The following is a 57,671-nucleotide window of genomic DNA, read 5'->3' as shown; positions in this document are numbered from 1 at the left end:
GCGGATCAATGGGGTCTTCGGGTCGCCCGCAATGACACTGCAGGCATGAAGGCCGCTATACGTATTCATTCCGGGTAGTTAATGAATGAAAAATAACGATGAGCACGATTTTTATTGCTGGGTTTATCGATATTTGCGCAGGTGGCGGCGTGTTTTTCTCGCAACAGATACTAGGGGGCGCCGACTTACAGATCACATACGGATTGCCGAAAACCCGATAAAAATCGCGGATTTATTTAAATCGGGTGGGATATTAATTTCATTACGAAATTAATATTTCGCAATGGATATGATTTATGCGCAAAGCATTAATTGGAGGAAAAACTCACACATTCTCTCGATAACACTTTATTTATAGAAAAGCGAGCGTGATTCGATAGCGGGCCAGTCGCGGCCGCGCTCTATATATGTGTGATGGGAAATTGCCGCAGTATTATTGGGTGCGAAAACCCAGCTGGTTTGCGAGTTGTTCCGTTTCGGCCGATGGCTGGCGGCCCATGACGATCGACAGCATTTCCTTGCACTTGCGGTAGGTGCTCAGGGCCGATCCGGCATCGTTTTGCGCGATCGCGCAGCGCATCGCGCCCCGGTACAGGTTTTCGGCCAGCGGTTCGGCGTCGAGCGCGCGCTGATACAGGGCCAGCGCATGATGCCAGCGCTGGCCATGTTCGAGCAGGCGTCCCAGGGTCGTGCTTGCCGTCAGGAACCGGTTGCGCCAGCGGATCGCCGCCGCCGCCATCGCCCCACCCTCCCCGTCGTCGCAAAAGCTGCCCAGGTAAATGCCGAGCAAGGCGACGCTGGCCTGCTCGACGCAGGCCAGCGAGGTCGTTTCGCTGAAGCCGTCGACCTCGGCGCACAGGTCGGCCAGCAGCGCCACGTCGGACCACACCCTGTCGGGTGCCAATTGCACCGCGCCCGCGGTCATCAGGACCAGGTCGTCGCCCTGCAGCAGCTTGCGCAGGCGGTGCACCGTGATGTGCAGGGCGGCGCGCGGATCGTCGCCGTCGGGCCAGAGCTGGTCGCACAGCATTTTTTGAGGGCGGCTGGCGTTGCCGCCCGCGACCAGGGCCTTGAGCAGCAGCAGCGGGCGCTGTTGCGCCTTGCCGTTCGCAACGAGCGGCTGCCCGAACAGGGTCAGCTCGAATTGTCCAAGGGTGCGCACGGCGACCGGCCACGGCCAGTTCGGCGAGCGGCGCTGCGGCGCCGGCAACTGCTGGCGGATCACCAGGGCGCGCACGTGCTCGGTTTCGATGCCGTATTTCAGCGCCAGCGCCGCCAGATGGCTGGCCAGCACCGGGATCGCGGCGAACAGCCGGCTGGACTGGCGCAAGCGGTGCGCCGTCAGCACCGGCCGCAACATGCGCGCGGCCAGCGCTTCGTCGCCGCCGGCCGAGCACAGGTAGGCCAGCACGAACTGGCGCGCTTCCTCCACCAGCAGCGCATCATGTCCGTAGGCGTGCGATGCGGCCTTGCCGAACCAGGCCTGCGACTGCTCCACGTCGCCGGCCAGCGCGTACAGGGCGGCCAGCAAGGCTTCCGAGCGGGCCAGCCCGGCGCTGGCGATGCCCACCTCGGCGCTCATCCCCATCAGGGCCAGCGCCGCCTGCACGGCCGCGGGAATGTCGCCCGAGAGCGCATGCCATTGCATGTCGAGGGAATGAAACTCGATCCAGTCGGTCTTGCTGGTGGGAACCAGGGCCGGGCGCACCCGGTCCAGCAAGGCGCGCGCGGCGGGCAGGTCGCGCACGCCGAGCAGATGGTCCAGTTCGAGAAACTGGAACAGCAAGGGATTCAGGCCAAAGCTGGCGACGATGCTGCGCGCGTCGCCGGCGCTTTTTTCGGCCTCGCTGTATTTGCCGTCCTTGCTGTACCAGCGCGCCACCCGGCCGTACCACCAGACCCGGTGAAAGGCGCTCACGCCCGCATCCTCGGCGATCCGGCTCAGGTCCGCCACCAGCCACTGGGCGGCATCGCGCGCCGCGTTCCAGTCGAAGTAACGCAGCAGGATCGCGCCCGCCATGAGTTTTTCGAACGGGCTGTCGACATTCCTGAGCGCGCGCAGCGCATGCTCGGCCGCCGGGGGCAGCAAGGGCGAGTCGGGCTTGACCAGCAGCAGCGCGAGAATCAGGCGCGAGTGCGCGCGCAAGTCGAGCAGCGGGTCCATGCGCGCCAGGTCGCAGCGCGCCAGCACCTCGCCGAGCCGGTCGATCCAGGCGGGCAAGGCTTCCAGCCCGGTCCATTCATGGTCGTAGCTGTCGATGATCGCCGCCACCGTGGCCAGCAGGGCCGTATCGTTGCCGGCGTCGGCGAAACTGTGCGCGGTACGCTGCAACATGCGGCGCGCGCGCAGCGGCGCCACCTGGATCAGCGACACGCCATGCCAGTACCACAGCCACGGCGCCATGTCGGTGTGGCTGGGCGGCAATGTACTCATCCATTCGCGCCAGGTGTGGGCCCGTCCCGCCGCCAGCATCTCGGCGGCGCGGCGCAACAGGAAGCCGGCCAGTTCCTCGTGGGCTTGCGCATCCTGATACAGTTTGGCGGCCTCGTCAATCCGTCCACGCCCCTCGAACATGGCGCCGGCGCGCACCAGCAAGGCGTGGCGCTCCACGCTCGCCAGCCCCTGGCGCGCCTGCAATTGCAGAAATTCGCTGAACAAGCCGTGGAAATGGTAGGTGTACGGCTGGTCGCCGCGGCGCTCGACGAACAGGCGGTTGCGGTACAGGGTTTCGAGCAGTTGCGAAGCCGCGTCCGATCCGGTCAATTGCTCGGCGTCGGCGCAGGTCACGCCCGGCAGGCACGATAGCAACAGCAGCAGGCGCCGGGCGTCGGCCGGCATGCGGTCGAAGATTTCCCCTGCAAAATAACGAAATACCGCGTCCTTGCTGTCGAGGATGGGCGTGGCCGAGGGCTGGGCATGATGCAGGTGGTTGCGCAACATGATGATGCCCGCGGCCCAGCCGTCGAGCTGCTCGACCAGGCAATGAAATTCCTGCGCGTGCGCGGGAGTGGGCTGGGCCAGCTCGAGCGCTTCGGCGGCGGTAAAGCGCAGATCGCGCGCGCCGAGGGTGGCGATGCGGCCGTCGAGTTCCATGCGGCTCAGGCGCGGCGGCGGCGGCTCGCGGCTGAGCACGATCACATTCACATTCGCGGGAACGGCGTTGAGGGCCGTTTCGAGCAGGCCGCCGGCATTGTGCCAGTCGAACTCGTGCGCGTTATCGAGCACCAGCACGCTGCGCCTGGGCATTTTGCCGTAAAAATCCCGAAAAAATACCTGCTCGAGCGGCGTGGGCAGATGCTCGCGCAGCGCGGGTGCCGCTGCGGCCTGGGCGCACTCCATCTCGCGCACCGCTTCGCCGAGGAAGAAGAACAGGGTCGCCGGATCGGAGTCGCCTTCGTCGAGCTGGCACCAGGCTGTGGGCGGCGCGCTGTGCGCCAGGAAGGTGGCTGTCAACGTGGTCTTGCCTGCCCCCGGCGGCGCGCTGATCCAGATGATGGGGTGCGCCGCGCACAGGGCGGCAAGTTGCTCGAACAAACGCGGTCGCAGGTAGGCGTTGTGCAGTCGCGGCCGTTCTAATTTAGCGTAAGTCACTGAGCGCCATCTGCCCCGAAAAGGTTGTGATAGAAACAATAATGTAAGCATAGTGAGTTGCGTGAACTCGCGCAAGTGCCATTTCAGCCGCTCAAAAAAACGACGTAACAGATTGACGTATAAGGAAAGATGTGGGTTTCCCCAGTTCATCGCCCGCGCGCTGTTGCGGCCGCGGCGTCACCCGTGCCGCGTTGACCGCTTATATGAATTTGTGTATAAGGATCGCTACCCTGCATGCAACGCTATCGTTCATGCGGCCCCACTCTCTTCAAGCAACCTATGGCCATTTTCAAGCAGGAACGTCTTGCCAGGATCGAAAGCGACCTGGCGCAGCGCGTCTTTCGGCACACGGTGATGATCGTCGACGACAAGGATTCCAATGTCTCGGTGATGGCCGCCATCTTGCGGCCGTATTTTCACCTGATCGAAGCCAATGACGGCCAGGAAGCGCTCGCGCTGATCGACGACATGGCCGACACCGGCATGCTCGCCTGCGTGATCAGCGATCACCGCATGCCGAAGATGACCGGGGTCGACCTGTTCGAGCAGGTCCTCCCGCGCCTGCCGCAGGCACGGCGCATCCTGGTGACCGGCTACCTGGACCTGGACGCGATCGTCGACGCCATCAACAAGGGCGAGATTTATCGCTTCATCGCCAAGCCCTTCGATGCCGCCGAGTTCCTGCTGACCGTGCGCATTGCGGTGGCGTCGTTCGAGAGCCAGCGCCAGCTCGCGCAATTTCACCAGGAGCTCGAAGCGCAGTGGTCCGACCGCTCGGGCAAGGCGGCAGAATTGCTGGCGGGAGTCAGGCAAGCCAATGAAGAGATGGCGACGCTCGACGCCGAACTGCGCGCCCTGCGCGGCACGGGCCAGGACCGGCCGGGCTGAGCGTCAGGCGGCGCAGCCCTGGCCTTGCGCGATCAGCGGCAGCTGCACGGTGAAGCAGCTGCCCTCGCCTTCGCTTGAACGCACCAGGATGGCGCCGCCATGCTCCTCCACGATGCCGAAAGAGATCGACAAACCCAGCCCGGTGCCGTCCCCTACTCCCTTGGTGGTGAAAAACGGATCGAAGATGCGCCCGACCAGGTCGCTGCGGATGCCGCAGCCGTTGTCCTCGAAATCGATGCACAGCAGCTCGCGCTCGATGCGGCTGCGGATGCGCAGCACGCCCGCAACCGCGCCGGGGTGCTGGGCACGCTTGCTGCGGATGGCGTGGCAGGCATTGACGATCAGGTTCATGAACACCTGGTTGAGCCGCGCCGGCCGGCATTCGATCACCGGATCGATCTCCAGCTCGCAGCCGATATCGGTCTCGTCCGAAAAATAGGTGCGCACCAGGTTGACCGTGCATAACAGCGTCGCGCCGATGGCTACCGGAACCTTGTGGCTGTCCTGCTGGCGCGAAAACGTGCGCAGGTCGGCCACCAGCGTGCGGATGCGGGAGGTGCCGTCGACGATGGTGGCGAGCTGGCCGACCAGTTCGTCGATACGCTGGTTGAGGCTGGCCAGCACCGCCTCCCCGCTCTCCTCGCCAGCCAGCTCGAGCAGGAAGCGGCGGAACCGCTCCAGGGTCACTTCGAGCACTTGCGCGCCGGCGTGGGCGAAGTTGACGGGATTGTTGATCTCGTGCGCGATGCCGGCGGTCAGGGTGCCGATCGATGCCATCTTTTCCTGCAACACCAGCTGTTGCTGCGTGCGGGTCAGCGCGTCCAGCGCCTGCGACAGCTGCTGGTAGGCATTGGCGTTATCCATCGCCACCACCACGTGCGAGGCAAGCGCCTTGAGCAGGTTGACGTGCACGCTCTGGTAGGCGTGCTTGCTGAAACTTTGCACCGTCAGCACGCCGAACACGCGTGCGTTGATCAGCATGGGAACGAATAGGAGCGAGCGCGGCCGTTCGCCATGCGCGTGGCCCTGCCTGCACGGCGCGCCAGGCGCCAGGTAAGGGGCAAGCTCGCGGTCGATATCATTGATCACCACCTCGGTCTGGCGTTCCACGCACCATGCCGCCAGCCGGTCGGGATCGCTCATGGCGTCTTGCGGCGGCACGCGCCGCTGCCGCTCGATCCAGAATGCCAGTGCGATCGGCCCCGGCTGCGGCCGGCAAATGCCGATCCCGAAGACGCTGGCATCCATCAGCGAGCGCACCTGCTCGTAGACGGTGAGCATCACCGCTTCCGGATCGAGGGTGGCGGACAGTTGCCGCCCCACTTCGCTCAGAAACAGGATATTGCGGTGCGCCTGCTCGACCCGCGTTTTCTGGCGCTCGACTTCGGCTTTTTCGATTTCAATGATTTCCTTTTGCAGCAGCACCTCCGCCGTGCGTTCGATCACCAGCTTTTCGAGCTCGTTGCGGCGGCGCGTGAGCAAGGTCACGCGCAGGCGCAGCGCGGCCAGCAGCAGGCCGCCCAGCAGCGCCGCCGCCAGCACCCGGAACCACCAGGTTTTCCAGAATGGCGGTGCGATCGTGACCACCATGGCGGCCGCCTGGGCGCTCCAGACTCCCTGGTCGTTGGCGGCCAGCACCTCGAAGCGGTAGCGGCCCGGGTCCAGGTTGGTGTAGGTGGCGCGGCGGTGGGTGGCATCGGTGCGCACCCAGTCGCGCTCGAAGCCGGCCAGGCGGTAGGCGTAGCGATTCTTGCCGGGGTCGTTGTAATGCAATGCGGCGAACTCGACGGCAAAGCCGCGCTCGCCCGCCGCCACGTCCAGGCGCATGGGCGCGCTGCCGGCGGCGTCCAGCACCACCCCGGCATCGAACTGGCCCGGTTGCGCCGCCCCGCTCAGGACATGGATGCCGACAATGGCCACCTGGGGCGGCGTTGACGCCGCGCGCACCGCCCCGGGCCGCAGCGCGGTGATGCCCTTGGCGCCGCCGAAATACAGTTCGCCGTCGCCGCCGCGCAGCGCCACGCCGCCGCGGAAATTGCCCGTGAGGCCGTCGCCCACATGAAAATGGCTCAACGCGCCGCTGCGCGGATCGAGCACGGATAGCCCGCTTGCGGTGCTGACCCAGATGCGGCCGGCGGCGTCGTCGAGGATGGCCGCGATGGCGGGCGTCCAGCGCCCCGTCGCGCCGGTCATGGAGCGCAGGCGCGGGGTGCCGTCGGCCGCGCTCTCGACCACGTTCAGGCCGCCGGCGCTGCCGGCCAGGATGCGCCCGTCGCGGTCTTCGTACAGGGTGCGCACCCGGTCGTCGAGCAAGCTGTCGGCGCGTGCGGGATCGTGGCGGAAATGGAGGAATTTGCCGCTGCGCGGGTCGAGCATGTCGAGGCCGCCGCCATGGTATTCGGACCCGACCCAGAGGCGGCCCCGGCTGTCTTCGAGCAGGCAACTGCTGCCGTCGACCGCCCGGCTGGCCGGGTCGCCCGGGTCGTGCCGGTAAATCCGCTGCGCACCGCTGGCGCTGTCGTAGCGAATCAGGCTGTCGCCCGTGCCCAGCCACAGTACCCCGCCCCGGCCCGGCGCGATGGCATTGATGGCATTCGTGCCGGGTTGCGTGACCTGCGCGACAGGCAGCGGCGCCTTGCCCGGGTCCATGCGCCACAGGCCCGACGAGGTGCCCAGCCATAGCGGTCCGCCCGGGCTCTGGTACAGGGCATGGATGGCGCTGTCGCCCAGGGCGCCGCGCGCGATGGCGGAAACGGCGCCGCTGCCCGGGGCGAACAGCGACAAGCCCCTGCGCCCGCCCAGCCAGAGACGCCCGCCGGGCGCCTGCGCCATGCTGAGCATGGCGTTGCTGACCGGCTCGCCAGCGCCCTGCGCATCGTGCGGCAGGTAGCGCACGAAGCCTTCGCTGTTCAGATTGGCCAGACGGATGCCGTCCGTCTGCACCGCCACCCACAGCATGCCGCCGCGGTCGCGCATCACCGTCCGGATATGGTCGCTCGGCAGGCTGTGCGCGTCGGCGGCGCGGTGGGTGAAGATCGTCATGCCGGCGTCGCTGCCCTTCCAGCGCACCAGGCCGGTCAGGGTCGCGATCCACATCACGCCGCCCTTATCGGGGTAGAACGCGTTGACCCGGGTCGGTGCCAGAGCGAGCGGCCGGCGTGACTGCCACGCGCGTGCCGGATCCCAGGTGACGACGCCGCGGTCGGTGCCGATCCACAGCGTACCGGCGGGGCCGGTGCGCAGGGCGCGCACCCGGTTCATGCCGGGGTCGGGCGCGCGCGGCGCGTCGAGCCGGTGATGGACGAACGCGGACGCGCCCGGCGCCAGGTAGTCGAGCCCGCCCGCCCAGGTGGCGGCCCACACGCCGCCGTGGGCGTCGAGCGTGATCGCGTTCACATCATTGCTCGACAGGCTGGCCGGATTGGCGGGGTCGTGCACCAACTGGCGGAAGCGGCCGCGCACCGGATCGACGTGCTGCAAGCCGCCCCAGGTGGCCAGCCACATGCCGTCGGCGCCGTCCGGCACGATGGCCTTGACCACCCGATGGTTGTTGGGACCGGCAGGCGGCGCGAACAGGGTGAAGTCGTCCGAGCGCGGCTCGAAGCGCGCCAGTCCGCCATCGGTACCGGCCCAGATGCGGCCGGCCCGATCCTCATGCAAAGCCAGGACGGCGTCGCCGGGCAGGCTGCGGCGTTTGTCGGGGGCATTGACGTAATGGACCATGCGGTAGCCGTCGAAGCGGTACAGGCCGGCGTTGGCGGTACCGATCCAGACAAAGCCCTGGCGATCCTGGAGCATGGCGACGACAGTCTGTTCGTCCAGCCCGAGCGCCTCGAGCCGGTTGAAGCGCAGCGGCGAGGTCGTGGCGCCGGTGGCTGCCGCGCTGGCGATCAGGAGCATGCAGCCAAGGACGACGGCGCGCAGCCAGCGCACCACGCTTGCCGGGCCTGACAGCGCGGCCACTACCCTTCTTGCATTGACGTTCGGTACGACAAGTTGCCTGCTGAAAGAGCCGAAGGTTGTCCTGGCGCCCACCGGGGCGCGCAGCAAGGCAGGCGAGCGCCGCGGTGGCGTCGCCCGGACCCGGGAGAAGGATGCAACTTGCATGCGGGAAGCTGAGTTGGTTCTGATTCGAGGCGATACCCCATAGTGTGCCCGAAAAATCGCGTGCTCAGGTGAAAGATGGAGGGTTGGACATCGCCAGGCCGGGAGCGGATCGGCGCGAGGCCATGTCGATATTCTTTACAGGAAGCTCGGGAAATAGCCCCATGGAGGATGCTAACTCCTTGAATTTACGCCGAATAAAATTTATGGCACGAAATATGCGGAGACCGGCGTGCGTGTATTGACAACGACAACGGGAGACGTTCATGAATCGTTTCGCTACAGAATTTCGCGCAATGCCGGTCTGTTCGGGTCCATTCCCGGCCAGCGCGCACGGCCTGCGGGCCGCGCTCGCCAAAACGCTGGTGCTGTGTGTGCTGGCACTGCTGCCGAGCTTGACATCGGCCTTCGGACTCAAGACGCATATCTGGATCGGCCAGCAACTGCTGGAGAATATCCAGGCGTCCTGCCGCGCCACGATCAAAGGCGTATCGGTGTCTGTCAACGCCGACGTGTGCGCCAGCGTACGCGCCCATCCGAATGCCTTCCTCAGCGGCGTGCTGGGGCCGGATGCATTCCCGGACGTGATCACCGGCCAGGTAACCACCCATCCGGGCATCGAGCAGGACTGGCAGACCAACGATTGGCTTATCCACATGTACGCCAAGTCGCCACGGGGGCCGGAACTGGCGTTCGCGGCCGGCTACGTCGTGCACGCCGCATCGGATGTGTTCGCCCATTCGTATGTCAACGCCTATTCGGGCGATATCTTCGACCTGGGCGATGAACGCGCGGTCGAACGCCGCCATTTCCTGCTTGAAAAATATATCGATTCCAGGCTCCCTGGCTTTCAGTTCAACGCCAATCTGCCGCCGCCGCCGGCGGAGTTTTTGCGCGACAAGCTGCTGCATCATGCCGATGCCGCACGCCAGGCCCGCAAGTCGGGCGTGGCGTTGCACGTGCCCGCGATGTACACGCTGCACCATAGCGTGGGCGACCTTGCGAACAATCTCGACCGCCTCGAACGCGATGCGGCCCGCCTGCTTGCCGAGCTGCTCGTGACCATCACTGAAGTCAACCTCAAGCTGGCCACCGGCGAGGTCCAGCTGAAGGTGGCACGCGAGGCGCTGGGCGTCAATGAAGCCCGGCTCAACGTTCAGCAGGCTGTGGCGGACAAGGCCAACGCGGCGTTCCAGAAAGCGGTGAACGACTTGCAGGCCAATAAGGAGCTGATTAACCTGACGGGCCTCGATGCCCTGGCGGCGCGGGAAGCAGCCAAAGCGGCGCGCCAGGTCGGGACCGATGCGATCGGCGCGGCGGCGTCGCTCCAGAACAGCATCACCAACTTGCAGACCCAGGTGCTCAATACCCCCGCCACGATCGCCAGGCAAGCCTGCCGCACCGTGGCCGGGGCGGTGATCTGCTCATTGATCTGTCCAGGCGGCAGGTGGAACCCGCTATGCCGCGATGTTTGCAGACCAACAGAGAGGACGGTGTGCGAGGCGGTCGACGCCGTCAACGATGCCTATACCCATGTGACAGGACAACTGAACAAAGCGCAGAACGACCTGACCAATGCGCAAGCCCGCGTTGCGCAGGCAGGCCTGGACGCGGCGGCGCACGCGGCGACCGAGGCCAGCAAGCTCAAGGAGCAGGCGACGGCGGCGGCCCAGACCGCCGCGCTGGACGCGGCCAGGCTGGCGGCGCAAACCATCCACGATGTGGAAACCGCGCGCCTCAAGCTCGAACTTGCGGCAACGCGGGAATCGCGCGACAAGGCCGATGCGCTGGCCGCCGAGATCGCCAAACTGCGCGAGTCGGTCGTCAACGCGCAAGCCATCAAGCAAAGCCTGGCCGACCTGATCGACCGTTCCGACATCCTGTCTTTTTATGCAAAGAACTGGGTCAAGGGGATGGACATCGCAGGCAAGGAATATATTCTCGCGTCGCACCGCATCAGCATGGGTATGCTCGACGGAAAATCCCATTTCGTGTCCAGTTACCTTGAGTGGTGGAAGTGCTACGGCACTGCCTACACCTCGGTTCCGGTTCAGCTTGGGCAGGCCACATGCGCCACGGAAGCCTTCCTGACAAAAATCGAGAGCGAAGCCAACAAGCTGGTCGTCAAGATCCTGCCGCCGCCCTTCAATGAGCTCTTCACCCGCTACCTCAAGCTGAAATCGGACATCAGCGAGCGCATCAGGCAGGAAGCCTCCAATGCAACCGTTCAGTTCGCGAAACTGGTCGCGCCCGATGCGACGTCCGGCGAATTCATCGAACTGCTGGCCACGCCCGCCCTGGCCAGCAAGGACAAGATGAACGCCGCATTTGCCAGTACCAGCGACGCCGCCGGAAAACAGCTGCTGGTCTTTACCAAGCTGTCCGACAATATCGACATCGACATGCACTTGCGCGATAACCGGCTCGATCCCGACCAGTTCAATGCGCTGGGCAACGCGCTCACCTTGTCGAAACTGGCCTTGCTCGACACGCGCGCGGTCAAGGGACTGGTGTGGGTGCTGGGAGGCGACCCTGACCGGGTGCTGACGCCGGTCTCGCCAGGGCGCGACTCGGTCCTGTTCGACATGGTTCGCTCGATCGACGGCAACCAGCAATGGCAACCGTTCGGCCTGCCGTACGCGCGCGCCGACGGCAAGGCGCAACCGGCCGACGGCAAGCGCCGGTTCGGCTACGGGCCCGCCCAGGCGCGTCCCGGGTTCGGCCTGTTTGTCGATCCGGAACTGCGCAAGTCGGTCTTTTTACGGCTGTTCGACGGACCGATGAATGGCGAGCTGGCCCGTCACCCGCTCGTTGCAGGCAAGTATCCTTTTGCCGAATGCAAAAACAATCCCTTCCCGGTCGCCTTCAGGCAGGACGGGACGGCCGCGCCTGATGACAATCGCTGCGCGACAACAGCGTCGGCGAATCCGGACAGTTCGTCGCTGTTCTCCTGGCGCAGTATCATCAACCGGGTCCGATTGAATCCCTACGATCCGTTCTGACACATCCGGTCCAGAATCCGGGCGTCGAACCTGCGGCGGTACCGTCCCTTGGCAGACAAGGCGCGGCGCCGCCGCAAGGGACGACATTGGAGAATTCGTGAACCTTTCGATATCTTCAAGAGTATCTTGAGAAGGAGAGACTTCCATGTCTACACGTGCCATTTCCAATCAGATATCGTTTCGCTACCGCACTACCGACAGCGCGACAGGTATAACGCGCGAAACAGCCCGGCGGATTGCCGAACAGCTGGGCGTCGCTGAGACTCAGGCGATCCACATAGCGCTGCATGAGCTCGCAGTCAAATTACTCCCTCAGTACGAAGCCGATGGTGGGCCGGGCCCACCGCCGGAGAGATTGTCTGGTGTCATTTTCCGGACAACATCAACCCACGACCCAAGCCACGACCAGCACTCATTCTCGCCGTGTTCGACGATGACGCGCCGCAACTCCACGTGAAGGTCGCTTATGGCACGAACAAGCGCAGCACGCCCCTCCACCGTGGCGAATTTTCAATCCTGCAGGCACGCAATCCAGCCGCCTATCAAGCAGCCGGCCTGAGCTATGACACCAAGTTCGGCCTCAAGCAAGCGATCGATTTGCCCTACACCACCGAGTGGTTCTCTGTACCACCCGCCGCGCCACATGGACAGGCACCCAGGCTCGGTACTCTGCATCCCTCCCTCGTACCGGCTGTTCAAGCCGCTTACCGCGCGACGACTGCATACGCCTCAAGAAACTCGGACGGCATGCGCCGCACCCGGCCGCTGCTTATTTCAATGCACACCAGATCCCATCGCCCACGCAGGACAGTCACACCATCGCTGTCCCTGATCAGTTGAAAACGGCGCTCCATCGCGATCTTGCCATCGCCACCGGTCAGCCAGGTGGCCAGCGTCAGGGGCTCACCGAGAACGGTGGGAAGCAGGTAGTCATACTCGCCGCGCCGGATCGCCATCGCCCGGTCCAGGCGGCGGTAATCGTCCAGGGTCAAACCAAGCTTGTGCGAATGCGCCCAGCCGACCTGTTCGCACCATTGAACATACACGGCATTGTTGGTGTGATTGAGCCCGTCGATATCCCCTGGCTGGGGCGTGATCGTCTGCACAAACGGATTTACATGGTCCCAGTCCAAAACAGTCCCTTTTCACTAGATTTGTGCGATTGCAGGTGTCATCCGGCAGCATTTTGTTTACCAGGCGCCTGTTAGTCGCTCGGCACCACGCCCAGTTGCGCGGCACAGGCGCGGCGCAGATTGTACTCCTTGCCGAAGCCGCTCTGGCTGGCGGCGCGCTTGACTGGCATGCCTGGGCGTGCGAGCAAGCCGCGCGCGGCCTCCATGCGCAGCAACAGCTGCGCCGGCGCTCCAGGCTTTTCCAGCAGGTGAATTCCTGCTTACCCTCGTCGGGTTTCGACGGCGCTGTGCCGGTATCCAGTCGCCACCGCTCCAAATCGGCACAGCGCTTGTCGGTCCACGTAGTACCAGCGAACGACTGGCGCCGCCTACCTATACAACTTGATAGCTACATCCACAAAGAGGTATATGTAAAGTCGAGCTGCCTTTGCAAATAGGCAAGAATTCCGGATGGGCAACAGCATGTTGTCGTGTGGATCCGGCATGACGGCAATGAGAAACACGCAGGTGAATTCGCAATCGAAACTCGTTCTTCAGCATCACCCGCTTGCCATAGAAGCGGCGGGCCGTTGGCCCGGCAACAGAAAACACGCTAAGCAAAATCGACCATTCGTCAACCACGCCGGTTGTCGACGGACGCACTTCATCCCACAGCCGGTCACGCTCGGCATGCGGGTTGCACGCTGCGCCTCTCGACATGCCGCAACACGGCGGACGCACCTTGGTTACCGGTTCTTGATTAACTAAAAGGATTCTGGATGACAAATTATTCTGACATTTGCATAGTTGGCGCCGGCATAGGGGGCCTCAGTTGTGCGACCCAATTGATCCACGCCGCCGCCGGCAAGAATTTACGGATCAGGGTGTTCGACATGGATACGATGGTGGGCGGGCGCATCCAGTCGCGCAAGATAGACGAGGAGGAAATCGCCGAACTCGGCGCCGCCCGCTACTCGCCGCAGCTCCATCCGCATTTCGAGCAACTCATGCGGGAATGCGGACTGGCCCATGCGACCTACCCGTTCACCCAGGTGGTGTCGCTCGATCAGGCGCAGGAGAAACTGAAGGCAACCCTGCTGAGCCTGAGTGCGATGCTGAAAGAACATCCGAATGATTCCTTCCTTGAATTCGTCAGCCAATACCTGGGGGCCGCCGAAGCGACCCGCATGATCAAGGCGACCGGCTATGACGCCTTGCTGTTGCCGGTCGTCTCGGCAGCCATGGCCTACGACATCATCAAAAAGCACCCGGAAACGCAAAGCTTTACCGAAAACGCCGCCAACGAGTGGCGCTATGCCACCGACGGCTACAGCGAGCTGCTGAGCCAGTTGCAGCGCCAGGCACAGGACGCCGGCGTGGAATTCCGGCTGGGACATCGCTTGCTGTCGGTTGAAAAGAGCGGCGCCGACCATGTCCTCGCCTTCCGTCATATGGGCGATACCCAGCTGCACCGGGCGCGCCATGTGATCACGACCCTCCCGCCGACCGCCATGAAGCGCCTGAACGTGGATTTTCCGGCCGCCTTCAGTCCCTTCCAGTACGATTCCCTGCCTTTGTTCAAGGGCTTCCTGACCTTCGAAACGGCCTGGTGGGACGCGCTCGGGCTGACCGACAAAGTGCTGATGGCCGATAATCCTCTTCGGAAAATCTACTTCAAGGGCGACAAATATCTGGTGTTCTACACCGACAGCGCCAGTGCCACCTATTGGCGGGAGTACCTGGAGCAAGGGGAAGACGTTTACCTGGACCGCGTCCGCCACCATCTGAAAGAAGTACTGCCGCTGAACGGCCAGCCGCTGCCGCAGATCAAGGCGCATTTTTACAAGCACTGGCCGCATGGCGTCGAGTTCAGCCTGGAGCCGGAAGCCGAGCATCCGGCCACCCTGCTCCACCGGAACGGCATCATTTCCTGTTCGGACGCCTACACCGCGCATTGCGGCTGGATGGAAGGAAGCCTGATCAGCGCCGGGCACGCCACCCGCCTGTTGCTGGAACGGCTCAGCCATCCGGCGGAACAATCCGCGGACGACTTTACCCTCTCCACCTCCCTGACTGAGCGCGCATGAGCATTCTTGACTTTCCCCGCTTTCATTTTCGGGGATTTGCCCGCGCCAATGTGCCGACTGCCAACCGCAATACGCACGGTCACATCGATATCGCCACGAATGCGGTATCGATCGCGGGTGAACCATTCGATCTGCGCCGCCCGCCGTCCGAATTCCATGAGCACCTGAAACAGCTTGCCCCCAGGTTCAATGCGGCGGGCAAGCCGGATCCGGAGGGCATCTTCAGCGAGGCGGCCGGCTACAATTTTTGCGGCAACAATCACTTTTCGTGGGAAAACGCCAGGATCACCGGCGTCCAGCTGCGCGATGGCGAGGTCGATACCGAGGATGCGCTGGTGGGTGCCAAGCTGGCCCTGTGGGGACATTACAACGACTATCTGCGCACCACGGTCAACCGCGCCAGATGGGTCGACAACAACCCCGCCGAGCCGGACACCACCCTCATTTACGCGGGCCAGTTCACGCTGAGCGGCAAGCAAGCCACGCCCAACACACCGAGCCTGTTCAGTGCCGACATCGGGCAGGCGCACTCGGTACGCTGGGTCGGCAATGGCCATATCAGCGAGCGCCACGGGCATTTTCTCGACGATGATGTCGGCCGCTCCAGGCTGTTCCAGTTTTCCGTGGCGAAGCAGGATCCGCATTTCCTCTTCAATCCGGACATACCGCTGCCGGCCAGCATGCGCGCCTTGCAAGAGGCACTGGCCGACGAGGATGTGCTGGGGCTGACGGTCCAGTATGCATTATTCAATATGTCGACGCCGCATAAACCCGACTCGCCGGTGTTCTACGACCTCGCCGGCAGCATCGGCCTGTGGCGCCGCGACGAGCTGGCCACCTATCCAGCCGGCCGTTTGCTGCTGCCGCGCCAGGGCAGCCTGGGGCCGGTACTGGTGAAGGTGCATGCTGACCGGGTCTCGGTGAATATGCCCACGGCCGTCCCGTTCACCACGCGCGAGGCCGGCGCCGTGTCCGAACAGCACCCTACGCATGCCCTGGGCGGCAAGCGGGCGCTGGGCGACCTGCTGCTGCACGGTGCCACCGGCAAGCTGATCGCCCGCATCCCGGAACAGCTGTACCTCGATTACTGGCGCCATCATGGGGTCTTCGATGTGCCGCTGCTGCACCCGGCCACGGCCTCCGGCTCGCTCAGCCTGGCCAGCGCGCAGGCGCAGTGGGACGAAGCCGACTGGGTGCTGCAGTCCGACAGCAACCACCTGTATCTTGAAGCGCCCAACCGCCAGCGGCAGCAGGACTTTCCGCAGACGATCACGGTACAAAGCCGCTTGCGCGGCGAACTGGCGGCGCATCCGGCGCTGACGGCGCAGGCGCAGGATGGCGAGATCGTCGGCGTGCGCGTGGCGCCATCGCCGCTGGGGGTTGGCTACGCGGACCTGACCCTCACGGGCCGCCGTTCGGGCGCGACCCGCATCATGCTGGGCGAGGCCAAGGGGCAGCAGTTCATCGGCGCCCGGGTGCTGCCCGACGACTGGCACCTGGACGACATACCGGCCGAACAGGTCGATTACGCCTTCCTCTACCAGCACGTGATGAGCTACTACGAGCTGGTCTATCCCTTCATGTCGGACAAGGTGTTCAGCCTGGCGGACCACTGCAAGTGTGAAACCTATTCGCGCCTGATGTGGCAGATGTGCGATCCGCAGAACCGCGACAAAAGCTATTACATGCCGAGCACGCGCGAACTGTCGCTGCCGAAATCGCGCCTGTTCCTGAAATACCTGACCCAGGTCGAAGCGGCCGCCAGGTCCACGCTTCCCCAAGCGGTCGCAGCGCACGTCATCGGCTGCAAGGACGAATTGATCGCCGAGCTGAAAAAGGCGATCGACCTGGAACTGTCGCTCATGCTGCAGTACCTGTACGCCGCGTATGCCATTCCCAACTATGCACAGGGAGCCAAACTGGTCGAAGCCGGCCTCTGGGTGCCGGACGAGCTGGAACTGGCCTGCGGCACCGAAGACCGGCGCCGCAACAGCGGAGCGCGTGGCGCCCTGCTCGAGATCGCCCACGAAGAAATGATTCACTACCTGATGGTCAACAATGTGCTGATGGCGCTGGGCGAGCCGTTTTACGCCGGCGCCCCGGCGCTCGGAGAGCAGGCGCGCCAGCGCTTCGGCCTGGACACGGAATTTGCATTCGACCCTTTTTCCGAGCATGTGCTGGCCAGGTTCGTGCGTTTCGAGTGGCCCGACTATCTTCCCACGCCCGGGAAATCGATCGCCACCTTCTATGCGGCGATCCGCCAGGCCGTGGCCGATCTGCCCGATCTGTTCGGCGCCGACGGCGGCAAACGCGGCGGCGAACACCACCTGTTCCTCAAAGAGCTCACCAACCGCGCCTATCCCGCTTATCAGCTGGAAGTTGGCGACCGCGACAGCGCGCTGTTCGCGATCGACTTCGTCACTGAACAGGGCGAAGGGGTGGCGGTCGAATCGCCCCATTTCGCCGTGTCGCATTTCCAGCGGCTGCGCGCCCTGGCCGGGCGCTTTTCGGCACGCGAAAAACCGTTCGAGCCGGCCGTGCCGGCGCTGAAAAACCCGGTACTCGAAGCACGCGCCGACTGCACCGTGGTGACCGATCCCAAGGCCCGTTCGCTGATGCAGCTCTACCAGGGCTGCTATGAACTGACCTTCGCGCTGATGGCGCACCACTTCACGCAAAAGCCGCTCGGCAGCCTGCGCCGTTCGCGCCTGATGAATGCGTCCATCGACATCATGACCGGTTTGCTGCGGCCCTTGTCGGCCGCGCTGATGAACATGCCGTCCGGTGTGCCCGGCCGCAACGCCGGACCGCCCGTACCCGGGCCGGTCGACACCGCCATCAGCAGCGACTACAGCCTGGGATGCGGGTTGCTGGCGCAGAAATGCCTGGCGCTGGAGCAGTACGCGCGCAGCCTGGAGGCCGGGGTGGTCGGCACGGCGCAGATAGACATGTTGGAGTTCTTTAATCAGCAACTGACCGATTTATCTCGGGGAAAGATGTCAAGAGAGGCCTGAATGCACAAAATCATCATCGTGGGCGGCGGCCTGGCGGGCAGCCTGACCGCCACTTATCTGGCACAACGCGGACACGAGGTCCACGTTATCGACAAGCGCGGCGATCCGCTGCGGGCCGAGTCAGCCAACGCCGATCCGGTCAACTCGCGCGCCATTGGCGTGAGCATGACCGTGCGCGGCATCAAGGCAGTGCTGGCGGCCGGCATCAGCAAGGAGGAGCTCGATCAGTGCGGCGAACCGGTCGTCGGCATGGCGTTTTCGGTCGGCGGCAGCCACAAGGTGCGCGAACTGACCCCGCTCGAAGGCTTGTTTCCATTGTCGCTGGACCGCACGGCGTTTCAGCGCCTGCTGAATAAATACGCCGTCATGCACAAAGTGAACTATTACTTCGAGCATAAATGCCTGGATCTGGACCTGGAAAAGAAAACCGTGCTGATCCAGGGCCCGGACGGCGCCCTGCAGCATCTGCAAGGCGACCTGATCATCGGCGCCGACGGCGCCCACTCCGCCGTGCGGCGCGCCATGCAAGCGGGCATGCGGCGCTTCCAGTTCGAGCAATCCTTCTTCCGCCACGGCTACAAGACCCTGGTACTGCCGAACGCCGCGGAGCTGGGCTTCCGCAAGGATCTGCTGTATTTCTTCGGCATGGATTCCAAGGGCCAGTTTGCCGGCCGCGCAGCCACCATTCCGGACGGCAGCATCAGCTTCGCCCTCTGCCTGCCCTACACCGGCACGCCCAGCCTGGCCACGCGCGACCGCGCCGTCATGGGGGAATTCTTCAGCCGCTACTTCGGCATCCTGCCGCCGGCCAGCCGCGAAGAGCTGGTGAATCAGTTCATCGCCCTGCCCAGCAACGACCTCATCAATGTCCGCTCCAGCACCTTTCATTACAAGGGCAATGTCTTGCTGATCGGCGATGCGGCGCATGCGACCGCCCCTTTCCTCGGGCAGGGCATGAACATGGCGCTCGAAGACGTCTACGTCTTCGTCACCTTGCTGGAAAAGCATGGCGATGACCTGGGCCAGGTCTTGTCCGAATTTACGCGGCAGCGCAAGGTGCAGGCCGACGCCATGCAGGATATGGCGATCGCCAACTACGAAATCCTGAGCAACCCAAATTTTATTTTTTTCCTGCAAACCCGCTACACCCGCTACATGCACAAGAAATTCCCCCGTGTCTATCCACCCGACATGGCGGAGAAACTGTACTTCACATCGGTTCCCTACGATGTGCTGCAACAAATCCAGAAGAAGCAAAACGTTTGGTACAAACTTGGAAGGGTAAATTAATGAACATTCTCGTTATCGGCGCCGGCCCAGCTGGACTGATCTTTGCAAGTCAAATGAAGCAAGCCCAACCTGGTTGGGATATCAGCGTTGTGGAAAAAAATACCCAGGAAGAGGTGCTGGGCTGGGGTGTGGTGCTTCCAGGGCGTCCGCCGCGCCATCCCGCCAATCCGCTGTCCTACCTGGAGCAGCCGGAACTGCTCAATCCGCAATTCCTGGAAGAATTCAAACTGGTGCATCACGACCAGCCGAACCTGATGAGCACCGGCGTCACGCTGTGCGGCGTCGGACGGCAAGTGCTGGTGCAGGCGCTGCGCGCCAAATGCGTGGCGGCCGGCATCCCGGTCAGTTACGAGACGCCGCTGGCGAGCGTGGCGCAACTGGAAGCCGAATACGACCTGGTGGTGGTGTCGAATGGCATCAATCACAAATCGCTGGAATTGCCGCCCGCACTGGCGGCGCGGGTCGAATTCGGCAAGAACAAATACATCTGGTACGGCACCACCCAGCTGTTCAACCAGATGAACCTGGTGTTCCGCGAAAACAGCAACGGCGTGTTCGCCGGCCATGCCTACAAATACTCGGACACGATGAGCACCTTCATCGTCGAGTGCAGCGAAGAGACGTATGCCAAAGCCGAGCTGGAATTCCGTTCCGAGCGCGACGCCGCCGCCTATATCGCCAAGACGTTCGCGCCGGAACTGGGCGAACACGGCCTGGTCAGCCAGCCGGGCCAGGGCTGGCGCAACTTCATGACCCTCAGCCGCGAGGTGGCCAGCGACGGCAAGTTCGTGCTGATCGGCGATGCGCTGCAATCGGGCCACTTCTCGATCGGCCATGGCACCACCATGGCGGTGGTGGTGGCCCAGCTGCTGGTGAAAACGCTCAGCGCGGAAGCCGGCACGGCCGCGGCCCTGGCCAGTTTCAACGCCCGCGCGCTGCCACTGGTGCAACTGTTCAAGGAGCATGCCGACGCCAGCCGCCTGTGGTTCGAAACCGTGGGCGAGCGTGTCGGGCTGAGCAACGCGGAGCTGACCGCCAGCTTCGATGCCCGCCGCAACCACTTGCCGCCGCTGCAGGATGCGCTGATGGCCAGCCTCGGCTACGCCCTCGGCCGCTAAGGAGACGCCATGCCACCGCACGCCACCCCGCCGCTGCTGCCGATGCAATGGAGCAGCGCCTACATCTCATACTGGTCGCCGATGCGGGAAGACGACCAGGTCACTTCCGGCTATTGCTGGTTCGACTACGCCCGCAATATTTGCCGCATCGACGGCTTGTTCAATCCCTGGTCGGAAAAGGAGACGGGACACCGGCTCTGGATGTCGGAAATCGGCGACGCCAGGCGTGGACAAAGCCGCAAACAGAAAGTCGCATATGCCAGGGAAGCGGAGCCGGCCGGCGTGAAGCTGTACGAGAGGGCGCTGGCCGATGAGCTCACGCCCTTCCACGACCTGTTCCTGCCGCAGGCGATCCTGATCGACGGCGAAGCGCGTCACGACGGCCGCCACACGGTGCTGGGCCAGGCGGCCGACGCCTGGGTGGTGGAGCGGCCGGGCAAAGCCGCATCGGTGTTTTATCTGCAGGCCGGCGGCAATCACTTGCTGCGCATGGTCACCGGCAACGACCCGCAGCATCAGTCGGTACGCGACTTTCCGAACTTCCTTGCCGGCGACATCGCGGCCAGCGTTTTCGTGTCGGAATAAAACCACATTCCGTCCCGTCAAACGGCCAATCAGCCCGGCGCACGATCTGCGCCGCCGGCTTTCCAGGGATGGCCACCGGCCATCCCTACCGATCATTCCAGTTTCAGCAATTACTCACGAAGGAATCCTGTATGCCGTTGGTTGTCTACATTCTCGGGTTGACGATTTTCTCGATCACCACGTCGGAATTCATGGTGGCGGGCATGATGCCGTCACTGGCCCAGGCGATGGGCGTGTCGTTGCCGCAGATCGGCTATCTGATCTCGTTGTACGCCATGGGCATGGTCATCGGTGGCCCCCTGACCACCGTCGTTCTGCTCAAGCTGCGCATCCCGAATAAACAAGCATTGCTGTGGATGCTGGGTTTGTATGCGATTGCCCAATCCGTCGCGGCCTCGGCCGCCAGCTACGACATCATGGCCATCGCACGGGTTGCCACCGGCGTAGCCGGCTCGGCCTGCTTTGGGATGTCGCTGACGATCTGTGCCGATCAGGTCCGCCCTGAAGCGCGCGGCCGCGCCGCGGCGGTCGTGATCGGGGGGCTGATGCTGGCCTCGGTCCTGGGCGTGCCGATGGCCACCCTCATCGACCAGCACATGGGCTGGCGCGCCAGCTTCTGGCTGGTGGTGGTGCTGGCGGGCTCGTGCATGGTGCTGATCGCCTTCCTGGTGCCGCGCTCCAAGCCGTCCGACGCGGTCAGCCTCGGCGACGAACTGGGGGAGTTCAAGAATCCCCAGCTCTGGGCGGCATATGCCAGCAGCGGACTGATCATCGGCGCGACCTTTGCGGCCTTCAGCTACTACACGCCGATCCTGACCGGGATTACCGGCTTTCCATCGTCCTCGATTCCGTGGCTGCTGGGTGTCTACGGCATCGCGAACGTGGTGGGCAATGGCGTGGTGGGCCGTTTTGCGGACCAGCACACCTTCCCCATCATGGTCGGGGGCATGATCGTGTTGGGCATCAGCCTGGCGTTGTTCGCCCTCTTCGCCGACCATAAAACGATCAGCGTTGCGATGCTGGTCGTCACTGGCCTGGTTGGCATGTCCATGAATCCCGCCATCATCGCGCGCGTGATGAAGACCGTGCATTCCGGGCCGCTGGTGAACACGGTTCACACATCGGTCATCAACATCGGTCTGGGCGTCGGGTCGTGGATAGGCGGCCTGGGGATTGCCGCGGGCTGGGGCTTGCGCTCGCCGCTGTGGGTCGGTGTCGCGCTGGCACTGCTTGCACTTCTCAGCTTGCTGCCTTATCTCGGGCAAAAGTCGCGTGACGCGGGTGCGGTGGCATACGGAAGAAGCTAGCCTGAATTTTTCATGAGCGTGGCGTGGATCGCCAGATTGGCTTGACCGAGCGATTGACGAACGCCTTGCTCGATACTCGGCACGCCAGCTACATCACGCATACGCTCGCCGAACGATTGTTCATTTCCACACCTGCGCAAGCCGCCAACTCGTCCTCACTTGCGTTCGTCCGGTCAGCCGAGAATAGACCGCCCGCCCTTGCCCCTTCACCGCCCAAGCTTGTTCGATGCACCCGTTGAGTGTGGGTAGGGCGGGCTTTTCCCAAACGATGCCAGCGCAGCGGAAAATTGAAGGGTTGGCCGACGTTCATGCCGAAAGACGGATTCATGAAACATTCAGGTTAGTGATGCCGTTCGATAACACTTTGTCATCACCAGTTAGCCCAGAGAACAACCCTTATCTCGGCGTCCGGAAACTCAAATTCGTGCTGCAGCTCAGATATCATTGCAAATAACGCCTGCCAGGCAGAGCTGGGAGATACGTTCACTTGCTTCAACTCTTCCAAGGTGGCGTAAGTGTGACCCAGGTCACCACTGCCCGCGCCTTCCTCCATCTCAAATCTTGCGGTTGATGCCAGCCACTCTTGAACCTCTGGACTTACGTCCTCGGGAAGCCCCCGGTTGGCAAACGGTGCACCCGCGTGACTGAATTTAGACAGACCAAAAATATCTCCAGAAAAATCATCAGGGCTGCCAATGGTCTCACTGACGCTGAAGGCCGCCAGCCAGCAGGATCCATCTACCCGCGGGCGCGTTTCTACAAAACCAAAGATGTCATATGGCATAGTCCTCCCGTCGTTCCCGGCTATTGGTTTTGTGGCGTATGTGAAGTCCATGAGAGAATGAACAGCAGCGCATCCCGTACCGCAGGCGTTGGGTCAGCATGTCGGCATCGTCCCATGGGTCGTGCGCGGTCTTCATGCGCCAATACCGCTTTCCGCAAACTGGTTTCGTAGCTTGTCCGCAGAGCGGATCTGCAGTGGTGCCGCAGCGCGTATCGAAAGCCGGGCGTGCGGAGCGCCTGCCTCACCGGGAGGGAGCGCGAGCAGGTATTGGGCCGCGATATCGCGCTCGGCTTGTACGGCGTGCTTCAGTAGGGACAGGGCGCGCACAGGGTTGAGCACTTGCCCCTGCAGATATTGCTGACCTTCTGCCAGCCGAACGCTGGAATGGCCAGCAATGGCGTCGGCGTCGGGCACAGGCAGGCCCAGATCGGCATCCTGGCGGGCATCGCCAAGCTCCGGGGTGTCGGAACCGGCATGCGGTTCTGGTAGCACCAGCGCGCTGGCGCGCAGGCCGACCCCGGTGATGGTTTGCCATACCCAGCCAGCGTAGCGCGCAGTGGCCGGGTCGCGCATCTGGGCGATCACGTAAGGCAAGTGCGCACTGTCGCCATGGTAAGCAATGAAGCGCAGGGCCACCCGCGCCGGCATGAAATTGATCAGTGCCGCCAGGTTAGGATTGCCGATGGGTATTAGTCTGGCCAACAACTGCACCCAGCGCTGCAGGCGGCGCAGGGCTTGTTTGCGGTACCAGCCGGTTGCCGCGTTGTGCAGTCTGACCTGGACAATCACGCATTGCCACAGGGCTTCGGCAGCCACCATTGCGTCTTCGGCATCATGGTTTGTACGAAGGGGCGGACGGCCGCCAAGCGCAATCGCCGCTTCAGCCCGCACGGCCAGGCATGGACCCACCAGGCCGGCGCGCAGGGCTGCATCGTGCAGGCTGTCGCCCGCACTCGCGGCAGCGGCAACACGACAGGCAGCCGCGCGCACGTGCTCGTCGGGGCTGTCCAGGAACAACGCCAGTGGCTGCGCCAGGGATGGCGTGGCGGCAGCGCCCAACAAGGCGGTGGCACGCAAGGCCACAGTTTGACGAATGGGATCGCTGGTGGGCGCGCTCCACGCATAAATGATGGCAGCCGCTTGCGCGTGCGGCACCCAGCCGAACGCACTGATCACGCCGCGCAGCAATTCATCGGGACGGGCGCGCACATGTGCCATCAATTCATCGAGCTGCGCCGCGTTGCCCGCTTGCAGCGCCAGGCAGGCGCAGACAAATGCTTCGCCGGGCTTCTTCCAGCGCTCCAGCGCGGCCAGGGCCGGGGCCCAACCGTCAGAGCCTGCCACTGCCAGCCCTTCGAGGTGTGCAGCAAGCATTGCGCTGAACCGCCCCAGCTCGGCCAGGGTCAGGTGCGGTGAATTCGCCGAGCCGTCATGCTGCGACCAATAGAAGGCGGCATCTTCCGCATGGCGGCGCACCAGCGGCGCAATAATCGGGAAAGGGACTGGATCAGTCTTCATTGAATCGTCAAACTCAAGGTGGGTTTAGCGGGAATACGGTATTGGTCCAGCCGGCACGGCGCCTGCACCGTGCCGGCAGCGCTGGTCGCGCCGCTCACGGCGCGCCCGACTTGCGCATGGCCATTTCCATTTCGCCGCGCAGGAACAGATTGTGCCACCGGCCATTTTCCATAAATGCAGCGCCACCCAGGCCAGCCAGTAGCATCACGCCGTCGTTGACCGACAGGCTGCCTGAGCATACGTAGATTTCCGAGGGTAGGCCGCTGGCCCGCGCTAGCTTGCCGTTCTCGATGGTCCACACCCCGTTATCATTGGTGCACCAGACTTTGCCTTCGTGCCAGACCATGTCCTTAAACCCGAGGCTGATGCCGCCGTCATAGATTTTCTTCCAGCGGTTTTCGCGCCCCATGAAAGTCAATCCTTCGTAGCACGAGACATAGACATTGCCATCGCCGCCGCAGCAGACTGTCCTGGTCCAGATATTGGTGGGGAACGACACCTGCTGCCATGTCTTGCCGTTGAAGTGACAGACGTCGCCCTTGCCGCCAACTGCATACAGATCGTTTTCGTTGAATCCGGCGATGTCATCGAAGCCGCCGTCACTCCAATCCGCCAGCTTCGGAATGGCCTCCGAGTGTGAAAACCATTCACCCTTGCCAAGCCGCTTGCCGACCGACCTGTTGCCACCGCACACATACGCGTAGCCTTCGATCATCTTGGTGCGAGTAATCGCCCCGCGGCGCATGGGACTGCCCTTGCATTCTTTGACCGGGGTATCCATGTAGCTGACACCGCTGCCGATCACATAGGCCGAGGAGTCTTCCATTTCCAGGGCAATGAACTGGCTCTGCGGCTTGGTCGCCGCGCCGATGTACACGGTTGCCCAGTCTTCCAGCAGGGTCCACCCCCACTGCTTGCCTGGGTCACCATTACGGAAAAACGTAACCAAGTGCTTGTCGCGACGGTCCCGGCTACTGCGGCTTTTCTCCTCTTCCTCGACTTCTTCATCGGTATACCAGCGATCGGCAATAAAGCCAAAACGCGTCCGGTCGCGCACCACACATCCATAGACATAAAATGTGCTGAGGTTGGCGGCATATTCTTTCAGTGTCATCTGCATATTCGTCCTATCCGTTGTCTTGGTCATTCACGGGTCGTGGATTCTTCTTCGTGCCACCGCCGGAGCCTGAATCGGCCTTTAATTCCTTGCCGGCGCACTTGTAGTGCGCATCGAGCTGGGCTTCCAGGCATTCCCGCTTGCACTGGATTGCGCCGGCCATTTGTACCGCATCGATCGCGTGCTTCTTGGCGTCGGCATAGGGCAACGTGTCCTTGCCAGTCGCAGCCTTATATTTTGCCATGGCCACCTTCAGGTTGTTGTGCGCCATACCGTGGCTGCCATGAAGCGCCGCGTTATTGGCACCTTCCAGACACATAGTCGGCGCATTGTCGTAGTCGTAGCCGGGGCAGCCTGCACCTTCGACCATAGCATTCGGGAGAATATGATGGCCGGTCTGGCCAGGGCAGCAACCAAGCCCGTGTTTTGCCTGCGACTTGGCCTTACTGTTTGTTACCGTGGTTTTCTTGCCGCCGGCCGCCGTGCGCTTGGCGCTTTCTTCTTTATCCGTACTGCGATCGCTATCCGCATTCTTATAGGGCACCAGCAGGCATTTGCGGGCTCGCAGGCACGTGTCGAGCTGCGCCATCAGGCTCATGGCATCCGCATGGGCGCGATGCGGTTCTTTCTGGTAGCTGCCGAGGATATCCTTGGCCTTGTCGCCGATATTCTTGGTTTTTTCCAGGGCGCCTAAAGCAGCCTTGCCCTTGTCGCCAGCCAATTCCGCCAGCTCTTTAGCTGTAGAAATCAAGTCAGTTGCGGTCCACGCGCCCATCAGGTACGGTCCCAGCACGGTCTCTGCGGTGAGCACGCCGACGCCTGCCTTCAAACCGGCCCTGATCAGGAAATTGGTGGCCATGTCCTGCGCTACAGGGCCGACCTTTGCAACCGCGACTTCCACCAGCTCGTCGAAGCCGTCCAACAGCAGGCGCAACCTTTTGTCCTCGATGTTTTCGAGCATCTCGGTGAGTTTCTTTTCGAACTCCGGGTCAGCGGTGTGGATCGGGGAAATCCACTGGCCTGTGCAATGGTCATCCATCCAGCCGTTGCCATCGAAGGCGGTCTTGCTGCCCGGGTCGCGCTTGTAGCCGGCGGCCAGCTTGCCGGCGTCGTCGAGCGCTTTCGCGGCCGTGGCCAGTTTTCCGCCAAGCCCCTTTCTCTCTGGCTTTGGCTTGCCCTTTTTTTTGTCTTCTTCAGATTGTTCCGGTTCAGGCTTGCACTTGTTCTTGACTACTTTCTCGTCGTCCGCGCACGAAGGATGTTTGTTGAACGTATCGAGATAGATACTGGTTGGGGAATTGGCCGACGTCTGCATTCCTGTTACCCGTGGTTGTGCGTCATTGGATCGTTGTGGCGGCAGACATTCATACCTTCCACTTTGACATTTGGTGACCAGTCAATGAAGTAGGCATCGCCCTTGATATCGTGGCTCGATACCCCCATGCCCAGGTTGCGCGTGGCCGGTTCATTGCCAACGCTGTTGGCAAGATAGGATTTATCGCGCAATGCGACCGGCGTGCCGCACACGAAGACGGTGCTGGAACCGTTGGTCAGTTCCTTGGCACACGCTGTGTTGGAATACGGGACGACGACCGGGCCGGCAGTCGGTGCGGGAGGACTCCAGCAAGGATCGGGTCCGGCAGTGGCTTTACCATCGGCTGCCTTGGAGCACACTTCATTCTCGTTTGCGTAGACATGTGTTTCCATCTAGTTCTCTCCGGTGTGGCGAATGACGACGGCGCAACGGTCGCCGCCGTCATTGGCCAGGTGTAGTACGCCCAGGTTGCCGGGGCTGTGGTCGCTCTGCGGCATCTCATGCGACAGCCAGGCCAGCATGGCTACACCGGTGGCCGCCCCCACTTCGCCGATCTTGTCGGCCAGGGTCAGGTGCACCAGCTGCTGCGCGCCAAACATGATGCGCGTTACGGCATTGGCCGATTCGCGTGCGAAAAACTGTTCGCCATTCTGGTCGCTGAGCCGGAAATCCAGATCCGCCGGCCTAACCCGGGCCTGCCCAAAAGCGGCGCGTAGGGCCTCGGTCAGTCCGACCGCGCGGCTCGGCACGCTGCCATCGGGCCGCCCCGCTTCATCTGCATGGCCGATTCCTTCGATGAAAACGCCGCGCGCCTCAGGCGTCGCCAGGGTCAGCAGCAGCGCTGCGGCCGCCTCGCCAGGAAGGAAGCCATTGCTGTTGCCTTTGACCAGCAGGCGCTCGGCGCGCAGCATGGCGTTCATGTCGGCCGCATTCAGATAGCTGTCCACGCCAATCAGCAGCACTTGCTCGACCGCCTGATCGCCCAGCAGACGCATGGCCTGCTGCAAGCCGTCCCCGAGGCCGGCCCGGCCCGAGGCAATCACCGTGACGATGCGTGCGTCCTCGTCCGGGCTTGGTACCGCTTCTGCGTCTTCGGCTGCGCGCAGCTGATGCAGCGCGTTGGCAACCAGCGCGGCATGAAAGCCATCGCCCGTGTGTGTACGTGTGGGATCCGGCGCCAGAACCACGACCGCAGTGCGCGCCGGGTCCAGCAAGGATAGCGGCTCCCGCATGCCCTGGGCGCAATCACGCACCGCATGGCTAACCCAGCGCTGCAGCCGCTCGTGGCCATAGATATCGTCGGGCAGCCGGGCCACGATGATCGGGTCGAAGTTGCTGCTGCGAAATTCGCTCTCCTGGAAGTGGTCCATGTGCGCTCGCAGCGCGCAGCTGGCAGCGCGCAGGTGATAGCCAACGGCGCAGCACAGGCCGGCAGCGCGGATCGCCAGACGCACCGGCTCCGGGCGATCCGCAGCCGCGCGCGTATTAAAGAACGTCATCATGCAGCTTCCTTTCTGCTGTCGCAACCGATACAGCCATTGCCATCCACACCGAGGATCTTGTTGCTCCACCACTGAAGGTCGATGGGCCCGATCGCCACGGTATCGAACTCCTGAATGCGGCGCAACACAGGTACGCTGGCACGCCACACGGCCGTGAAGCGTTCGCTATCCGGCTCAAAATACAGCGTATCAACCACCGGTACCGGCGTTGCAACGCTGTAATCCTTCCTCAGCACGCGGATCTGCAGCTTGTCCAGGGCCGGTAGCTTGAAGCGCACGATTTCGTGCCCAGCCATCAGGTTGAGCAGGACCACTTCTTCACCGCCCTTCGGGTAGGGTATTTGCTGGTCCGCCGGTGCGCACTGGTGAAACTGTTCATCGAAGTCCTCCGGTAGAAACGGAAAGGTGTGCTGCTGCCAATGCGCGTCATAGGTGCCTGCGTACTGTCTTCTGACCGGCCACTGGCGCGCCACGGCGGAAAACGCCGCCGGCCGGTGTTTGCCGGTGGGAGACCTGACCGGGTCGCTTAGCGCTTCCAGACTGGGGGCAGGCAGGTCATGCAGCTCCGCTCCGGTCTTCGGACCCACCCAGCCCTGGCCGACAGGATTGCCGGCCAGGGTTTCGGTCAATGTCTGCACCTTATCGCCACTGCCCTTTTGATAGGTGCGCGTTCCGCCGAAGGCAAAACCATAATGCAACGGCATGCTGACAAACGGGTCCGGCCTGGTCAGGCTGGCCATGCCGAGCCGGACGCGCCATTTGCGTGGCCCGATTACCTTAACCCCTTTTTGCAGGGTGCCCACCTTGAAACCGGCCACCAGCTCGGTCACTGGCGCTCCTGCCGGCGCGTGAGCCTGCGCGTCGAACAGTATGTCGCAACGCGGTTTGTAGCGCACCAAGTCACTGCCGTACTTCATCGGGCTGGTGCCGGGATCGCCAAAGAACACGTCGCCCTGTTCCAGCGGCTGTGGCGCGATCGGTCGCGGCCGCGCACCGCTGCGGGGAATCTGCCAGCTCGCTTTAACAACGATGACCAAGTGTTCGCGCCCTGCCACATCGAGCGACGTGGTCAAGTCGGCCAGCAGGTGCCGTGAGGTCATCATCATGTCCATGACTACCCCTTAATTGATATTCACCGGACCGCCGAGGCTGCGCCGGGTGCCGTACCGTCGAATCGGCTCGACCCACATCATCGGCCCCTGCAGCTCCTTCAGTGCAATATTGGGGTCATCAAGGAGTGCCACCGTGAACTCGAACGGACGCGAAAGCGCGTCGGATACCTCGACGCGGTTGACGAGAAGTTGGGAGGATGGACCATCCTCATTTCGAAAAGATAAACGCAACAAGCGGTCATGCTGACGGTCGCCGACCAGATCCTGCAAACTCATGCGTTCTCCATACAATGAATTAAACAAGTATCGCCGCACTCCTACGCAGAAGGAAGAAGGCCCAGAGTCGACCGTTCGCATTGCCGAATAGTAGCATAAATACCAACAGTTCCGAAAATTGCTTATATGAATTTAATGTTGCACAAATCGGTGCCGCATCGGCAATTTTCTGATGCGGGACCTATAACGCGGAGCGATAAGATATAAGCAAGAGGTTTCTTAGAGACATGAGGCTGACCATGGCGCATGCCGCCATGGCGTCAATGTTCAACCGAAGCGCGCCTGGTAGTCGCTCGGCACCACGCCCAGCTGGGCGGCGAAGGCGCGGCGCAGATTGTACTCGTTGCCGAAGCCGCTCTGGCTGGCGGCGCGCTTGACCGTCATGCCGGGGCGTTCGAGCAGGCCGCAGGCCGCCTCCATGCGCAGCCGCAGCAGCAGCTGCGCCGGCGACAGGTCGGCCGCCTGTCGCAGCCGGCGGTGCAGGGTCCGCACCGACAGCGCACACGCGGCCGCCATCTGGTCGACGTCGATCTGCTGCCGCAGGCGCGGCCTGAGCCAGGCAATCAGCCGGGCATGCACGTCCTGCGGATCGGCCTGCGCCAACAGCTGGGAACTGAACTGGCGCTGGCCGCCCGGCCGTTTGAAGAACACCACCATCCGCTTCGCCACCGCCAGGCCGGCGGCGTGCCCCCGGTCTTCCGCCACCAGGCTGAGCGCCAGGTCAATGCCGGCGGCGATGCCGGCCGAGGTGTACACCGGACCATCCTTGATATAGATCGCGTCATCATGCACATCGATGGCGGGAAATTGCGCCTGCAGCGAGGCCGCGTCGCGCCAGTGCGTCACGGCGCGGCGGCCGTCGAGCAGGCCGGCGTGCGCCAGCACGAAGGCGCCGGTACACACCGCGCAGCAGCGCCCCACCCGGCCGGCCGCGCGTGCCACCCAGCGCACCATGGCCGGGTCGTGCGCGCCGTCCGCTTCCTCCATGCCGCGTCCACCGGAGACGATCAAGGTCGAGCCGGCCAGCTTGCGCCCCGCCGCCGGCAGCGGCGCGGTCAGCACTGTCACGCCGCACGCCGAGGCCAGCGGACCGCCGCCGGGCGCGATCATGCGGATCCGGTAAGGCTGCGGCAGGCCCGCATCGCGCGCCTCGTCGTTGGCGCTGCCAAAGACCTGGGCGGGGCCGGTCGCGTCCAGGAGTACGAAGCCGGGGAACACCAGCAGCCAGATATCGGTCATCTTCATATGGCAGATATTCCACCATCAATGTCATTTATGTCAATCGTCGTCGTGACATGATGGACCTGTTACTAACGGAGGCAATATGACACGCACCATCGGCATCTATGTGTATGACGACGTTGAAGTACTCGATTTCGCCGGTCCCTACGAAGTGTTCACCTGCGCCACGCGCGTGGCCGCCAGGACGATGCCGCACGCCGCGCCGCCGTTCCGGGTGCGCACGGTCGGCGCCACCACGGCGATGCTGCGCGCCCGGGCCGGCCTGGGCGTGCTGCCGGAAGCCGATTTTGCCGGCGCAGGCGACATCGATGTGCTGATCGTGCCCGGCGGCGTGGTCACGGCCGAAATGTCGAATCCGGACGTGATTGCCTGGATCGCCGCCACCGCCAGGGCGTCGGAACTGACCGCATCGGTCTGCACCGGCGCCTTCCTGCTGGCGCAGGCCGGCCTGCTCGACGACCGGGAGGCGACCACCCACTGGGAAGACGTGGCCGATCTGCGCGCCGCGTTCCCGCAGGTGCGGGTCCTGGCGGAGCGGCGCTGGATCGACAACGGCGCCATCGTCACCTCCGGCGGCATTTCGGCCGGCATCGACATGTCGCTGCACCTGGTCGAACGGCTCGCGGGGCGCGAACTGGCCGAGCGCACCGCGCGCCAGATGGATTACGACTGGAACCAGGGATGAGGAGCACGCGATGAAGATCGTACGCGGCAAGGATTACACCGGCGCGCGCGCCTGGGAGGCGCAGCTGATCGCCGTCATGCAGGACGCCACCGTGCGCCTGCACTGGACCGACCAGCCCTACCCCTGGCATGTCAACGACGGCGACGAAGTGTTCGCGGTACTCGATGGCGAAGTGGCGATGCACTACCGTGAAGATGGCCGCGAGCTGGTGGCGCACCTGCGCGCCGGCGATATCTTTTACGCCGCCGAAGGCGACGCGCACAGCGCGCACCCATGCGGACAGGCGCGCATCCTCGTCATCGAGCGCACCGGCAGCGTTTGAGCCAGGCGCCATGGCCGGTCAGTAGCGCCACTGGACGGTCAGTTCGGCATGGCGCCGCTCTCCCAGCAGGTACTGGCTGGCGCCGTACGAGGTACTGGCGTACAGTTTGTCGGTGAGGTTGCGCAAGTTCAGCTGTACCAGCACATGGCGGCTGAGCTGCCAGCCCAGGGTGGCATCCAGCGTTGTATAGGCCGCCAGCGACTGCGTGTTGCCATTGTCGATGAAGCGCTGCCCGACGTAGCGCGCACCGGTGCCGGCGCGCCAGCCGCCGGCGCGGTAACCGAGCCAGAGATTGGCCGAGGACTTCGGCGCCCCGGCGGGACGCTTGCCGGCGCGCGACGCGTTGCCGCTGTCGATCAGCCGATCGAAGGCGGCGTCGGTGTAGACGCCATTCGCCTCCAGGCGCCATGCCGGCGCGAGGGCCACGCTGACGCTCAACTCCGCCCCCTGCGACGATTGCGCACCGCCCTGGACCGACAAGGCCGGGTTGGACGGGTCGCGCGTGATGATGTCATCCTTGCGAATGCGGTACAGCGCCGCGGTCCACTGCGCCTTGCCGCCGGCCAGCGACTGTTTCAGGCCGGTTTCCGCCTGGCGCGAGCGGGTCAGCTTGTAGCCGCTGTTGGCCAGGTTCAGCGACAGCAGGCTGGTGACCGGATCGCTGCCGCTGCTGAGCTGGCCGTACAGGGAGGTGTCGTCCCCGAGTTTCCAGGTCAGGCCCAGCCGCACGGCGGTCGACTGTAGCGTCGAGGTAAAGCCGGCCGCCCCCAGCAGGCTGACGCGCCCGACCTTGTAACGGTCATGGCGCAGGCCCGCCAGCAGCAGCAGCCGCGCACTGAGCGCATGGGAATCTTCGGCATACAGCGCATTGCTGCGGGTATGGGTTGTGAAATTCGGGCGCAAGGCGTCCGGGCTGTCGAACCGGCCCGGATTGAACCCCGTGGGCGCCACGCTGGAGGCACCGCCGTACGGCGCGTTGTTGGTGTGGGTGAAATTGATCGTGGCAGCTTCCCATCCGGCAACGATCCGGTTGGCCCCGGCATTCCAGCGCGCTTCGAGGCGGTTGCCGGTTTGTTCCTGATCATGGCCGATGGCGATGTAATTGCTGCGCTCGACCATCTCCGCTTGCGGGTTGTAATAATAGGTCTCGGCATTGCGCCAGTGGCGGCGCGCTTTCATATGCACGAGCTCGTCGGTGACGGTGAGAGCCGGCGAGACGCGCCAGCTCAGGCGGACCAGCGCCTTGTCGTCGTCAAAGCCGATGTCGGCGTCGCCCACGTTGTAGTTCTGCTTGCGCAGTGCGCGCGCGAGCCCGCCATTGATCAGCGGTGTGCCGAAGTAGCGCTGCGGTTTCTGTTCCAGATGGTCGAGCTGCATGGCAAGGTCGATGGCGGGCGTCAAGGCATAGGCCAGGCTGGTGAGTACCTTGCCGTGGCGCGCCTTGCCCCGCTCGATCAGCCCGTCGCTGCGGTCGGCATAGGCGTCGACACGGAATGCGCCGCTCTCCCCCAGCGCACCGGTGACGCCGACGCCGGCGCGCAACGCGCGCCCGCCGCCGATGCCGGCCATCGCTTCGAGCGAGGCGGCGCCTGCCGGCGCCTTGCGCACGGCATTGATGGTGGCGCCGGTGGTACCGCTGCCGTGGATCACCGAACCAGGGCCGCGCAGCACCTCGATGTACTCATACCCCCACGGATCGGACGGATAGGTGGCCGTGCCCGAGCCCACCTGCGGGCGCTGGCCGTTTTCCAGGATGGCGATGGCGCTGTTGCCGCTGAAACCGCGCGCCGCGTAGCCGATGCCGTTGCCGGGCGAGCTGATGTCGGTCAGGCCCGTGGTGCGGGTGACGGCATCCTTGAGCTGCACATCGCCGCGCGCCTCGATGCTCGCCGCGCCGAGCGACTCGACGCTGGCAGGCATGTCCTGCGTCGTCAGATCGAGCCGGCTGGCCGTGGCGTTCCGGCGCTTCAGCCCCAGGCCCTCCTCCTCGGCCGCGGCCTGAATGGTCACAGTCGGCATCACCGTGGTTGGCTCGGCCCAGGCAGCGGACCCGCACAACAGTGCGACGGCGGCGACGATGGGGCGGATGGGGGTAGAACAAGTTTGGCTGGAATGCATCATGGAAGCGTCTGACATAGTAAATGACCGGATCCCCGGCGATGAAGTTCGCGAAGGCGCACGCAGCCGCCACGGCACGCGCCATGCGCCAATGGCGAACGGATACGCGTACGCCATTGGCGTGCGATTGCATTAGCAAAAAGAAAAAACGGCGAACAAATAACAGGCAACACCTCACCCCGGGTGTTGCGCATGCATCGTGACTGGCCGGTCTTCTGGCTCGCCTTCATCCTTCCCTGGTCTTGCCTTCCCATGCGATGCACAGTGGCGTTCGATCAAAGTCGTCAGGCTTACAGCAGCGGGGGCTGCGCCGGACTGGCGCGAAATGAAAATCTCGCGCGTCACCGGCTTCCCGTTTCACCCTCCGGCCGACAAGCGGGAGGGCACCATTCACGTATTGGGGCGCATTTTACATTCGACAAAGCACATTTGTCACCCTATTGCCGCGCTGACGCCGGCACACAGGCCGCAGCGGCGCAGGCCAGCGCTGTGCGGGTCATGGGCGACGTCGGGTGACGGCACTACACATTTACAACAAATTCACACATTTTTGATATTTTATGTACAACACGAATGCTTAATTAGCACTGTTGTTCGTATTTGAAATACAGTACGAACACCGAGCTCAGGCTTGCTGACATGGTTAGCCTGTCTGCTGGGACCCACAATAAAGGAGACACTACATGAGCATTCGCTTTCGTCGTTCCTTGCGCACTTTACTACCCGCACTCGCACTATTCGTCTCGTATTCAGAGGCAGCCGCCAGCACAATCAACCAGAACGCCTCGTGGACCATCGACCGGGCCGGCACGACCACCAAGTACCGCTCCGTCGCCTACGGGGACTCGATCTATGCGGGTTTCAACGGCTCCGTCACCAGCGCGGCCAAATACGCGGCGCCAACGGTGAACGCGGAATATCTCTCGGCGCAGTGGGGCACGGACATCGAAAGCGTGCGCCGCACCAAGTCCGGTGCGATCGCCGAAGACGTGTACAACAATAAAATCGTGGCTGAGCGCTCGTACATGCAAGCCAGCAATACTCGCGTCGTCACCTTCGAGATGTGCGGCAACGATGGCTTGCAGGCGCGCGCCAGCTTCAAGAGCCAGACCGGCACCTGCAATTACAGCGGACTGACAGCGGCGGAAGCCAGCTGCAAGAAGTATGTCACGGCCGCGATGGACTACATCAATGCCAACGCCTATGCCGGCGTCAAGCTGAAGGTGATCTCCAACCTGCACTACCCGGGCTATGCGGTGGACGATGTGCAAAGCACCTGCAAGGATGCGGCTACCGGTGCCACCGTGAAAATGCAAGACAAGTTCCTGCCCGCCCTGGCGAGGATGAACTTCATGATGTGCGACGTCGCGCGGCAAAAGGGCTTCCAGTGCGCGGACAACTTTGCCCAGTACATGGGTGCCGACTACGATAGCAACGGCGACGGCCGGATCGACGCCGAGGGGCTGCGCTATGTGAGCGGCGAGAGCGAAGCGAGCTATGTCACCCGCCTCACGACGGCACTGCGCTCGACAATCCGCGACGCCAACACCCACTTCGTGTCGTCAAGCAGCAGCTACGATTACATCCAGTCGGACGACACCCACCCGACCTACAACGGCAGCACCTTCAGTTCCGGCCTGTTCGGCAGCACCACGGGCAGCGGCGCGCCACGCTACACGACGTTTAGCGGCGGCAAGAGCCCGATCTGGAATCAGTACGGCCACGAGCGCATCGGCTGGGCGGTATCGACCTACAATCCGGCCACTCCGTAACGGCCAGGCGCCGATCCTTGGATACGCCTCCGCGTTCCACGCCGGCAGCGGCCAGCAGCGAGAAGAGCGCTGCTGGCCATGCCTGGGGCCCATCCCGGGGCCGCATTGTCATCGCGGTGCTGCTCTGTATCGCCGCCGGCGTCATGCTGACGCTGCTGTGGATGCCATCGCGCCCCGCGACCGACGTCGCCGCCACGCCGGCGCCGCTGCCTGCGCAGGCAAAGGCACCGGCCCAGGCCCCGGTCGCGGCCACCGTGCCCGGCGCGCCGGACACTATCGCGCGCAAGGAGCAAGCGCGCGCACCCGAGGGCGACGCCGACCCCACGCCCGACCTCAAAAGCTACGTTGCGCGGGGCGAGAATCCCAGCATGGCCGAGGTCATCGAACGTCTGCACGAGCGCGGCATCCACTCCGGCCTGGGCGCCTTTTCGCCGCCGGGAACCAGCCCGCCGCTGGTCGGGCTGGCGGTGCCCGAGGACTTTGTTTTACCGAAGGGCTATGTGCGCCATCACCAGGCCACCGATGACGGCCAGCGCATCGAAGCGGTGCTGATGTTCGCGCCCGACTTTCAATTGCTGGACGCCGCCGGCAAGCCCGTCGCCATGCCCAAGAACGGTATCGTTCCGCCCGAACTGGCGCCGCCCGGCTTGCCGATCCGGCGTATCGTCATCCCCCCGGCAATCGCACAGACACGGCCTGGCCGCTGAACTCCATGACCCTATTTTCCAACCCGACAATACGCACCGCGGGGGGCATCCTCGCCAGTGGCGCCATGGTGGCGCTGTACGCGCTCGGCGGCGCTGCCTGGCTGCTCGGTTTCGTGCTGCTGGTGCCGTGGCTGCGCACGCTGGACACCAGCCCCACGCTGGCGGCGACGCTACGGCGTGCCTACCTCATGACGCTTGCCTACACGGCGGCCGCTTTCGCCTGGTTCGGCATCGCGCTCGGGCTGTATGCGCAGGTCGGCGCGGCCACCGGCGTGGCGCTGCTGCTGCTCGCCGCGCCGCTGTTCCAGCCACAATTTCTGGTCTTCGCACTGGTGCGCCACATCACAAGGCATCGCTACGGCGCCGTGCTGGGCGCGCTGGCGGGGGCCGCGGCGTGGGCAGCGATGCAACGGCTGGTGCCCGGACTGCTCGGTGACACAATTGGCCACGGGCTCTATCCATCCCGCTTGCTGCGCCAGGGCGCCGATGTGGGCGGCACCGCCGGCCTGACCGTTCTGCTACTGCTGGCCAACGAAGGCGTTGCGGCGGCGCTGGCGCGGCGCAGCGGCGGCCTGCGCGCGGTCGCCCGGCCGCTCGCGCTGGCCGCGCTGGTGCCCGCGCTGCTGGCCGGTTACGGCCTGGCGGTGCTGTCCGCCAGCCCCGGCCCCGCGGGCAAGCCGCTACGCATGGGATTGATACAATCGAACATCGTCGCCTACGACCGCCAGAGGCAAGAAAAGGGAACCCACGCGGTGGTGCGCGAGGTGCTCGATACGCACTTCGCGATGAGCTACGACGCTGTCGTGCGCCAGCATGCGGATGCGGTGCTGTGGCCGGAAACGGCTTACCCGACCACCTTCGGCAATCCAAAGAGCGAAGCCGGCGCCGAATTCGACCGTGAAATCCTGGCCATCGTCAATTCAGCCGGCGTGCCGTTCGTGTTCGGCACCTACGATCGCGACAGCGCTGGCGAATACAATGCGGCCGCGTTCGTGCAGCCTGGCACCGGCCTGATGGGTTTCTATCGCAAGACGCGCCTTTTTCCACTCACCGAGTACGTTCCGGCCTGGCTGGACGGACCGCTGTTGCGGCGCTGGCTGCCGTGGACCGGCGACTGGCGGCCCGGTAACGGCGCACGCGTGTTTCCATTGCGCCTGGCCGACGGACGCGAGATCCCGGTGCTGCCCCTGATCTGCCTCGACGATGTCGATACGAATCTGGCCATCGACGGCGCCCGGCTCGGCGCGCAGGCCATCCTCACCATGTCGAACGATTCCTGGTTCACAGCGACTGCGCTGGGTGCGGAAATGCACCAGGTCGCGGCGGCATTTCGCAGTATTGAAACGCGCCTGCCGCAATTTCGCGCCACCACCAACGGCTTTAGCGCCGCCATCGACGCCACCGGCAGCGTACTCGCAGGCACGCGCATGGGCGAACGCACCCTGGTGATCGCCGACGTGCCGGTGGGCGTCCCGAGGCGCACCCTGATGGTGCTCTGGGGCGACTGGGTCGGGCTCGCCGCCAGCGCCTTCCTGGTGGTGCTGGCGGCGTGGTCGGCCTCCCCATCGTGGCGCCGCACCGCGCACGCTCCGGCGCCGGCGCGCCCCGGATTGCTGGAGCCGGTCAACGTCGCTGTCTTGCCGCCCGCCGCCCGTATCGTGGCGGGCCTGTTGCATGCCTTCGCGCGCGGCAGCCTGCTCTGGATGTGCGCGGCACTGCTGCTCAACGAGGCCTTGCGCACCAACACGCTGGCGCAAGTGCGGATCTTTTCCGCCTTCTTCCTTGTTCCTGAAGCCGCAGCGTGGTGTGTGCTGTTCCTTTTTTCCGCGAAGGCATCGATCGCCAATGGCCGCCTGGTGCTGACACGCGACGCACGGCGCCTGGAGCTCGCGCTGAGCGACATCGCCACGGTGCAGTGTTGGCGCCTGCCCATTCCCTGCCCCGGGATTTCGTTGCAGCTCGCTTGCGGCCGGCGCTACGCGCTCGCGCTGGACAACCCGGGCGTCCTGGCCGCTGCGCTGGTAGCCGCCGGCGGGCCTCCGGTCAAGGTGCGCACGCGCGCGGTGATTCAGGCGTACGCGCAAGCGGGCCTGGCGATCCGGCGTTCGCGGCTCGATCATCCGTTCGCCAAATTTGTCCTGCTCCCGCTTGCGCTGGCGATTCCTGCCTTCCACCTGCACCAGCATATTTCCTACGGCAGCGCTTTCGGGGAGTACTACAGTTTTGGCCTGAGGGCATACCTCACCGCCTTCGCGCTGTGGTGGGCCGCATGGTCGATCGGCGTGGTGCTGAGCGAGGCGCTGCTGCGCTCGGCGATTGAAGCCGGCACCCTGCTGGTGGCGTGGCTGCGCCCCGCGCGGGCGGTCGATGTCCGGCAACGGCTCGAACGCGGCGGACACGTTGCGCTTTTTCTCGGCCTGCCCGCGTGGCTGCTGGTGACCGTCTACCGCGCGTAGAAAACGTGATCGAAGCCGGTGGGCTCACGTGCCGATCGCGGCCTTGCCCTTGCCTCGTCTGCTAAACTGGATCGCTGCTGTGCCCCCATAACCCGTTGCGCGATCGATGACTCCATACCGTTTCAGCTCTCCCGGCGATGCCCCGCGTGGCGTCAGCCTGCCGATCAGCGCCAGCCAAATCGATATCTGGCTGGTCTTCTACCACGATATCGCCGACCCGGCCTTGCTGGCCACCTTGCTCACGCTGCTGAACGAGTCCGAGCGCGCGCAGCAACTGCGCTTTCATTTTGCCGACGACCGCCTGCGCTACCTCGCCACGCGCGCGCTGGTGCGTACCGTGCTGTCGCGCTACGCCCCGCTCGATCCGGCCGACTGGGTGTTCACCCCCAACGAATACGGGCGTCCCGCCATCGCCAACGACCACCCGCAGGCGCGCACACTCAGCTTCAACCTGTCGCATACGCGCGGCCTGATCGCCATGGCCGTGACGCGCAACAGGGTGCTGGGAGTCGATGTGGAAAACCTGATTGCCCGCGAGGTCTCGGGCGGCATCGCCGAACACTTCTTCTCGCCGACGGAAGTGGCGGAGCTGGCCGGCGTGCCCCCCGAACGGCGCCAGGACCGCTTCTTCGAGTACTGGACCTTCAAGGAGGCCTACATCAAGGCGCGCGGCATGGGCCTGTCGATTCCGCTCGACCGCTTCAGCTTCGACTTCCCGGACCAGCGCCAGGTGCGCCTGAGCATCGAACCCGATCTGGGTGACGATGCCGCGCGCTGGCGTTTCTGGCAGTTCCAGCCAACGCCCGACTACCTGCTTGCCCTGTGCGCCGAACGCCTGGACGGCGCGGAGCCGCTGCTGACAGTGCGCAGCGCCATCCCGACCGTGTCCGACGCGCCCTTCGCGTGGACACTGCTGAAAGCCGACCCGCGCTAGCCGTTCAAGAACATCGAGGCGAAACGCTGCGCAATCGTCGGATCGAGATCGTACGCCGCCGGATCGACCGCGAAGCGCTTGGCGATCTCCGCCACCTTGGCGTATTCGTCCGGATTCTGCATGCAATGCTGCAGCAGGCCGCCCGTTTGCTGCTCAAGCTCGGCGCTGGCCGCCAGGCCGCGCGGGTCGCAGCGCGGCAAGTTCGAGAACGATTCCCTGGGCAGCACGTCCGGCTGCCACTGGAACGACAATGCGCTGCCGTTGTGACGGGCCACCAGCGGCAGGGACTGGCCTGCATCGATGCGCGCTTCCGGCAAGTATTGCAGGCCCTGTTTCCAGTGCGGCTGCCCGGCTTGGCGGGGATCGTTCGATAGCCAGTCGCCCTCGCCCATCCCGAGGTCGAACCAGAACAGCACCGCACCGGCCGTACCGGCCGCAATCGCCGGCAGGTTCAACGCCGTTTCCTGGGGTTCCGGGCCGGCGCTGGCGAAGTCGAACGCAAACACATCGAATGGTTCGCTCAAAGCCCGGTAGTTCAGCTGTGCCGCATCGACGTTCACGAACGTGGGCGAAGCCTGATAGGGATTGAGCAGGTTGGCGTCGATATCCCAGATGCGGTCGATGCGGTGCTCGATCAGCATGGCGCGAATGCGCGCGCGTGCGGGCACGAAGCGCGCGTCGTCCGTCAGCAGGTGCTCGCGTGCGTATGCAAGGAAATGCAGGATGCCTTCGCCGATCAGGCTGCAGTCGAACAGTTCAAACACCGCCAGGTCGGCCCGCTGCGGCAGATCGTCCGGCACGTTGAGCTTGCGGCAATCCTTGCCGACCAAGTCGATCTGCCCGGATAGCCCGTTTAGCGCGACAACTTCCTCGCCCGCCGCCAGAATGGCGGGATCGATTTCGCATCCGATCACGTGCGCGGCACCCGCCTTTGCCGCCATCATCGACAACAGGCCGCAACCGGCGCCGATATCGAGAACCAGTTTGGCGGAATGCTTCGCCAGCGCGGCCTGGAAAGCATCGTTGCGCGCGCGGTCGGCCAGCATCGGCACATACCAGCCGGGCAGCGCCCGCGTGCGTTGCGTGAGCGCTGCCGGCTCGGTCCGGAAATGCAGCCGCGTTTCGCCCACCTGCGCGCTGACTTTCAGCGCAGCACCACGCTGAACGGCGATCGGATCGGTGTACTGGATGGCCGGCTTGATACAGCGCAGCGGGCTGCCTGGCGCGTTGCTGATGCGCGCGGTCCCCAGTTCCAGCTCGAACCAATAGATGATCGCATCGATTTTGCCGTCCGCAGTAGCGGCAGGCGACAGGTTCCACGTGGCTTCGGCGAAGTTCTCGAAGTCGATCTCGCCGGCCAGGACAGGCTCGGTCAGCGCGGTCCAGCATTCGGGCGTCAGGTCCAGCGCTTGCGGGTACATGCTCCAGCGCAGCTGGTTCATCGGCTCCAGTGCATGGTCCGTCCCCGCGTAGTTCCACTGTACCGCCATCGCGAACACCCTGGCCCTGGCGGGCAGCACGCGCGCCGGCGCGGCCCTGCCATCGGCCACGTGCTTGCGCAGGGCCTTGACAATGCCGGTGCCGAGCAGGCTGTGGTCGATACTCGGAAACACAAAACAGTCGGTCTGCGCCGCCACTGCCGCCGCATTGCCGGCCGCGGCAATATCGATGCGGCTGGTGAACTCGTCGAACGAGATACGCCGTTCTTCCTCGGTCCAGCCGGCGATTGCGCCTGCGTGGCGCGCATGCCAGGGGCCGAGGAAGTGCTTCTGGACCATGCCGGTGGCAATGCGCGCGTCGAGCGGAGATGCTTCGGCGCACAATGCATGCGCCGCCCCATGGTGCAGCGCGCGCAGGGCGAACACCCCGAGTTCGCTGCCACGGAACAGCACCCGCTCTCCCGCCGTGCCCGACAGCGCCTGGTCCCACGCGGCCAGCCATACGTGATCGTCCAGCCGATTGATCGCATTGCGGGGCGACAGTTGCGCACTGTAGCGCCACAGGTGCTGCTTGAGCCCATCTACACGAAACGCATCGCTCGATGCCGGCATCGACGGGTCGTCCAGCAGCGCCGGATCGAACGTCACCTGCGGCGGTGGCGGCAGTTCGATGTGCAGCGTTTCCTGCGCGGCGCCTGGGTCCAGGGTATGGCGCAGCTCCGCTTCCACCTCGCGCATCCTTTGCGCGACCGCTTCGTTGCCCGGCTCGATGCGGAGCGCCTGCTGGCAGGCCGCCAGCGCTTCCGCGCCACGCTCCAGTTTGTGCAGCAGCCGCGCACGCTCAGCGTGCCAGCCCGCGTGCTCGGGAACGGCGTGCAGCAGATGGTCGTAGTAGCTCAGCGATTCTTCCAGCCTGCCATCGCGCGCGCTCGATTTGGCCAGCTTGTCGAGATAGGGCAGCGCTTTTTCAAGGACATCCTTCGGCACCCGCTCCAGCATCGCCGTCATCAGCGCCGGGTCGCCCGAGGCGAGCGCCTCGCCGAGATCGTTATTCCAATCAGCCATGTTGTTCCATTTTCCGTGGGTGGGCGTCGCCGGCCAGTCTGGCCAGGTTGTTCAGGTCCTGGCCGTAGGGCGTCAGGGTCGCGTGCGTACTGGAGGCGGAGGGGCCGGGCAAGGCATATTTGACGAAGGTCGCCAGCGTTCCGGATGGCCCGACGTCGATGTAGCGATGCGTGCCCTGCGCCTCCAGCGAGGCAATGGCTTCGCGAAAGCGGATCGGCTGGCGCACCACCTGCCAGAAGTAGTCCTCGGTCATTTGTTCCAGCGCCGCGCCGCGCGCGCAGCACACCAGCGGCAGCGTTCCCTTCGCGAGCGGAATGGACTTCATGAACCACGCGAATTGTTCTTCGGCGAGGTCGATCCGCTCCGAATGGAACGCGTAGCGCACTGCCAGCCTTTGGTACGTGATGCCGCGTTGCCGCAGAACGGCTTCGATGGTGTCGAGATCGGCGTGGGCGGCCGACACCGCGAAATGCGTGCTGAAATTGATGCCCGCCAGCGCGCTGTGCCGCTTCAAAAAATCGTCCTCGTACAGCGACGGCTCGGCCACGATGGCGATCATGCCGCCACGCTCGCACGACGTGTCGAACGAAGCCGCCTGTTCCAGCACGGCCGCCAGCGCATCCTCCGGATCGATGTACCCCGCCACGGCGGCTGCGGCGAACGAACCCAGGCTGGAGCCGAGGGTCAGGTCAGGCAGGACGCCGCGCGCAATGAGGCATTGTGCGAGCGCATATTCGACCATGAAGATGGCCGGATGCGTGCAGGCGATGTCATCGAACATCGCCGATTTGGGCGCCGAATACACCGCATCGATAATGCGGCGCCCGGCGATCTTGCAGACCAGGTCGTCCAGCCGCGTCATCCAGCTGCGAAATACCGGATCGGCATCGAACAGCTGCTTGCCCATCTGGTAGTACTGCGATCCCTGGCCCGAAAACATGAACACGGTCTTTGCCGGCATCATCAACAAAGCCCGGTCACGACGTTGATGCCGAGCGTGCGGTAGTATTCGCACCAGAAAGTCGCCGAGTCCCTTGCGTCTTCCACCGACGGCGCCAGTTCGATTTCAAAGATGTCGATCTTGCCGCCGTCGACTGCCTGCTTTACCCAGTCCGCTATGTCATGGCTGCCGCTTTCCGCCACGTCCGAGAAAATCTGCGCTTTCTCTTCGTCCAGGCTTCGGCGGGTCCAACCGATATAGTGAAGATCGTCGTTATCCGAGCCGATGCCGAAGATACGATATTGAGCGATTGTCATATAAACACCTCTACGATGAACTGCGTGGTTGCGGAAAACGGGGCGACCTGCTTCGGGCGGAAATCACATCGGAGTCAGTTCGTCGAGCGCAAAATAGCCGTTGTATCCCTTCAGGTACACCGCCGCCCGGTGTCCGAACAGCAGCACGGCATCGGTCCGGGTTTCGAGATTATCCAGATTGAGCAGCGACGACTTCACCTTGGTTCCGACCGGGTGCATTTTTTTCCAGAGTGCGATTTTTTCCTGCGCATCGCTCAGCTTGACGGGCGCTGACAGCGGTGCCGGCGCCGCCTCGCCCGACAAACCACCCTTGATGAGTTCATTAAGCAGCGCTTCCGGCGTCTGCAGCTTGATCGTCATGACCAGTTTGGTCAGCACGTCGCCATGGCCAAGTTCCTCGAATACAGGCGCCACACCGCGCTCCATGCCCATGGCCAGCAGATACTGGATGCTCTCCGACCAGCGCACGGTACTGGCGATCTGGGCCGACAAGGTATCGAGCATCGCATCGGCGCGATACGGCCGGGCGGTCACGTTGGCGATCACGTCAATCTTGGGAGCCGCGAACGTAAATTCTTTCAGGAAGTCCCTGAATTTCTCCATCGCATCCTGCATGAAGGCGGAATGAAAGGCGCCGCTGGTCGCCAGCGGGTAATAACGCATTTTCCCGGTCTGGAAAAACTTCTGGACGGCGGCGATTTCTTCCGACAGCCCCGACAGCACGATCTGGGATGGCGTGTTGTAATTGGCCAGATAAACCTGATTCAGGCCGTTCGCCTTGAGAATGCCTTCGATATCGTCCTTGCTGGCGTTGAGCACCGCCGCCATGGCGCCGTTGCTCACCTGCGCCATCAGCTCGCCGCGTTTCTGCACCAGTTTCAGGCCGGTCTCGAAATCGAAACACTCCGCCGCCAGCAAGGCATTGAATTCACCGAGGCTGTGGCCCGCCAAAAAATCGGGCGCCTGGCCGGTCTCTTCGAGCTTTCGGTAATACGACAGCGCATTGACGACATACAGCGCCGGCTGGGTGAACTGGGTTTTGCCGAGCTCGTCGCGCGGATCTTCCATGCACAGCTCTTTGATGGAATAGCCGAGGATACGGTCGGCCGTGGCGGTCAGGTCCGGATAGCGGTCGAACAGGCCGGCGCCCATTTCCTTGGACTGGGAACCCTGGCCGGGGAACATATATGTCTTCATTAATACAGCTCCAAAAGGTGAATCAAGCGTTATCAGGAATAGCGTTGCAGGCAAACCGCGGTATTCACGCCGCCAAACCCCATGGAGAGGTTCAGCGCATTGTCGATCGAATGCGATACCGCTTCTTTTCCGACCCATTTCATGGCCGTCTCCATCGGGTTGTCCAGGTTCCTGGTCGGATGCAGGCGGCCTTCCTTCATTTGCAGCATCACCGCAATCAGTTCCACGCAGCCGGCGGCGGTCAGCCCGTGGCCAATCACCGATTTGGTGGCATTGAGCCAGGCGTGGCCCAGGCGGCATTCGCGGATGCTTTCCAGCTCGGTGATGTCGCCGATGGGCGAGCCGGTGCCGTGCGGGTTGATGTAATCGATGTCCGCTGGCGTCAGGCCGGCGCACGCCAGCGCCCCCTTGATCGCTTTCATCTCGCCCTCGACCGACGGGTTCGGGTTGCGGTGCGCATCCATCGCCATGGCCCAGCCGGTCAGGCGCGCGTACGGCGCGCGTTCGGTACGGCGCGCCGCATCGGCACGCTCCACCACCACCGCGCCGCACGATTCGCCGAAGATGAAGCCGTCGCGGTCGCGGTCGAACGGGCGGCAAGCGAGCGCGGGTTCGCTGGCATACAGCGTCGAGCCCATCGCCCCAAGCGAGCGGAAACCCTGGCATTCCCAGTACGACAAATCCATCAGCGCGCCGACGGCGATGCACACGTCCACCCTGCCCGACTCGACCGCCCGCATCGCCTCGATCACGGCCAGCTGCCCGCTGGCGGACGCGCCGCCGACGGTGTAGGCAAAGCCGCGGATGCCGAAGACTTCCGTGCACATGCCGCACAGGTCGCTGTCCATGAACGACATGCCGTAGGTCGGACGCAGGAATTGCTCGCGCCCGCGGTAGTTGTCGTGCGCCAGGGTCAGTTCGCGCTGCTGCACGTTCGAGCCGCCCACGATCAGGCCAACACGCTCGGGCGCCACCTCACCCAGCGCGGCATCATTCCACGCTTCGTGCAATGTGACCAATGCAACCTGCCCCGACAGCGATGCGGTGCGCAGCAGGCTGCGCGGGATCGCATCGGGCATGGTCAGTTCGCCGATTTCGGCGCCCAGGAAGCCGGGAGTGGCCTGGCTGTCGGCGCCATTGGGCCGCTGCCGTCCCGGCCGGCGCAACGTGTCGAAACGGTGGCGCCCGGCCATCAGCGCCGCCAGAAAGGCTTCCCGGCCCTGGCCGATGGCCGAGGTCACGCCGATGCCGCTCACGACCAAGTCGGATCGACTAGGATTTTTCATGGATCATGCGTGCAAGATCGCCGATGTTGTCTGCTTTTGCGAGCAGCATCAGCGGAATGTCCACCGACAGCGATTCCAGCGTCATCATGATGATGTCGGCGCGGTCGATCGAATTGGCACCCAGCGACTTGAGAGAATCGGTTTGCTGGAATGGATGGCCGTCCAGGCTGGGAACCACTTCGCGGGTATGGCCGACGATGATCTCGTAAATGCGGTCTTTGCTCAAAATACTCTCCTGTTGAATAAGTTACTTGCCGAAAAACGCTTCGATGCGCTGCTTGACTTCGGGTTGATGAAAGGTGAGCGCATGCATCGCGATCTCGTCCTCGATGAACGCCGCCAACTGTTGTCGCAGCGGCAGAACCAGATGGTCTTTCAAGGTCACCAGCGAGAACCTGGGCTTCTCAGCCAGGGTGCGCGCCAGTTCCAGCGCCTGCTCCAGGACCTTGTCGCGCGCCACCACCGGAAACGGCACGCCGCGCTTTTGCAGTTCCTCGCCGCGGTAGGTGGACGCGGTCAGCATCATTTCGCCAGCCAGGCTGATGCCCAGCTTTTGCGGCAGGATGAAGGTCGAGCCCATGCCGGGCGTAAAGCCGTACTTCATGAAATTGGCGGTGTAGATGCTTTCGCGCGCGAGGATCACGAAGTCGGCGAACATGCCCATCACGAAGCCGCCGCCGATGCCATGGCCCTGCATCGCGGCGATCACGGGAATCGGGCAATTGAGCGCCAGGCTGTACAGATCCTTGTCGGTGAACTTCATCTTGCCTTCGAACAGGTCGCGCAAGCCTTCCTGGGTGCCGCCGCTGGAAAAATAGCTGTCGTAACCGGTCAGGATGACGACCTTGCAGTCCTGGCGCGCGCCGATGCCGGCGAAGGCTGCGGTCAGCCCGGCGATCAAGCCGTCGGTGAAGGTGTTCTTGTTCACACGGTCCTGCATGGTGACCTGGACGATCCCCGCCTCAAGATCCCTGACCTCGACGATCGGATCACCCATCAGTCTGCCTCCCATGGGAATTTGCCGGTCCGCACGTAGCGCGCGATGGTGCGCAGGTTGCCCGGATCGGTGAACACCTCCAGGTTGGCGGCCAGTGCCTTCGGTTTCGCGGCCACCAGCGCGTCGTCCAGACTGCCGGCGTAGCGCTTGTAGCGCGCGATACCGTCCTTGCCGAGCCGGCGCAGCCGCAACAGGTGCTTACGCACCAGGTTGTCGCTGTTGTCGTCGCAGGCATCGACCAGGCCCCATTCCATCGCCTGCGCGGCCGACACGGGCTGCGTCATCAGGGTCATGTAGTTGGCCTTGGCAAAGCCCACCCGGCGAATCAGGAAAGGCAGCACGCAGGCCGGCATCAGCCCGAACAGCAGCTCCGACAGGCTGTACACCGCCTTTGTCTCGCTCAGGACGATGTCGCAGGCGGCCACGAAGCCGATGCCGCCGGCGTTGGCGCGCCCGCGCACGTGGGCCACCGTGACGAACGGACCACAAGCGAGCTGGTGCCACAGGTCGTACAGCGGCCCGGGGTCTTGCCGGTCCTGCCCGCCCAGGCCGTCGCCATCGACCCTGGTCTGGATTTCCTTGAAGTCGGCGCCGGAACAGAACGCTTCCGGCAAGCCTTCGAGCACCACCACCTTGGCGTGGCCGACGCAGGCGCCCAGCGCGTGGCCCAGCTCTTCGATCAACAAGGTGTTGATCGCGTTGCCGGAGTCGGGGCGATGCATCTGCAGGAAGCAGATGTCATCGTCGAAGCGCACGCGCAAGGTGTCGTAGCTGCTGGTCAGGACACCCATTCGTATTCTCGGTGGAATTCTTTGATCTGCTTGAGCAGCAGGGTCGGCTGGTTCAGGGTGGTGCGCGCTTCGGCGATGAAGCTGGCGTCCGGCACCATGTTGCGCGTGCCAAACTTGAGCTCGCGGCTCTTTTCGAGCAGGCGGTCGTACTGTTCCATCGACAGCTCGTAGCGGTTGTCCAGCGTTTCCCTGATCTTCAGCCCGCGCAGGCGCTCCTGGCCTTCCTTGCGCACCACGCCGCTGAAGAACTCGGAGCAGCAGCCGGAACCGTAGGAAAAGATGCCGACCCGCTTGGGCTGGTCGAATTCGCCGTTGTCGATGGTGCTGGCCAGCGCCAGCGCGGCGGTGGCGCCCATGATGTTGCCGACCCGCTGGCAGTGCGTCAGGCTTGGCGTGACCCGGTTCTGGAAGTCGATTTCGATCTCGGCCGGCTTGGCCTTGACCAGTTTGCGCATCATGTTGCGGTGCGCGCCCTTGACCATGCCGCCGAACGGCGTGTGGTACGCGAGGTAGCCGAAGGTGTCGCCGAAATGGGCGCCGTCGACCCGTTTTTGATACTCCAGGTAGGCGTTCTCGCAGCAATTGAGGTACGACAGCAGCGACAGGTCGGTGTCGCCGGCGTCGGTGTCGGCCGAGGGACGGCAGGTATCCATCACTTCGAAGCCGTAGTAGCCGTTGGCGCCCACGTCGATCTGGAACACGTGCGGGCGGTCGCTGACCAGCATCGCCACCGCGCCCGAGCCGCCGCTCGGCTCGGCAAACGACCAGTCGGCCGACAGCGCGTCGCCGCCCTCTTCCACCATGAAGCGCGAAACGTCGGTGGCGATCACCAGCACCTTGCCGCCGGGCGAGGTTTGCGACAGCACGAAATTGATTGCCATCTGCAAGCCCGCCACGCCCGAGTAGCAGGCGTTTTTCAGCTCGAACAGGCGGCAGTTGCGGTTCAGGCCCAGCAGATCGTGACAGTAGGTGCTCATCGATTTGCCGAAGTCGAACGACGATTCGGTGCAGGTAATGACCATTTCGATGCGGTCTTTTTCTTCCGGGCTCAAGGCATCGACGATCGGCTTGGCCGCGTTGACGGCGAAGGTGATCGGGTCCTCGTACGGCAGCGCGACGGTTTTCTCCTTCATCAACAGGTTTTCAAACCGGCTCATGTCCAGCTTGCGGTGCGCGGCCAGCTTGGTGACATCCAAAAATGCCGTGCCGGCAAACAAATTCATTGCTTCGATTCCAACGATGCTCACGTGCTTCCTCCGGTGATGGGGATACGTCGGTATCCCGGGCTAAACAAAGTCGAGTAACTTGCGCGCGCTCTGCCCCTTCCTCAAACGGAAGGCGGCAAAGCTGTGCTTGTCGGCGAAATGCAGGTACATGTTGTAGCTAAGAACATCCGCGAAACGCTGCCCTGGCGGCCGCGCATAGGTGTGGCCGGGGTAAATCCGGGTTTCCGGGCGCAGGCGGAACTTGAGGCGTTTCAGGCTGTCGAACATGGCGTGGGCAGCGTCGATGCCGTTGCAGATGCCGCAGCCTTCGGCGAACAGCACATCGCCCGTGAACAAATGGTCGCCGATCAGGTAGCAGACGCAACCGGGTGTGTGGCCCGGCGTCAGGATCGGTTCGATGCGCATCTCGCCCACCCGCCACGGCGTTTCGTCGATGGCGATCAGTTGCCGCGCGCTGAAGCCCGCGGCGGCAATTTCTTGGTGCGACATCCAGATCGGGCAGTTGTAAAAGTCCGCCAGCGGCTTTGCCAGGTCGATATGGTCGGGATGCGCATGCGTGAGCAAAATGCCGCGCAGGGTCGACTGGGTGTTGGCCAGCATCGTGTGAATGGCGTCGATCTGCCAGGCCGGATCGACCAGCACGGCCTGGTGCGTGGCCGGGTCGACGATCAGATAATTGTTGTTCTTCATCATCTGACGCGCGACCTTGATCAGGAACACGCACGGCGCCAGCGCGTCGCCGTGGTTGCCTGCCGGATCGTCATCCATCGCCCGAAACTTATCCACCATCATCCCCTGTGCCCCGCGCGCCGCCGAAGCGGCACACGGGGAATTTGACAGCGCCGCAGTAGACCGGCGGGCGCGCATATTGTTACTTTTCGTGACTATCTGAGCCGATCAAAACATGCCTCGAATCTCCTTGTCAAACTCAAATGTTAATTTATGCATCGTGCATATCACCTATTCCGGCAGCATCAAACTGCTTGTGCCGGCGCCCTGTGCGGCATGCATTTTGGGTAGCGCGCGCAGGTAGAAATTGTTGAGTTTGACGAGCACGTCGCCGCTTTCGCTCAGCAGGAAAATGTTAAATTGCTTGATGTCCTGGTTGGCGGCGTGCGCCGTGCCGGCATGTTCGACGTAGGCGTAGCAGGTCTCCGGCAGCGGGCGCAGGATCTCCACATCGTCCAGTGCAAATGGCAGGTACGGCGTGTCCGGCGTCTCGCCCGCGGCCATGCCGACCACGGTTTGCAAGGCGCCGTCGATGATGCTCGGGTGCAAGATGTACTGGTCGAAGCTGGCCCGCAGTTCGTCGGCCAGTTGCAGCCGGGACAACACGAAGTCGCTGCCAATGTGCAATTCCTGGATCGTCCGGAAGCACGGACCGTAGTGGAAACCGGCGCTGGCAAGCTGGCCGTAGCAATCCGCGCCCTGCACCGTCTTGCCGGCGCGTTGCTTGAGCTGGGCGATCGGATACGCTGGCGCTTCGCCATCGACGTGCCTGCTGGCCGGGCCGTGCGACATGCGCCCTTCCGCATGCACCACCCGTTCGTTGTCGTCATCAAACGAGACGATCACGAACTCGGTGCTGCTGCCGATGGCCTTGAGGAAGGTCTTGACCTGTTGCGCATCCTTGCCGAGCTTGAGCGGCTGTACCCAGACGATGTCTTCGATCCGTATCACCGATTCTTCACCGGCGATGGTGCCGGTCACGCAGGCAAGTTCCAGGAAGCCCGCGCCCGGGAAGAAGCGCTCGCCGTGGACCTGATGGTCGCGGCCGTAGAATTCGTCGCCGGACAAGCTGGACGCGAAGGCAACTTCCCTCAAGGTCGATGCGTTGCTGGAAACCAGCGGGTGCAGCTGGGCAGCTGGCGCTGTCGCCGCCGCGCGCTTGGCGACACTCGTCGTAGCGCCCACCGGCGTGTCCGAGACCCAGAAGCGTTCCTTTGCGAACGGATAGCTCGGCAGCGGCAGGCGGACCGGGCGCTCGGCGCGGTAAAAATCTTCCCACTCGACGATCCGGCCTTCTGTCCACATGGCCATCAGCGCTGCCATGTCGCCGTTGTCGAACAGCGCCTTGGTGCGGCCGCGTTCTTCCTGATTGGGGCCTTTTTTCTTGCGGTGCGGCTCCAGGGTCGCCAGACTCATGGTTGAAGGAGCATTGCCGGCGATGTAGCCCGACAAACCGTTCAACAGTTCCCCCGCGTTCGCGACGACCATTGCCAGACGCTCATCCATCGCCTCGCGTCCGACCTGCAAGGTGTATGTCAGGGCGGCCAGATCGATGTCACGTTCCATCGTCAAATAGTCGCGCAACTGGGCTGCGCGTTCTTTCAGGCGCGCCTGGTCGCGCGCCGACAGCACCACCAGATAGCCGTCCTTCCCTGCGCAAGCCGGCTCGCCGGCAGGCCGCTGGTACTCCTCGAGGATCAGGCAGGCATTCACGCCGCCCGCGCCGAAGGAATTGATCAATGCGCGGCGCGCCTGGCCATCTTTTGTCGTCCATGGCGCCAGCGCATGCTGCAAATAGAACGGCGAGTTGGCGAAATCGATGTTCGGATTGACGACATCGGAGTGGATGGTCGCGGCAATCTGCCGATGCTTGAACTGCAGCAAAATCTTCGCCACGCCGGCGATTCCGGCCGCCGATTCCGCGTGCCCGACGTTGGCCTTTACCGAACCCAGCGGGCAAAATCCCTTGTTCTGGGTGCGCTTGCGGAATGCTTGCGTCATCGACAGCACTTCCAGGCTGTCGCCCAGCCTGGTACCGGTGCCGTGGCCCTCAACGTAGCCGATCTGATCGGGGGTAATACCCGCCTTGTTCATCACTTGCTCGATCAGCACGGCTTGCGAATTCGGGTTCGGCGCCGCGTAGCCGTTCGACCGGCCGCTGTGCTCGTACGCGCTGGCGGCGACCACACCATATATATAGTCGTTGTCGGCGACCGCGCGCGCCAGCGGCTTGAGCACGAACGCGCCCACGCCCTCGCCCGGGATAAAGCCGTCGTCGCCATCGCCGAAGCTGCGGCATTTGCCGTCCACCGCCAGCATGCGCTTGCGGCACAGCGACTGGTATTTGGCCGGATGCAGGTACAAATTGACGCCGCCGGCCACGGCAACCTGGCAATCCTTGCGCTTCAGGCTTTCGCAAGCAAGGTGGATCGCCACCAGGGCGGATGAGCACGCGGTATCGACCGGCATGCTTGGTCCCTGGAAATCGAAGAAATAGGAAACCCGGTTGGCAATCGACCACGGCAGCGCGGCAGGGTTCACCATGTTGCCGCGGCTCCATTCGTCGGCCGTCAGCAGGTGGTAGGAGTTGGTGGTCACCCCTACGAAAACCCCGACATCGGCGCTTTTTGCCTTCGGATGGCGTTTTTTGAGGCTGTCGCGGGTATAGCCGGCATCCTCGACCGCGCCCCACACCGACTGGATAAACATGCGCTCCTGCGGATCGATCATGCGCGCGTCGTCCGGCGACACGCTGAAGAAGGCGGCGTCGAACTTGTCGAAATCATCCAGGAAGCCGCCGGAGGTGCAGTAGATCTTGCCATCCTGCGCTGTGGCGGGGTCGGCGTTGAAGAAAGCGCCCACATCCCAGCGGCTTGGCGGCACCGGTTCGATCAGGTCGCGCCCGGCGCTCAGGTTCTCCCAGAACGCGGCCAGCGTGGCGGACTGCGGGAACTGGCCGTTGACGCCGATGATGGCAATCGCGCCCATCTCTTCCGCCGGGGCGCTGGCAACGGGTGCGGTGGGCAGAGGCGCGGCTTCGATTGTTACCGGCACGACAGCAGCCACGTCGAATCGCTGCAGCAATTCCGGCTGCGCCTGCTGGACCAGATAGCCAGCCAGCTCTTCAATGGTTGCGTACTCGTAGAACAGCGTTTTGGGCAGCTCGCCCAGGTCGCGCTCCAGATCGGCGTTGATGCGGCTGATCATCATCGAGTCCACGCCGAACGATTCGAAGCGTTCCTGGGCGTCGATACGGTCGACCGCCAGCTTGATCTGCTCGCTCAGCAGGGTTTTCAGATAGTGCTCGGTTGCCTCGCGCAGCGGCTGGGCGTCCATGTTCGCGCCCGGAACCCGGACGGACTGCGCTTTGCCGCGCGCCAGATAAGCATCGATTCTGGCGGCATCGCCATACAGCGCGATAGCTTGCGCATCGCCCGCCTGCAACGCGGACTCGAAGAAGCCGATGCCGGCGTTTGAGGGCAAGGGAGACAGTCCCGAGCGCTCTTCCATCAGCGCCACGTCGCCCGGCGACAATTGCATGCCGCCGTCCTGCCACAGCGGCCAGTTGATCGACAGCGATTTTCCCGGGCCTTGGCGCTGCTCCGCGTAGCCATCCATGAAGGCGTTGGCGAAGGCATAGTCGGACTGCCCGACGTTGCCGAGCGCTCCGGCCACGGACGAGAACGTGACGAACAGGTCCAGGTCCTCATCCCTGGTGGCGAGATCGAGATTGATCGTGCCGCTGACCTTGGCGGCGAACACGGCTTCCATTTCGGCGCGCGTCTTGTTCAGCACGAACGCGTCGCGGTGAATCCCCGCGCTGTGGATGACGCCGTCGATGCGTCCGAAGCGGTTTTTGGCTTCGCGAACGACCGCATCCGCTTGCTCACGGTCCGCAATATCTGCCTGAACATAGAGAACGTTATCGCTCATGTGCTGCGCGGCATCAAACGCGGACCGCCCGGTCAGTACCAGTTTCGCGCCGTATTGCTTGAGCAGATACTGGCTGAACAGCTCTCCCAACCCGCCCATGCCGCCGCTGATGATGTACACGCCGTTCTGCTTGATGACGGTTCTGGCCTTGCCGGCTGCAATAGCAGGCGAACGCACCAATTCCCGTACCTCGCGCTGCTCGCCACGGTAGCGCACTTCGCCGGCGCGCCAGTGCGCATCGCTCAATTCGTCGCACACAATGCGGGCAACGTCGTCGTCAACACTGATGGTTTTCCACGAAAATGCGGGATTTTCCATCGCCAGGCTTTTCAGATACCCGGCGATGGCACGATGTTGCGCGGCAGACGCGTCGCCTGTGCGTACCGACACGATCCTGATTGCGTTTGCCGGCTTTTGTTTCAAGATGGCCTGGCACAGCGCGTGTATCGCGAAAATGCCGTTCTCAAGGCTGCCCGCCGCGTCCGCGAAGTGAACGATTGCGGCTGGCAGGATACTGGTGTCCCGCGTCGCGCCCGGATGCACGCGCTCAAGCTGGGCAAACAGCGCCGCGTCAGCGCCCACAACCAGCAGCGGACCTGCCGTATCGCCTGCAACAACCGGCTGCGCCGTCCGCCATTCGGTGCGGTAATGGAGCAATTGCTTGCGAACTTGCTGAACCGGCGCCGTGCCGGCAGCAATCCAGAAGCGCTCGCGGGCAAACGGGTACGTCGGCAGCGACACGCGCTGCGGCCGCTCCGCACGGTACAGCTGAGCCCAATCGACGTCCACGCCGCTGACCCACTGGGCAGCGATGTGTTCGTGAACCGATGCACGTTCGCGCTTGGTGCTGCCTTCCCACACATCGTTCGCCACGCCGTGCTGGCGCCATTGCCGCAGCTTCTCCTTGAGTTCCGTTTTGCTGCTGGCCACAATGGCCAGACGCTCCTGCATTGCTGTGCGGCCAAGCTGGGACGTGAAGGCCATGTCGGCCAAGGCCAGATCGTCGGCATCGCCCAAGAAGGCGATCATCGTATCGGCGTAAGCGAGCAGCCCATCGCGATTGCGCGCCGACATGACAAACGCGTGCGGACGCTCTTGCCGCTGCACAGCTGCGCGCGCGTCCACAAAGTCTTCCAGAATCAGGTGCGCGTTCGAACCACCGGCGCCGAACGAGCTCACCCCGACGCGGCGCGGACGGTTATCCGGGCGCTTCCAGTCCTGCAACGCGGTCTGCACGTAGAACGGCGTGTTCGGAAAATCGATATGCGGATTGAGGCGCTCGGCATGCAGCGACGGCACCAGCTGGTCGTGTTTCATCTGCAGCAGCACTTTGGTTACGGCGGCGATGCCGGCGGCCGATTCCAGGTGCCCGATATTCGACTTGACCGATCCGATCGGGCAAGCCTGCTTGCCCACCGGCCGGCCCGTGCCGTCGAACGCCTGCACCAGGCCGGTCACTTCGATCGGGTCGCCCAGCGATGTTCCCGTGCCGTGGGTTTCGATGTACGAGATCGTGGCCGGGTCGATGTTGACCTTGTTGAGCGCCTCCAGGATCAATTCCGACTGCGCGACCGGGTTGGGCACGGTGTAGCCGTTGGTCTTGCCACCGTGGTTGATGACGCTCGACTTCACGACGGCGTAGATCTGGTCGCCATCGGCAATCGCCTTGTCCAGCGGCTTGAGCAGCACCGCACCGACGCCCTCGCCCGGCACATAACCATCGCCGCCGTCGCCAAAACTGCGGCAGCGGCCATCGGTGGACGCAAAGTTGCCCTGGCTGAGGCTGAGGTACTTGCTCGGATGGATCGATACGTTGACCCCGCCGGCGATGGCAACATCGATGCCGCCCTTGCGCACTTCTTCCGTGGCAAGGTGAATTGCGGTCAAGGACGACGAGCACATCGTATCGAGCGCGAGGCTCGGTCCCTGGAAGTTGAAGAAATACGACACGCGGTTGGCAATCGAGGCAAACGAGGAACTTGGCGAACCGGCGGCCCCCGCTGCGGCGCCGTACAGCTCGTATTGCCCCCACATCACGCCGACGTACACGCCGACCCGGTTGCGGGCGATCGCATCCTTGCTGTAGCCGGCGTCTTCGATGGTTTCCCACACGGTTTCGATGAACAGGCGTTCCTGCGGATCGATCAATTCCGCTTCCTTGGGCGATATGTTGAAGAACAGCGCATCGAACTGGTCCACGCCGTCGATAAAACCGCCCCATTTGCTGTAGGCCTTGCCCGGCTGGTTGCGTTCGGTCGTGTAGAACGGCGCGTGATCCCAGCGCTCTTCGGGAATCTCGGTGATGCAGTCGCGGCCCGCTTTCAGGTTTTGCCAGAACTCGCGCAAGTCCCTGGCCAACGGGTAGCGCCCGCCGACGCCAACGATGGCGACTTCGGTGATTTTTGGGACGGCCTCGGCAAAACGCATCTTGCTGCGTACCGGTGCCGGGATGTGGATCGCGGCGGGAACGTGGGTGGGGGCTTGGCCACCGGTTTTTGCGGTCAGCACGTTCGGGAACGCCTTGACCAGATACCCAGCCAGGCGCGCAATGGTCTGGTACTCGAAGAACAGCGTCTTGGACAAGGAGCCGAAGGTGCGCTCCAGCTGATTGGTCAGCTTCATCGCCAGCACGGAATCCATGCCGTACTGCTCCAGCGGCGCCTTCGGGTCGACTTCGTGCGATGGCATCTTCAGCAGCCCGGCAAACTCATTGACGAGATACCGCTGCGCGTTCTCCAGCAAGCCGCCGGTTTCGCCGCTCGGGATTGCGGCCGGCACCTCGACCGCTGCCGGCGCATGACGATGCTCCAGCGCGCGGCGCAAGCGGCTCAGATGACCTTCGATCACCAGCGCCTGTGACGTGCCGAGCGCCAGGCTGCGGTAGAACGCCTGCATGCCACTGGCGCTGCTCAATGGCAGCATGCCCGACGCTTTGGCCAGCATGGTCAAGGTGTCGGCGTCGAGCTGCATGCCGCCGTCTTGCCAGAGCGGCCAGTTGATGGACACGGTCTTCGTGCGCTGCGCCGCGAATTGGTCCATGAAACCGTTCGCGGCGGCATAGTCGGCCTGGCCCGCATTGCCCATCGCCGAGGCGAGGGACGAGAACAGCACCATGAAATCGAGATTCAAGTGCTTGGTGGCGGCATCCAGGTTGACTGTGCCGGCAACCTTCGGGGCGAGCACTTGCGCAAAGTCTTCGACAGTCTTATTGATGATGAAGCTGTCGCGTGTCATGCCGGCGCTGTGGATGATGCCGTTCAGCGCGCCGAACTCGCTGACGATACCGGCAACGACCGAACGGACCTGATCCGGCTGGTTCAGGTCGAGCTGGCGGTACACCACGCGTCCGGCCGGCATCGGCAAGGCATGTTCGGCCGCGCGGCCGGTAAGGACCACGACCGCATCGCTGGCCTTCTCGATGATTTCGCGCGCAAACAGCAAGCCAAGGCCGCCCATGCCGCCCGTGATCAGATACACGCCACCGTCTTTGAACACCACATCGGCGGCGCCAGCGTCTTGCTCCGTCCAGCGCAGCGCAGTTTGCAAGCTGCCTGCGTGCCTGAGCAAGGATTCGCCCGAACGCAGCATCGATTCGCGCAGTTGCGCCACCAGCACCGTCTCGTCGACATGGCGTTCCGTCAGAATCACCTGACCGATCAGGTTGGGATTTTCCAGCCGTGCCGTGTCGATCAGGCCGGACAGCCCGGCCAGCAAGCTGTCGCCAGCCTCACAGCCAATCACGAGCTGGAACAGCATTTTCTCGTGCGACGCTGTCTTGAGCATCGCTTGCAC

39 protein-coding genes, 1 pseudogene and 1 riboswitch (1 of these 41 cut by a window edge) are annotated in these 57,671 nt (G+C 63.7%); of the genes and pseudogenes, 15 read left to right on the top strand and 25 right to left on the bottom strand.

What is annotated here, in order from left to right:
- Positions 1-433: 433 nt before the first annotated feature.
- Positions 434-3,535 carry an AfsR/SARP family transcriptional regulator gene (locus RBA41_RS03830; RefSeq protein ID WP_306621202.1) on the bottom strand — a complete coding sequence of 1,034 codons (3,102 nt, stop codon included), beginning with the start codon at positions 3,533-3,535 and terminating at the stop codon, positions 434-436.
- 336 nt (positions 3,536-3,871) lie between these two features.
- Here RBA41_RS03830 and RBA41_RS03825 point away from each other — a divergent pair, with 336 nt between their 5' ends.
- The gene (locus RBA41_RS03825) at positions 3,872-4,480 is read left to right on the top strand and encodes a response regulator (protein ID WP_306621200.1); all 609 of its coding nucleotides are present in this window, start codon (positions 3,872-3,874) and stop codon (positions 4,478-4,480) included.
- 3 nt (positions 4,481-4,483) lie between these two features.
- Here the strand turns inward: RBA41_RS03825 and RBA41_RS03820 are convergent, their stop codons facing one another.
- On the bottom strand, positions 4,484-8,443 hold the full coding sequence (locus tag RBA41_RS03820; RefSeq protein WP_306621198.1) for a two-component regulator propeller domain-containing protein: 3,960 nt from the start codon (positions 8,441-8,443) through the stop codon (positions 4,484-4,486).
- A 407-nt stretch (positions 8,444-8,850) separates the two neighbouring features.
- Here RBA41_RS03820 and RBA41_RS33400 point away from each other — a divergent pair.
- Both RBA41_RS33400 and RBA41_RS03810 read left to right on the top strand, forming a co-directional pair.
- Positions 8,851-9,339: pseudogene (locus RBA41_RS33400) on the top strand (zinc dependent phospholipase C family protein); the annotation flags it as partial.
- Between the two features lie 2,392 nt (positions 9,340-11,731).
- A complete protein-coding gene (locus tag RBA41_RS03810; protein WP_306621193.1) occupies positions 11,732-12,043 on the top strand; it encodes a hypothetical protein in 312 nt (103 codons plus the stop codon).
- A 247-nt stretch (positions 12,044-12,290) separates the two neighbouring features.
- Here the strand turns inward: RBA41_RS03810 and RBA41_RS03805 are convergent, their stop codons facing one another.
- Together RBA41_RS03805 and RBA41_RS03800 are read right to left on the bottom strand one after the other, a co-directional pair.
- Positions 12,291-12,719, bottom strand: a complete 429-nt coding sequence (locus RBA41_RS03805; protein ID WP_306621191.1) for an acyl-CoA thioesterase — start codon at positions 12,717-12,719, stop codon at positions 12,291-12,293.
- A 71-nt stretch (positions 12,720-12,790) separates the two neighbouring features.
- On the bottom strand, positions 12,791-12,934 hold the full coding sequence (locus tag RBA41_RS03800) for a helix-turn-helix domain-containing protein (protein WP_306621189.1): 144 nt from the start codon (positions 12,932-12,934) through the stop codon (positions 12,791-12,793).
- Positions 12,935-13,477: 543 nt separating this feature from the next.
- On the opposite strand from RBA41_RS03800, the gene vioA reads away from it, so the two are divergent.
- The 6 genes from vioA (at position 13,478) to RBA41_RS03770 (ending at position 22,099) form a co-directional block, all read left to right on the top strand.
- The gene (vioA, locus tag RBA41_RS03795; RefSeq protein WP_306621187.1) at positions 13,478-14,785 is read left to right on the top strand and encodes a flavin-dependent violacein biosynthesis tryptophan-2 monooxygenase VioA; all 1,308 of its coding nucleotides are present in this window, start codon (positions 13,478-13,480) and stop codon (positions 14,783-14,785) included.
- Positions 14,782-17,799, top strand: coding sequence for an iminophenyl-pyruvate dimer synthase VioB (gene vioB / locus RBA41_RS03790; protein WP_306621184.1), 3,018 nt, complete (start codon positions 14,782-14,784; stop codon positions 17,797-17,799). The genes vioA and vioB overlap by 4 nt, the downstream gene beginning before the upstream one ends.
- Positions 17,800-19,089, top strand: a complete 1,290-nt coding sequence (vioC, locus tag RBA41_RS03785; protein ID WP_306621182.1) for an NADP-dependent violacein biosynthesis oxygenase VioC — start codon at positions 17,800-17,802, stop codon at positions 19,087-19,089.
- Positions 19,089-20,207 carry a flavin-dependent violacein biosynthesis monooxygenase VioD gene (gene vioD, locus RBA41_RS03780; protein WP_510184548.1) on the top strand — a complete coding sequence of 373 codons (1,119 nt, stop codon included), beginning with the start codon at positions 19,089-19,091 and terminating at the stop codon, positions 20,205-20,207. The genes vioC and vioD overlap by 1 nt, the downstream gene beginning before the upstream one ends.
- 9 nt (positions 20,208-20,216) lie before the next feature.
- Positions 20,217-20,792 carry a violacein biosynthesis enzyme VioE gene (gene vioE / locus RBA41_RS03775; protein WP_306621178.1) on the top strand — a complete coding sequence of 192 codons (576 nt, stop codon included), beginning with the start codon at positions 20,217-20,219 and terminating at the stop codon, positions 20,790-20,792.
- A gap of 131 nt (positions 20,793-20,923) precedes the next feature.
- The gene (locus tag RBA41_RS03770) at positions 20,924-22,099 is read left to right on the top strand and encodes an MFS transporter (RefSeq protein WP_306621176.1); all 1,176 of its coding nucleotides are present in this window, start codon (positions 20,924-20,926) and stop codon (positions 22,097-22,099) included.
- Positions 22,100-22,469: 370 nt separating this feature from the next.
- On the opposite strand, the gene RBA41_RS03765 is transcribed toward RBA41_RS03770, so the two are convergent.
- The 9 genes from RBA41_RS03765 to RBA41_RS03725 all read right to left on the bottom strand — a co-directional run bounded on the left by RBA41_RS03765 (position 22,470) and on the right by RBA41_RS03725 (position 30,968).
- Complete coding sequence (locus RBA41_RS03765; RefSeq protein WP_306621174.1) at positions 22,470-22,883, bottom strand: hypothetical protein; 414 nt, start codon at positions 22,881-22,883, stop codon at positions 22,470-22,472.
- Positions 22,884-23,015: 132 nt separating this feature from the next.
- The gene (locus RBA41_RS03760; protein WP_306621173.1) at positions 23,016-24,401 is read right to left on the bottom strand and encodes a hypothetical protein; all 1,386 of its coding nucleotides are present in this window, start codon (positions 24,399-24,401) and stop codon (positions 23,016-23,018) included.
- Between the two features lie 94 nt (positions 24,402-24,495).
- Complete coding sequence (locus RBA41_RS03755; protein WP_306621171.1) at positions 24,496-25,521, bottom strand: beta propeller repeat protein; 1,026 nt, start codon at positions 25,519-25,521, stop codon at positions 24,496-24,498.
- A gap of 7 nt (positions 25,522-25,528) precedes the next feature.
- The gene (locus RBA41_RS03750; protein ID WP_306621169.1) at positions 25,529-26,833 is read right to left on the bottom strand and encodes an HNH/endonuclease VII fold toxin-2 domain-containing protein; all 1,305 of its coding nucleotides are present in this window, start codon (positions 26,831-26,833) and stop codon (positions 25,529-25,531) included.
- 5 nt (positions 26,834-26,838) lie between these two features.
- The gene (locus RBA41_RS03745; protein WP_306621167.1) at positions 26,839-27,225 is read right to left on the bottom strand and encodes a DUF4150 domain-containing protein; all 387 of its coding nucleotides are present in this window, start codon (positions 27,223-27,225) and stop codon (positions 26,839-26,841) included.
- Positions 27,226-28,335, bottom strand: a complete 1,110-nt coding sequence (locus RBA41_RS03740; protein WP_306621165.1) for a hypothetical protein — start codon at positions 28,333-28,335, stop codon at positions 27,226-27,228. It lies immediately after the preceding gene.
- On the bottom strand, positions 28,332-29,447 hold the full coding sequence (locus RBA41_RS03735; protein ID WP_306621163.1) for a DUF2169 family type VI secretion system accessory protein: 1,116 nt from the start codon (positions 29,445-29,447) through the stop codon (positions 28,332-28,334). The genes RBA41_RS03740 and RBA41_RS03735 overlap by 4 nt, the downstream gene beginning before the upstream one ends.
- 9 nt (positions 29,448-29,456) lie before the next feature.
- The gene (locus RBA41_RS03730) at positions 29,457-29,723 is read right to left on the bottom strand and encodes a hypothetical protein (RefSeq protein WP_306621162.1); all 267 of its coding nucleotides are present in this window, start codon (positions 29,721-29,723) and stop codon (positions 29,457-29,459) included.
- A gap of 267 nt (positions 29,724-29,990) precedes the next feature.
- Positions 29,991-30,968, bottom strand: coding sequence for a GlxA family transcriptional regulator (locus RBA41_RS03725; RefSeq protein ID WP_306621160.1), 978 nt, complete (start codon positions 30,966-30,968; stop codon positions 29,991-29,993).
- A gap of 79 nt (positions 30,969-31,047) precedes the next feature.
- Here RBA41_RS03725 and RBA41_RS03720 point away from each other — a divergent pair, with 79 nt between their 5' ends.
- Positions 31,048-31,650 carry a DJ-1/PfpI family protein gene (locus RBA41_RS03720; RefSeq protein ID WP_306621158.1) on the top strand — a complete coding sequence of 201 codons (603 nt, stop codon included), beginning with the start codon at positions 31,048-31,050 and terminating at the stop codon, positions 31,648-31,650.
- Between the two features lie 10 nt (positions 31,651-31,660).
- Positions 31,661-31,972, top strand: coding sequence for a cupin domain-containing protein (locus RBA41_RS03715; protein WP_306621156.1), 312 nt, complete (start codon positions 31,661-31,663; stop codon positions 31,970-31,972).
- 18 nt (positions 31,973-31,990) lie between these two features.
- Here the strand turns inward: RBA41_RS03715 and RBA41_RS03710 are convergent, their stop codons facing one another.
- On the bottom strand, positions 31,991-33,982 hold the full coding sequence (locus RBA41_RS03710; protein ID WP_306621154.1) for a TonB-dependent receptor: 1,992 nt from the start codon (positions 33,980-33,982) through the stop codon (positions 31,991-31,993).
- A 296-nt stretch (positions 33,983-34,278) separates the two neighbouring features.
- A riboswitch (cobalamin riboswitch) is annotated at positions 34,279-34,496 on the bottom strand.
- A 277-nt stretch (positions 34,497-34,773) separates the two neighbouring features.
- Here RBA41_RS03710 and RBA41_RS03705 point away from each other — a divergent pair.
- From RBA41_RS03705 to RBA41_RS03690, 4 genes are all read left to right on the top strand, one after another.
- Positions 34,774-35,862, top strand: a complete 1,089-nt coding sequence (locus tag RBA41_RS03705; RefSeq protein WP_306621152.1) for an SGNH/GDSL hydrolase family protein — start codon at positions 34,774-34,776, stop codon at positions 35,860-35,862.
- A 17-nt stretch (positions 35,863-35,879) separates the two neighbouring features.
- A complete protein-coding gene (locus RBA41_RS03700) occupies positions 35,880-36,569 on the top strand; it encodes a hypothetical protein (RefSeq protein WP_306621150.1) in 690 nt (229 codons plus the stop codon).
- A 5-nt stretch (positions 36,570-36,574) separates the two neighbouring features.
- Positions 36,575-39,025, top strand: coding sequence for an apolipoprotein N-acyltransferase (gene lnt, locus RBA41_RS03695; protein ID WP_306621148.1), 2,451 nt, complete (start codon positions 36,575-36,577; stop codon positions 39,023-39,025).
- Between the two features lie 106 nt (positions 39,026-39,131).
- On the top strand, positions 39,132-39,959 hold the full coding sequence (locus RBA41_RS03690; protein ID WP_306621146.1) for a 4'-phosphopantetheinyl transferase family protein: 828 nt from the start codon (positions 39,132-39,134) through the stop codon (positions 39,957-39,959).
- Here RBA41_RS03690 and RBA41_RS03685 read toward each other — a convergent pair.
- The 11 genes from RBA41_RS03685 to RBA41_RS03635 all read right to left on the bottom strand — a co-directional run.
- Positions 39,956-42,463, bottom strand: coding sequence for a 50S ribosomal protein L11 methyltransferase (locus RBA41_RS03685; protein ID WP_306621144.1), 2,508 nt, complete (start codon positions 42,461-42,463; stop codon positions 39,956-39,958). The genes RBA41_RS03690 and RBA41_RS03685 overlap by 4 nt on opposite strands.
- Complete coding sequence (locus RBA41_RS03680) at positions 42,456-43,427, bottom strand: acyltransferase domain-containing protein (RefSeq protein WP_306621142.1); 972 nt, start codon at positions 43,425-43,427, stop codon at positions 42,456-42,458. The genes RBA41_RS03685 and RBA41_RS03680 overlap by 8 nt, the downstream gene beginning before the upstream one ends.
- The gene (locus RBA41_RS03675) at positions 43,427-43,720 is read right to left on the bottom strand and encodes a hypothetical protein (protein ID WP_099878383.1); all 294 of its coding nucleotides are present in this window, start codon (positions 43,718-43,720) and stop codon (positions 43,427-43,429) included. The genes RBA41_RS03680 and RBA41_RS03675 overlap by 1 nt, the downstream gene beginning before the upstream one ends.
- A 63-nt stretch (positions 43,721-43,783) precedes the next feature.
- Complete coding sequence (gene fabD, locus RBA41_RS03670) at positions 43,784-44,917, bottom strand: ACP S-malonyltransferase (RefSeq protein WP_306621140.1); 1,134 nt, start codon at positions 44,915-44,917, stop codon at positions 43,784-43,786.
- A 32-nt stretch (positions 44,918-44,949) separates the two neighbouring features.
- Positions 44,950-46,203: a beta-ketoacyl synthase N-terminal-like domain-containing protein gene (locus RBA41_RS03665; RefSeq protein ID WP_306621138.1), complete on the bottom strand. Its 1,254-nt coding sequence runs from the start codon at positions 46,201-46,203 to the stop codon at positions 44,950-44,952.
- Positions 46,190-46,429 (bottom strand): acyl carrier protein, encoded by a 240-nt coding sequence (locus RBA41_RS03660; RefSeq protein WP_099878374.1) that lies wholly within the window; start codon positions 46,427-46,429, stop codon positions 46,190-46,192. The genes RBA41_RS03665 and RBA41_RS03660 overlap by 14 nt, the downstream gene beginning before the upstream one ends.
- 21 nt (positions 46,430-46,450) lie before the next feature.
- On the bottom strand, positions 46,451-47,200 hold the full coding sequence (locus RBA41_RS03655) for a polyketide synthase (RefSeq protein ID WP_306621136.1): 750 nt from the start codon (positions 47,198-47,200) through the stop codon (positions 46,451-46,453).
- On the bottom strand, positions 47,200-47,991 hold the full coding sequence (locus RBA41_RS03650; RefSeq protein ID WP_306621134.1) for an enoyl-CoA hydratase/isomerase: 792 nt from the start codon (positions 47,989-47,991) through the stop codon (positions 47,200-47,202). Before RBA41_RS03650 ends, RBA41_RS03655 begins: the two co-directional genes overlap by 1 nt.
- A complete protein-coding gene (locus RBA41_RS03645) occupies positions 47,979-49,238 on the bottom strand; it encodes a hydroxymethylglutaryl-CoA synthase family protein (RefSeq protein ID WP_306621132.1) in 1,260 nt (419 codons plus the stop codon). Before RBA41_RS03645 ends, RBA41_RS03650 begins: the two co-directional genes overlap by 13 nt.
- 39 nt (positions 49,239-49,277) lie before the next feature.
- Positions 49,278-50,003 carry an MBL fold metallo-hydrolase gene (locus tag RBA41_RS03640; protein WP_306621130.1) on the bottom strand — a complete coding sequence of 242 codons (726 nt, stop codon included), beginning with the start codon at positions 50,001-50,003 and terminating at the stop codon, positions 49,278-49,280.
- A gap of 174 nt (positions 50,004-50,177) precedes the next feature.
- Positions 50,178-57,671 carry the 3' portion of an SDR family NAD(P)-dependent oxidoreductase gene (locus RBA41_RS03635; protein ID WP_306621128.1) on the bottom strand. It continues 5,514 nt past the right edge of the window, so only the last 7,494 of its 13,008 coding nucleotides appear in the window; its start codon lies beyond the right edge, outside the window; it ends in the stop codon at positions 50,178-50,180.

This window comes from Massilia scottii (assembly GCF_030846495.1).
Classification (GTDB): Bacteria; Pseudomonadota; Gammaproteobacteria; order Burkholderiales; family Burkholderiaceae_D; genus Telluria_A; species Telluria_A violaceinigra.
The sequence above is the reverse complement of the archived record's forward strand: the minus strand, read 5'-3'. Positions and strand labels throughout refer to the sequence as shown.

Coding starts and splice junctions, on each gene's coding strand:
- RBA41_RS03825 (WP_306621200.1), top strand. CDS start 3,872: ATGGCCATTTTCAAGCAGGAACGTCTTGCCAGGATCGAAAGCGACCTG.
- RBA41_RS03810 (WP_306621193.1), top strand. CDS start 11,732: ATGTCTACACGTGCCATTTCCAATCAGATATCGTTTCGCTACCGCACT.
- vioA (WP_306621187.1), top strand. CDS start 13,478: ATGACAAATTATTCTGACATTTGCATAGTTGGCGCCGGCATAGGGGGC.
- vioB (WP_306621184.1), top strand. CDS start 14,782: ATGAGCATTCTTGACTTTCCCCGCTTTCATTTTCGGGGATTTGCCCGC.
- vioC (WP_306621182.1), top strand. CDS start 17,800: ATGCACAAAATCATCATCGTGGGCGGCGGCCTGGCGGGCAGCCTGACC.
- vioD (WP_510184548.1), top strand. CDS start 19,089: ATGAACATTCTCGTTATCGGCGCCGGCCCAGCTGGACTGATCTTTGCA.
- vioE (WP_306621178.1), top strand. CDS start 20,217: ATGCCACCGCACGCCACCCCGCCGCTGCTGCCGATGCAATGGAGCAGC.
- RBA41_RS03770 (WP_306621176.1), top strand. CDS start 20,924: ATGCCGTTGGTTGTCTACATTCTCGGGTTGACGATTTTCTCGATCACC.
- RBA41_RS03765 (WP_306621174.1), bottom strand. CDS start 22,883: ATGCCATATGACATCTTTGGTTTTGTAGAAACGCGCCCGCGGGTAGAT.
- RBA41_RS03760 (WP_306621173.1), bottom strand. CDS start 24,401: ATGAAGACTGATCCAGTCCCTTTCCCGATTATTGCGCCGCTGGTGCGC.
- RBA41_RS03755 (WP_306621171.1), bottom strand. CDS start 25,521: ATGCAGATGACACTGAAAGAATATGCCGCCAACCTCAGCACATTTTAT.
- RBA41_RS03750 (WP_306621169.1), bottom strand. CDS start 26,833: ATGCAGACGTCGGCCAATTCCCCAACCAGTATCTATCTCGATACGTTC.
- RBA41_RS03745 (WP_306621167.1), bottom strand. CDS start 27,225: ATGGAAACACATGTCTACGCAAACGAGAATGAAGTGTGCTCCAAGGCA.
- RBA41_RS03740 (WP_306621165.1), bottom strand. CDS start 28,335: ATGATGACGTTCTTTAATACGCGCGCGGCTGCGGATCGCCCGGAGCCG.
- RBA41_RS03735 (WP_306621163.1), bottom strand. CDS start 29,447: ATGGACATGATGATGACCTCACGGCACCTGCTGGCCGACTTGACCACG.
- RBA41_RS03730 (WP_306621162.1), bottom strand. CDS start 29,723: ATGAGTTTGCAGGATCTGGTCGGCGACCGTCAGCATGACCGCTTGTTG.
- RBA41_RS03725 (WP_306621160.1), bottom strand. CDS start 30,968: ATGAAGATGACCGATATCTGGCTGCTGGTGTTCCCCGGCTTCGTACTC.
- RBA41_RS03720 (WP_306621158.1), top strand. CDS start 31,048: ATGACACGCACCATCGGCATCTATGTGTATGACGACGTTGAAGTACTC.
- RBA41_RS03715 (WP_306621156.1), top strand. CDS start 31,661: ATGAAGATCGTACGCGGCAAGGATTACACCGGCGCGCGCGCCTGGGAG.
- RBA41_RS03705 (WP_306621152.1), top strand. CDS start 34,774: ATGAGCATTCGCTTTCGTCGTTCCTTGCGCACTTTACTACCCGCACTC.
- lnt (WP_306621148.1), top strand. CDS start 36,575: ATGACCCTATTTTCCAACCCGACAATACGCACCGCGGGGGGCATCCTC.
- RBA41_RS03690 (WP_306621146.1), top strand. CDS start 39,132: ATGACTCCATACCGTTTCAGCTCTCCCGGCGATGCCCCGCGTGGCGTC.
- RBA41_RS03685 (WP_306621144.1), bottom strand. CDS start 42,463: ATGGCTGATTGGAATAACGATCTCGGCGAGGCGCTCGCCTCGGGCGAC.
- RBA41_RS03680 (WP_306621142.1), bottom strand. CDS start 43,427: ATGATGCCGGCAAAGACCGTGTTCATGTTTTCGGGCCAGGGATCGCAG.
- RBA41_RS03675 (WP_099878383.1), bottom strand. CDS start 43,720: ATGACAATCGCTCAATATCGTATCTTCGGCATCGGCTCGGATAACGAC.
- fabD (WP_306621140.1), bottom strand. CDS start 44,917: ATGAAGACATATATGTTCCCCGGCCAGGGTTCCCAGTCCAAGGAAATG.
- RBA41_RS03665 (WP_306621138.1), bottom strand. CDS start 46,203: ATGAAAAATCCTAGTCGATCCGACTTGGTCGTGAGCGGCATCGGCGTG.
- RBA41_RS03655 (WP_306621136.1), bottom strand. CDS start 47,200: ATGGGTGATCCGATCGTCGAGGTCAGGGATCTTGAGGCGGGGATCGTC.
- RBA41_RS03650 (WP_306621134.1), bottom strand. CDS start 47,991: ATGGGTGTCCTGACCAGCAGCTACGACACCTTGCGCGTGCGCTTCGAC.